This window comes from Streptomyces sp. NPDC040718, assembly GCF_055593565.1.
In genome coordinates this window covers 56,373-112,315 of the sequence record NZ_JBVIXO010000012.1, presented here as the reverse complement: position 1 = coordinate 112,315, position 55,943 = coordinate 56,373, and the positions used below count along the sequence as shown (strand labels likewise).

53 protein-coding genes and 1 pseudogene (2 of these 54 cut by a window edge) are annotated in these 55,943 nt (G+C 73.6%); 27 read left to right on the top strand and 27 right to left on the bottom strand.

What is annotated here, in order from left to right:
- The 8 genes from thrC to ACZ597_RS26695 form a co-directional block, all read left to right on the top strand.
- Positions 1-255: the 3' portion of a threonine synthase gene (thrC, locus tag ACZ597_RS26730; protein ID WP_471334940.1), read on the top strand. It extends 1,020 nt beyond the left edge of the window; the window shows 255 of its 1,275 coding nt (coding positions 1,021-1,275); the start codon falls outside the window, past its left edge; the stop codon is at positions 253-255.
- A gap of 37 nt (positions 256-292) precedes the next feature.
- Positions 293-568, top strand: a complete 276-nt coding sequence (locus tag ACZ597_RS26725; protein ID WP_366480242.1) for a MoaD/ThiS family protein — start codon at positions 293-295, stop codon at positions 566-568.
- A 435-nt stretch (positions 569-1,003) separates the two neighbouring features.
- A complete protein-coding gene (locus tag ACZ597_RS26720; RefSeq protein ID WP_008743607.1) occupies positions 1,004-1,210 on the top strand; it encodes a cold-shock protein in 207 nt (68 codons plus the stop codon).
- 325 nt (positions 1,211-1,535) lie between these two features.
- Positions 1,536-3,155, top strand: a complete 1,620-nt coding sequence (gene groL / locus ACZ597_RS26715; RefSeq protein WP_388942354.1) for a chaperonin GroEL — start codon at positions 1,536-1,538, stop codon at positions 3,153-3,155.
- Between the two features lie 616 nt (positions 3,156-3,771).
- Complete coding sequence (locus ACZ597_RS26710; protein WP_471334937.1) at positions 3,772-4,404, top strand: phosphoribosylanthranilate isomerase; 633 nt, start codon at positions 3,772-3,774, stop codon at positions 4,402-4,404.
- Between the two features lie 42 nt (positions 4,405-4,446).
- Positions 4,447-5,190 (top strand): LamG domain-containing protein, encoded by a 744-nt coding sequence (locus ACZ597_RS26705; protein ID WP_471334935.1) that lies wholly within the window; start codon positions 4,447-4,449, stop codon positions 5,188-5,190.
- 15 nt (positions 5,191-5,205) lie between these two features.
- Positions 5,206-5,337 (top strand): hypothetical protein, encoded by a 132-nt coding sequence (locus tag ACZ597_RS26700; protein WP_471334932.1) that lies wholly within the window; start codon positions 5,206-5,208, stop codon positions 5,335-5,337.
- A 107-nt stretch (positions 5,338-5,444) separates the two neighbouring features.
- Entirely contained in the window at positions 5,445-5,663 is a 219-nt protein-coding gene (locus ACZ597_RS26695; RefSeq protein ID WP_471334929.1) for a hypothetical protein, read from the top strand.
- Here the strand turns inward: ACZ597_RS26695 and ACZ597_RS26690 are convergent, their stop codons facing one another.
- Positions 5,664-7,151: a PTS transporter subunit EIIC gene (locus ACZ597_RS26690; RefSeq protein WP_471334926.1), complete on the bottom strand. Its 1,488-nt coding sequence runs from the start codon at positions 7,149-7,151 to the stop codon at positions 5,664-5,666.
- A 33-nt stretch (positions 7,152-7,184) separates the two neighbouring features.
- Positions 7,185-8,129, bottom strand: a complete 945-nt coding sequence (murQ, locus tag ACZ597_RS26685) for an N-acetylmuramic acid 6-phosphate etherase (protein ID WP_471334923.1) — start codon at positions 8,127-8,129, stop codon at positions 7,185-7,187.
- 147 nt (positions 8,130-8,276) lie between these two features.
- Between murQ and ACZ597_RS26680 the strand changes: the two genes are divergently transcribed.
- The 3 genes from ACZ597_RS26680 to ACZ597_RS26670 are packed head-to-tail and all read left to right on the top strand — an operon-like array spanning position 8,277 to position 10,027.
- Positions 8,277-8,654, top strand: coding sequence for a hypothetical protein (locus ACZ597_RS26680; RefSeq protein WP_125604175.1), 378 nt, complete (start codon positions 8,277-8,279; stop codon positions 8,652-8,654).
- A 7-nt stretch (positions 8,655-8,661) separates the two neighbouring features.
- On the top strand, positions 8,662-8,934 hold the full coding sequence (locus ACZ597_RS26675; protein WP_469426720.1) for a DUF4031 domain-containing protein: 273 nt from the start codon (positions 8,662-8,664) through the stop codon (positions 8,932-8,934).
- A gap of 13 nt (positions 8,935-8,947) precedes the next feature.
- A complete protein-coding gene (locus ACZ597_RS26670) occupies positions 8,948-10,027 on the top strand; it encodes a hypothetical protein (RefSeq protein WP_471334920.1) in 1,080 nt (359 codons plus the stop codon).
- Here ACZ597_RS26670 and ACZ597_RS26665 read toward each other — a convergent pair.
- Both ACZ597_RS26665 and ACZ597_RS26660 read right to left on the bottom strand, forming a co-directional pair.
- A complete protein-coding gene (locus ACZ597_RS26665) occupies positions 10,014-11,234 on the bottom strand; it encodes a Cmx/CmrA family chloramphenicol efflux MFS transporter (protein WP_471334917.1) in 1,221 nt (406 codons plus the stop codon). The genes ACZ597_RS26670 and ACZ597_RS26665 overlap by 14 nt on opposite strands.
- 87 nt (positions 11,235-11,321) lie before the next feature.
- Positions 11,322-11,972 (bottom strand): HD domain-containing protein, encoded by a 651-nt coding sequence (locus ACZ597_RS26660; RefSeq protein ID WP_471334915.1) that lies wholly within the window; start codon positions 11,970-11,972, stop codon positions 11,322-11,324.
- A 109-nt stretch (positions 11,973-12,081) separates the two neighbouring features.
- Between ACZ597_RS26660 and ACZ597_RS26655 the strand changes: the two genes are divergently transcribed.
- A complete protein-coding gene (locus ACZ597_RS26655) occupies positions 12,082-12,774 on the top strand; it encodes a copper homeostasis protein CutC (RefSeq protein WP_471334912.1) in 693 nt (230 codons plus the stop codon).
- 425 nt (positions 12,775-13,199) lie between these two features.
- Here the strand turns inward: ACZ597_RS26655 and ACZ597_RS26650 are convergent, their stop codons facing one another.
- Positions 13,200-15,182: a HelD family protein gene (locus ACZ597_RS26650; protein WP_471335183.1), complete on the bottom strand. Its 1,983-nt coding sequence runs from the start codon at positions 15,180-15,182 to the stop codon at positions 13,200-13,202.
- A 445-nt stretch (positions 15,183-15,627) separates the two neighbouring features.
- On the opposite strand from ACZ597_RS26650, the gene ACZ597_RS26645 reads away from it, so the two are divergent.
- Both ACZ597_RS26645 and ACZ597_RS26640 read left to right on the top strand, forming a co-directional pair.
- On the top strand, positions 15,628-15,813 hold the full coding sequence (locus tag ACZ597_RS26645) for a hypothetical protein (RefSeq protein WP_471334910.1): 186 nt from the start codon (positions 15,628-15,630) through the stop codon (positions 15,811-15,813).
- A 92-nt stretch (positions 15,814-15,905) separates the two neighbouring features.
- Positions 15,906-16,787: a glycosyltransferase family 87 protein gene (locus ACZ597_RS26640; RefSeq protein ID WP_471334908.1), complete on the top strand. Its 882-nt coding sequence runs from the start codon at positions 15,906-15,908 to the stop codon at positions 16,785-16,787.
- On the opposite strand, the gene ACZ597_RS26635 is transcribed toward ACZ597_RS26640, so the two are convergent.
- On the bottom strand, positions 16,753-18,396 hold the full coding sequence (locus tag ACZ597_RS26635) for a DNA repair helicase XPB (protein WP_471334906.1): 1,644 nt from the start codon (positions 18,394-18,396) through the stop codon (positions 16,753-16,755). The genes ACZ597_RS26640 and ACZ597_RS26635 overlap by 35 nt on opposite strands.
- A gap of 131 nt (positions 18,397-18,527) precedes the next feature.
- On the opposite strand from ACZ597_RS26635, the gene ACZ597_RS26630 reads away from it, so the two are divergent.
- Positions 18,528-18,995 (top strand): N-acetyltransferase, encoded by a 468-nt coding sequence (locus ACZ597_RS26630; protein ID WP_471334904.1) that lies wholly within the window; start codon positions 18,528-18,530, stop codon positions 18,993-18,995.
- Here the strand turns inward: ACZ597_RS26630 and ACZ597_RS26625 are convergent.
- Both ACZ597_RS26625 and ACZ597_RS26620 read right to left on the bottom strand, forming a co-directional pair.
- Positions 18,980-19,648, bottom strand: coding sequence for a DUF4291 domain-containing protein (locus tag ACZ597_RS26625; protein ID WP_471334902.1), 669 nt, complete (start codon positions 19,646-19,648; stop codon positions 18,980-18,982). The genes ACZ597_RS26630 and ACZ597_RS26625 overlap by 16 nt on opposite strands.
- Positions 19,649-19,708: 60 nt before the next feature.
- Entirely contained in the window at positions 19,709-22,180 is a 2,472-nt protein-coding gene (locus ACZ597_RS26620; protein WP_471334900.1) for a helicase-associated domain-containing protein, read from the bottom strand.
- Between the two features lie 63 nt (positions 22,181-22,243).
- On the opposite strand from ACZ597_RS26620, the gene ACZ597_RS26615 reads away from it, so the two are divergent.
- Complete coding sequence (locus ACZ597_RS26615; RefSeq protein ID WP_471334898.1) at positions 22,244-23,203, top strand: hypothetical protein; 960 nt, start codon at positions 22,244-22,246, stop codon at positions 23,201-23,203.
- Between the two features lie 631 nt (positions 23,204-23,834).
- Here the strand turns inward: ACZ597_RS26615 and ACZ597_RS26610 are convergent.
- Positions 23,835-24,107, bottom strand: a pseudogene (locus tag ACZ597_RS26610) (HD domain-containing protein); the annotation flags it as partial.
- Positions 24,108-24,262: 155 nt separating this feature from the next.
- On the opposite strand from ACZ597_RS26610, the gene ACZ597_RS26605 reads away from it, so the two are divergent.
- On the top strand, positions 24,263-24,904 hold the full coding sequence (locus ACZ597_RS26605; protein ID WP_471334896.1) for an HAD family hydrolase: 642 nt from the start codon (positions 24,263-24,265) through the stop codon (positions 24,902-24,904).
- Positions 24,905-24,921: 17 nt separating this feature from the next.
- On the opposite strand, the gene ACZ597_RS26600 is transcribed toward ACZ597_RS26605, so the two are convergent.
- Positions 24,922-25,176 (bottom strand): hypothetical protein, encoded by a 255-nt coding sequence (locus tag ACZ597_RS26600; RefSeq protein ID WP_471334893.1) that lies wholly within the window; start codon positions 25,174-25,176, stop codon positions 24,922-24,924.
- A 177-nt stretch (positions 25,177-25,353) separates the two neighbouring features.
- Between ACZ597_RS26600 and ACZ597_RS26595 the strand changes: the two genes are divergently transcribed.
- Positions 25,354-25,737 carry a cold-shock protein gene (locus tag ACZ597_RS26595; RefSeq protein ID WP_007265584.1) on the top strand — a complete coding sequence of 128 codons (384 nt, stop codon included), beginning with the start codon at positions 25,354-25,356 and terminating at the stop codon, positions 25,735-25,737.
- Between the two features lie 82 nt (positions 25,738-25,819).
- On the opposite strand, the gene ACZ597_RS26590 is transcribed toward ACZ597_RS26595, so the two are convergent.
- The 4 genes from ACZ597_RS26590 to ACZ597_RS26575 form a co-directional block, all read right to left on the bottom strand.
- A complete protein-coding gene (locus ACZ597_RS26590) occupies positions 25,820-26,680 on the bottom strand; it encodes a 1,4-dihydroxy-6-naphthoate synthase (protein ID WP_471334891.1) in 861 nt (286 codons plus the stop codon).
- Entirely contained in the window at positions 26,658-27,422 is a 765-nt protein-coding gene (locus ACZ597_RS26585; protein ID WP_471334888.1) for a futalosine hydrolase, read from the bottom strand. Before ACZ597_RS26585 ends, ACZ597_RS26590 begins: the two co-directional genes overlap by 23 nt.
- 16 nt (positions 27,423-27,438) lie before the next feature.
- Positions 27,439-27,945, bottom strand: coding sequence for a DUF2771 domain-containing protein (locus ACZ597_RS26580; protein WP_471334886.1), 507 nt, complete (start codon positions 27,943-27,945; stop codon positions 27,439-27,441).
- 249 nt (positions 27,946-28,194) lie between these two features.
- Positions 28,195-29,574 carry an MFS transporter gene (locus ACZ597_RS26575; protein ID WP_471334883.1) on the bottom strand — a complete coding sequence of 460 codons (1,380 nt, stop codon included), beginning with the start codon at positions 29,572-29,574 and terminating at the stop codon, positions 28,195-28,197.
- Between the two features lie 361 nt (positions 29,575-29,935).
- Here ACZ597_RS26575 and ACZ597_RS26570 point away from each other — a divergent pair, with 361 nt between their 5' ends.
- Positions 29,936-30,868 (top strand): DUF3027 domain-containing protein, encoded by a 933-nt coding sequence (locus ACZ597_RS26570; RefSeq protein ID WP_470973579.1) that lies wholly within the window; start codon positions 29,936-29,938, stop codon positions 30,866-30,868.
- 52 nt (positions 30,869-30,920) lie between these two features.
- On the opposite strand, the gene ACZ597_RS26565 is transcribed toward ACZ597_RS26570, so the two are convergent.
- From ACZ597_RS26565 to ACZ597_RS26555, 3 genes are all read right to left on the bottom strand, one after another.
- Entirely contained in the window at positions 30,921-31,823 is a 903-nt protein-coding gene (locus tag ACZ597_RS26565) for an RNA polymerase sigma-70 factor (protein ID WP_471334881.1), read from the bottom strand.
- Between the two features lie 18 nt (positions 31,824-31,841).
- On the bottom strand, positions 31,842-33,032 hold the full coding sequence (locus ACZ597_RS26560) for an NAD(P)/FAD-dependent oxidoreductase (RefSeq protein ID WP_471334878.1): 1,191 nt from the start codon (positions 33,030-33,032) through the stop codon (positions 31,842-31,844).
- Between the two features lie 72 nt (positions 33,033-33,104).
- Positions 33,105-34,139, bottom strand: a complete 1,035-nt coding sequence (locus tag ACZ597_RS26555; RefSeq protein ID WP_471334875.1) for a YncE family protein — start codon at positions 34,137-34,139, stop codon at positions 33,105-33,107.
- A 76-nt stretch (positions 34,140-34,215) separates the two neighbouring features.
- Here ACZ597_RS26555 and ACZ597_RS26550 point away from each other — a divergent pair, with 76 nt between their 5' ends.
- From ACZ597_RS26550 to ACZ597_RS26540, 3 genes are all read left to right on the top strand, one after another.
- Positions 34,216-34,911: a GDSL-type esterase/lipase family protein gene (locus ACZ597_RS26550; protein ID WP_471334872.1), complete on the top strand. Its 696-nt coding sequence runs from the start codon at positions 34,216-34,218 to the stop codon at positions 34,909-34,911.
- Positions 34,912-34,970: 59 nt separating this feature from the next.
- Complete coding sequence (locus tag ACZ597_RS26545) at positions 34,971-35,960, top strand: aldo/keto reductase (RefSeq protein WP_471334869.1); 990 nt, start codon at positions 34,971-34,973, stop codon at positions 35,958-35,960.
- A gap of 229 nt (positions 35,961-36,189) precedes the next feature.
- Complete coding sequence (locus ACZ597_RS26540; RefSeq protein WP_471334867.1) at positions 36,190-37,215, top strand: MmcQ/YjbR family DNA-binding protein; 1,026 nt, start codon at positions 36,190-36,192, stop codon at positions 37,213-37,215.
- A 1-nt stretch (position 37,216) separates the two neighbouring features.
- On the opposite strand, the gene ddaH is transcribed toward ACZ597_RS26540, so the two are convergent.
- From ddaH to ACZ597_RS26520, 4 genes are all read right to left on the bottom strand, one after another.
- Positions 37,217-38,077 (bottom strand): dimethylargininase, encoded by an 861-nt coding sequence (gene ddaH / locus ACZ597_RS26535; RefSeq protein WP_471334864.1) that lies wholly within the window; start codon positions 38,075-38,077, stop codon positions 37,217-37,219.
- A gap of 157 nt (positions 38,078-38,234) precedes the next feature.
- Positions 38,235-38,789, bottom strand: a complete 555-nt coding sequence (gene thpR, locus ACZ597_RS26530; RefSeq protein WP_471334861.1) for an RNA 2',3'-cyclic phosphodiesterase — start codon at positions 38,787-38,789, stop codon at positions 38,235-38,237.
- Between the two features lie 508 nt (positions 38,790-39,297).
- Entirely contained in the window at positions 39,298-40,632 is a 1,335-nt protein-coding gene (locus ACZ597_RS26525; protein WP_471334859.1) for an MFS transporter, read from the bottom strand.
- A 25-nt stretch (positions 40,633-40,657) separates the two neighbouring features.
- The gene (locus ACZ597_RS26520; protein WP_471334856.1) at positions 40,658-41,095 is read right to left on the bottom strand and encodes a MarR family winged helix-turn-helix transcriptional regulator; all 438 of its coding nucleotides are present in this window, start codon (positions 41,093-41,095) and stop codon (positions 40,658-40,660) included.
- A gap of 139 nt (positions 41,096-41,234) precedes the next feature.
- Between ACZ597_RS26520 and ACZ597_RS26515 the strand changes: the two genes are divergently transcribed.
- Positions 41,235-41,417: a hypothetical protein gene (locus ACZ597_RS26515; protein ID WP_007265601.1), complete on the top strand. Its 183-nt coding sequence runs from the start codon at positions 41,235-41,237 to the stop codon at positions 41,415-41,417.
- Here ACZ597_RS26515 and ACZ597_RS26510 read toward each other — a convergent pair.
- Complete coding sequence (locus tag ACZ597_RS26510; protein ID WP_471334854.1) at positions 41,410-42,837, bottom strand: NCS2 family permease; 1,428 nt, start codon at positions 42,835-42,837, stop codon at positions 41,410-41,412. The two genes, ACZ597_RS26515 and ACZ597_RS26510, sit on opposite strands and share 8 nt — an antisense overlap.
- A gap of 139 nt (positions 42,838-42,976) precedes the next feature.
- On the opposite strand from ACZ597_RS26510, the gene ACZ597_RS26505 reads away from it, so the two are divergent.
- Entirely contained in the window at positions 42,977-43,285 is a 309-nt protein-coding gene (locus tag ACZ597_RS26505; protein ID WP_471334851.1) for a DUF2530 domain-containing protein, read from the top strand.
- A 100-nt stretch (positions 43,286-43,385) separates the two neighbouring features.
- A complete protein-coding gene (locus ACZ597_RS26500; protein WP_471334848.1) occupies positions 43,386-45,842 on the top strand; it encodes an HAD-IC family P-type ATPase in 2,457 nt (818 codons plus the stop codon).
- Between the two features lie 15 nt (positions 45,843-45,857).
- Here ACZ597_RS26500 and ACZ597_RS26495 read toward each other — a convergent pair whose 3' ends face one another.
- From ACZ597_RS26495 to ACZ597_RS26475, 5 genes are all read right to left on the bottom strand, one after another.
- On the bottom strand, positions 45,858-48,968 hold the full coding sequence (locus ACZ597_RS26495) for a sacsin N-terminal ATP-binding-like domain-containing protein (RefSeq protein WP_471334845.1): 3,111 nt from the start codon (positions 48,966-48,968) through the stop codon (positions 45,858-45,860).
- Between the two features lie 63 nt (positions 48,969-49,031).
- Positions 49,032-49,664, bottom strand: coding sequence for a class F sortase (locus ACZ597_RS26490; protein ID WP_471334842.1), 633 nt, complete (start codon positions 49,662-49,664; stop codon positions 49,032-49,034).
- Positions 49,657-50,442, bottom strand: coding sequence for a hypothetical protein (locus ACZ597_RS26485; RefSeq protein ID WP_471334840.1), 786 nt, complete (start codon positions 50,440-50,442; stop codon positions 49,657-49,659). The genes ACZ597_RS26490 and ACZ597_RS26485 overlap by 8 nt, the downstream gene beginning before the upstream one ends.
- 294 nt (positions 50,443-50,736) lie before the next feature.
- Positions 50,737-51,855, bottom strand: a complete 1,119-nt coding sequence (gene serC, locus ACZ597_RS26480; protein WP_471334839.1) for a phosphoserine transaminase — start codon at positions 51,853-51,855, stop codon at positions 50,737-50,739.
- 84 nt (positions 51,856-51,939) lie between these two features.
- Positions 51,940-52,335, bottom strand: a complete 396-nt coding sequence (locus ACZ597_RS26475; RefSeq protein ID WP_471334837.1) for a DUF4190 domain-containing protein — start codon at positions 52,333-52,335, stop codon at positions 51,940-51,942.
- A 116-nt stretch (positions 52,336-52,451) separates the two neighbouring features.
- Here ACZ597_RS26475 and ACZ597_RS26470 point away from each other — a divergent pair, with 116 nt between their 5' ends.
- Entirely contained in the window at positions 52,452-55,214 is a 2,763-nt protein-coding gene (locus ACZ597_RS26470) for an FAD-binding and (Fe-S)-binding domain-containing protein (RefSeq protein ID WP_471334835.1), read from the top strand.
- Between the two features lie 71 nt (positions 55,215-55,285).
- Positions 55,286-55,943 carry the 5' portion of an EamA family transporter gene (locus tag ACZ597_RS26465; RefSeq protein ID WP_471334832.1) on the top strand. 329 nt of this gene lie beyond the right edge of the window, so only the first 658 of its 987 coding nucleotides appear in the window; the start codon lies at positions 55,286-55,288; its stop codon lies off the right edge, out of view.

Sequence of the window (55,943 nt, the reverse complement as noted above, 5' to 3'; positions counted from 1 at the left end):
AACGACGAGCAGGTCGTCGAGGCCATCAAGATCCTGGCGCGCACCGAGGGCATCTTCGCCGAGACAGCGGGCGGCGTGACCGTCGGCGTGACGAAGAAGCTCATCGAGAACGGCCGGCTCGACCCGGCGCTGACGACGGTGGTCCTGAACACCGGTGACGGCCTCAAGACCCTGGAGGCGGTGGCCGCGGACAGCGGCCAGACCGCCACCATCCGCCCGAGCCTGGACGCGTTCCGCGCCGCCGGCCTGGCCTGACCCTTCCCCCTGACACATCCGGAAAGGCGGTAGCGCCATGAGCGTCAACGTCCGCATCCCCACCATCCTGCGCACCTACACCGGCGGCGCCGCCGAGGTCCCGGCCGAGGGCGCGACCCTCGCCGAGGTCATCGAGTCCCTGGAGAAGAACCACCCGGGCATCGCCGCGCGCGTCCTGGACGACCAGGGCAAGCTGCGCCGCTTCGTGAACGTCTACGTCAACGACGACGACGTGCGCTTCGAGGGCGGCCTGGAGGCGGCGACGCCGGACGGCGCCGGCGTCTCGATCATCCCCGCCGTCGCCGGAGGCTGACCAGACGGGCACAGTGTCGGCGGCTGCTGATCCGCGGCCGGATATCCGGCTGACGCGTTCAAATCAGAATTGCCCCCTCCGCTAAAAGCGGAGGGGGCAATTCTGCTTGATTGGGCGCGGTAGAGTTGGGGCAGTCCCCTCCGCTGTTCTTGCCCGCCGCATATGAGCGGGCCCACGGATGGTTGACATTGAGTCAACATGAGCGCGCCTTTTGGGCCTTTGGTGCGGCTTGTCTGGCCCGAGTTGCCCTGGAATATGCCAAGTTTTCACCCTATTTCCAGGTTTCCGTGTGTCCAGATTTCTCGTCGGATTGACCTGTTGCTGACAGCACCGGTGCGGATACATTCAGCCGCGGTCGAGGCGTTCCGGCGCAAGTTCTGACCCGGGACCGCGAAGTGCGGTCCCGCGCAAGGGCCAGTAATAGGGGAGTTAGGCATGGCTCAGGGCACCGTCAAGTGGTTCAACGCGGAGAAGGGCTACGGCTTCATCGCGGTCGACGGTGGTGCGGATGTGTTCGTCCACTACAGCGCCATCCAGATGGACGGATACCGCACCCTTGAAGAGGGTCAGCGGGTCGAGTTCGAGATCTCGCAGGGCCAGAAGGGTCCGCAGGCGGACATGGTCAAGCTCGCGGCCGGCTGAGTCGGAGCGAACGCGATCGGCCACCGACGCACGCACAGACGCATGAGGGGCCCACATCCCGGACAGGGATGTGGGCCCCTCATGCGTGTCGCCCCGCGTCACCGCCGCGCCGCCCGCGTGTTGCCCGAAGCCGCTTGCACTCGTGGGGGTCGAGTGCTAATCATTGGCGTTAGCACTCTCCCGGTGAGAGTGCTACTAAAACGAGGACCGGGCCGGTGAGGCCCGCAGGACCCGGCGGGACGGAACCGTCGGATCCGCAGGCCGTCCGTCGCGGGCGCGGGCGCGGTCCGGAGCAATCCACCCCTGTCCGGGAGGACCACTTCACATGGCCAAGATCATCGCGTTCAACGAGGAGGCCCGGCGCGGTCTCGAGCGTGGCATGAACCAGCTCGCCGACGCCGTCAAGGTCACCCTTGGCCCCAAGGGTCGCAACGTCGTCCTTGAGAAGAAGTGGGGCGCCCCCACGATCACCAACGACGGCGTCTCCATCGCCAAGGAGATCGAGCTCGAGGACCCGTACGAGAAGATCGGCGCCGAGCTGGTCAAGGAAGTCGCCAAGAAGACGGACGACGTCGCCGGTGACGGTACGACCACCGCGACCGTCCTCGCCCAGGCGCTCGTCCGCGAGGGCCTGCGCAACGTGGCCGCCGGCGCCAACCCGATGGCCCTCAAGCGCGGTATCGAGAAGGCCGTCGAGGCCGTCTCCGCCGCCCTGCTGGCCCAGGCCAAGGATGTCGAGACCAAGGAGCAGATCGCTTCCACGGCCTCCATCTCCGCCGCCGACACCCAGATCGGCGAGCTCATCGCCGAGGCCATGGACAAGGTCGGCAAGGAAGGCGTCATCACCGTCGAGGAGTCCCAGACCTTCGGTCTGGAGCTGGAGCTCACCGAGGGCATGCGCTTCGACAAGGGCTACATCTCGGCGTACTTCGCCACCGACATGGAGCGTATGGAGGCGTCCCTCGACGACCCGTACATCCTGATCGTCAACTCCAAGATCGGCTCGGTCAAGGACCTGCTGCCGCTCCTGGAGAAGGTCATGCAGTCCGGCAAGCCGCTGCTGATCATCGCCGAGGACGTCGAGGGCGAGGCCCTGTCGACCCTGGTCGTCAACAAGATCCGCGGCACCTTCAAGTCCGTCGCCGTCAAGGCCCCGGGCTTCGGCGACCGCCGCAAGGCCATGCTCGGCGACATCGCCATCCTCACGGGCGGCACGGTCATCTCCGAGGAGGTCGGCCTCAAGCTGGAGAACGCCGGTCTCGACCTGCTCGGCCGCGCCCGCAAGGTCGTCATCACCAAGGACGAGACCACCATCGTCGACGGTGCCGGTGACAGCGACCAGGTCCAGGGCCGCGTCAACCAGATCCGCGCCGAGATCGAGAACTCCGACTCGGACTACGACCGCGAGAAGCTCCAGGAGCGCCTCGCGAAGCTGGCCGGCGGCGTGGCCGTCATCAAGGCCGGTGCCGCGACCGAGGTCGAGCTCAAGGAGCGCAAGCACCGCATCGAGGACGCCGTTCGCAACGCGAAGGCGGCCGTCGAAGAGGGCATCGTCGCCGGCGGTGGCGTGGCCCTGCTCCAGGCCTCCTCGGTCTTCGAGAAGCTGGAGCTCACCGGTGACGAGGCGACCGGCGCCAACGCCGTGAAGCTCGCCCTGGAGGCCCCGCTCAAGCAGATCGCCGTCAACGGCGGTCTTGAGGGTGGCGTCGTCGTGGAGAAGGTGCGCAACCTCCCGATCGGTCACGGTCTGAACGCCGCGACCGGCGAGTACGTCGACATGATCGCCGAGGGCATCATCGACCCGGCGAAGGTCACGCGTTCCGCGCTGCAGAACGCCGCGTCCATCGCCGCGCTCTTCCTGACCACCGAGGCCGTCATCGCCGACAAGCCGGAGAAGGCCGCCGCCGCTCCGGGCGGCATGCCGGGCGGTGACATGGACTTCTGATCGGCCCCTGGCTGATCGGCTGTTCTCGAACGAGGGCGGCACCCCTTCCGGACGGAGGGGGTGCCGCCCTCGGGCGTTCCCGGGGGCGGGGGTGGCGCGGCGGGGAGTTTGGACTCCAGGCGTTTGCGGACCAGGGCCGCCGGGTGGTGGACCACGGGCGGCAGGCCTGCGGTGAGGGCGAGCCGGATGCGGTCGGGGGAGGCGCCCCGGGCCAGCCAGGGGACCAGGAGCGGGGCGAGGGCCGTGCAGTCGGCCTTGGAGAGCGCGAGGGCGGGGGCGGCGCGGCCGAGCGAGGCGAGGATGCCGAACGCGTCGGGGCCGACAGAGGCAGGGGCAGGAGCCGGGGCCACCTGCGGGGGTGGTGGCGGGGCGGTCGGTGCGGGGGAATCCCTCTGGGTGAACCGGCCCCACCAGGCTCCGTCGCGGGCCGTGCGGGAGAAGAACGTACGGGTGACCCAAGGGGGTTGGGGAGGGCGGTGGGTGGTGGTGGGCTCCGCCCACCACCCATTCCACAGACAGGGCGCTCGGACTGTCGGGGCTTGAGCCCCGGGGGCCGTGGCCGCCCGGGGAATGGGATGTATCGGCGCCGTGGAGCCGGGTCTGTTTGACTCGGGGCATGAGCGAAAGCAGCGAGCGCAGGGCACTCTTCGTCAAGATCTGCGGACTGAAGACCCCGCACGACGTCGACGTGGCGGTGGAGGCCGGAGCCGACGCCGTCGGGTTCGTACTCGCCCCCGGCAGCCCCCGCACCATCGGCGCCGCCGAGGCGCGGGTACTGGCCGCGCGGGTGCCGGACGGGGTGCTGACCGTCGGGGTGTTCCGCGGACAGCCCCTGGAGGAGGTGCGCCGGCTCGCCGAGGAGAGCGGCGTGCGCGGCGTACAGCTGCACGGCGACGAGCCCGCCGACTACTACGCGCGCCTGCGCGCCCCCGGGCGCACCCTGCTGCGCGCCACCGCCGAGCACGTGGCACGCTGCGGCGAGTACGGGGAGGACCTGCTCCTCATCGACGCCCCCGACCCCGGCTCCGGCAAGCCCTGGAACTGGGGATCCGCGCAGTTCACGGCACCCGAAGGGCAGTGGCTGCTGGCCGGCGGGCTCGGCCCGGCCAACGTCCGCGAGGCCGCCGCCGCCACCCGCGCCTGGGGCGTGGACGTCTCCAGCGGGGTCGAGCGGGAACGCGGGGTGAAGGACCCCGAGCTGATCCGGGCCTTCATCGAAGCCGCGCGATCGTATGATTACTCTGGGTGAGAACGGGGGGTTGGCGGCGGGCCCCTCGGGCACAACCGCCGCATGGACCCGGAAACGTATGGCTGGCTGCGGCGCCTGACCCGCCGCCTCGCCCCCACGGGCGGCGGCGGGGGGCTGCTGCCCGTGTTCACCCCGCGCCGCACCCCCGTCTTCACCGCCGACTTCACCTCCACCACCCAATGGGTGGCCGGCCGCTCCTGGGCCTATCCCGACGGCGGCCCCGTCAACCCCGGCGACAACAAGCTCGACCACCTCACCGCCGACCCCGCCTACAGCCGCTCCGGCACCTTCCGCGCGACCCTGCGCCCCGACGGGAACTGGGACGCGGGGCTGCTCACCACCGAGGGCAGTGACGAGGGCTTCGAAGTCCGCACCGGCGACGTGCTGGAGGCCCGCGTCCGGCTGCCGGAGGAGACCGGCGCCTGGCCCGCCATCTGGACCTGGCGGGACGGCGGCCAGGAGATCGACGTCTTCGAGTACCACCCCGACAACCCCGACCTGCTGGAGCTGTCCAACCACGTCCGCGAGGCCCACCGCTACCTCCGCGACCCCACCGTCCACCCCGGCGCGTGGCTCGACCTGAAGGTGGAGTTCGGCCGCAGGTCCGTCGTCTGGTGGGTGAACGGCCTGCGCGTCTACTCCGACGGCCGCGGCGTCGGCCGCGGCTGGCACGCCTACCTCATCGTCAACCTGTCGGTCTCCGCCGGCCGCTACCACCCCGCCCCCGGCCCGGGGCTCACCGAGATGTCGTACGAGGTGTCGCAACTGCGCGTCCACCGGGCGTAGTACCGCCCGGGCCCCGTGCCGCTGGGCCCGCTGGGGAGCCGCTTCACGTTCCGGGCGGGTCCGCCGGGCTCCTACGTCTTCGTCAACCTGGACGCCGACGACGCACTGTTCCCGACGTCCGAGGTCATGCCCGTCTGGGGCTGGTGACCCGGGGCTCGGACGGTCCGGGCGGGCCGGGGGGCCGGTTGAAGGCCGCGCTCATGATCGCCACTCTGTGTGCCGGACCCCAACACCCGCAAGAGAGGCGACACGTCATGATGCTCACCCCGCAGGAGCGGATGCGGGCGGCCGAGGAGGCCGTACGGCAGTTGAAGGACGCCCTCCACGGGGTGGGAGTGGTCTTCCCGTCCCTGGACGTCGAGCGGGTGTCGGCCGCCGGGTCGTACGGGCTGCCGCTCGTCGACCTGGGGCGCTGCAACATCGACACCGCGCTGCGGCTGGCCGCCGTACTGCGCGGACGCAAGGGCGGCTGATCAGGCCGGTACCGGCTCCTTCGCCGCGGCGGGGCCTGCGGGGCCGGGCGGGGCGGCGGCTCCCGCGTCGGTGTCCAGGTCGGCCAGCATCCGCTTCGTGAAGCCGAAGAAGTACGTCGCGGCGAAGCCGGCCAGGTACCCCACCGCGAGGCCGCCCGCGTAGACGGCGACGGTCACTCCCATGCCCGACGTACCGTCCAGCAGCGGGAACAGCGCCCAGCCCGACGGGCCGATGGCCGTCGAGCCGAAGGCCACGCCCAGCTGGTTGCACAGCCCGACGAAGGCCCCGCCCGCCGCGCCGCCGACGCAGGCGGTGACGAACGGGCGGCCCAGCGGCAGGGAGACCCCGTAGATCAGCGGCTCGCCCACGCCCAGGAAGCCGGCCGGGAGCGCGGACTTGATGGTGGTGCGGACGGAGCCGTTGCGCGGGAGGCGGCAGTAGACGGCGAGGGCCGCACCGACCTGGCCCGCGCCCGCCATGGCGAGGATCGGCAGCAGCACGGTGTAGCCGGACTGCTCGATGAGGGTGGTGTGGATGGGGATCAGCGCCTGGTGCAGCCCCAGCATCACCAGCGGCAGGAACAGCCCGCCGAGGACCAGTCCGGCGACGGCCCCGCCGGCGGCCAGCAGCCAGTTCGCGAAGGCGCCGATCGCGGCGGCGGCCTCACCGGCGAGGAACATCAGCCCGAAGAGGGTGACGAGCCCGGTGACGAGGACCGTGAGGGTCGGGGTGACCAGCACGTCCAGCGTTTCGGGCACCCAGCGCCGGCACCACCGCTCCACGTGCACGGCGAGCAGGGCCGCCGCCAGCGCACCGAGGACCCCGCCCTGGCCGGGGGAGAGGTGCTCGCCGAAGGCGTCGATCCTGGCCACCCCCGGGAAGACGATCACCGCGGCGACGGCCCCGCCGAGGACCGGGGTGCCCCCGAACTCCTTGGCGGTGTTGTAGCCGACGAAGACGGCGATCAGCGACATGAAGCCGGACCCGATCGCGGCGAGGGCCGGCACGATGGCCGGGGCCCAGCCGAGGTTGGTGAGCAGGCCGTTCAGGCCCGCGATGATCCCGCAGCCGATCAGGGCGGGGATGAGCGGGACGAAGACGTTCGCGATGCGGCGCAGGAACAGCTTGAACGGGGTGGCGTTCCGCGCCTTCCGCGCCTCCTTCAGCGCGGCGCCCCGCTCGGCGAGGTCCCCGGCGGTGACGCCGGCGGGCTGTGCGGCCGGGGTACGGCCCTGCTCCACCAGCGCCTCGAACTCGGGCGTGACCCGGGCGACGGCGCCCGGCCCCAGCACGATCTGGTACGTGTCGTCCTCGACCACGCCCAGCACCCCGGGCACGGCCCGCAGGGCCGCGTCGTCGACGAGGGAGCGGTCGCGCAGGCCGATCCGCAGGCGGGTCATGCAGTGCGCGACGGAGCCGATGTTGTCCGGGCCGCCGACCAGGGGGAGGATCGCGGCGGCGGTGGCGCGGTTCTTGTCAGTGGACATGTACTCGCCTTGTGTGGGGGATGGCTGGCGGTCCTACCGGGCTTGGGCTTGGGCGAGGGCGTCGCGGAGGTGTCCGCCCGCCCCGGCGAGCAGGCGTGCGGCCCCGGGGCCGTCGACCCCGCCGAGCACGACGAGGACGGCGTCCTTCACCTCGCCGCCCGTCGCCGCGAGCGCCGCCTCGATCTCCGCGTCGGGCGCGCCCGTGGCCAGCGCGACGATGCGGCGGGCGCGGGCGCGCAGCTTCTCGTTGGAGGCCCGTACGTCGACCATGAGGTTCCCGTACGTCTTGCCGAGGCGGATCATCGTGACCGTCGAGATCAGGTTCAGTACGAGCTTCTGCGCCGTGCCGGCCTTCAGCCGGGTCGAGCCGGTGAGCAGCTCGGGCCCGACGACCACCTCGATGCCGTGCTCGGCGGCCGCGGCGAGGGCGGATCCGGCGTTGCAGGACAGGCCGACGGTGAGCGCGCCCCGCGTACGGGCGAACTCGACCGCGCCGACCGCGTACGGGGTGCGGCCGGAGGCGGAGACACCGACCACGGTGTCGTCGCGGGTCAGGCCGAGGGCGGCGAGGTCGGCGGCGGCCAGCTCCCGCGAGTCCTCGGCGCCCTCGACGGCCCGCAGCACGGCCTCGGGGCCGCCCGCGATCAGGCCGACGACCTGCGCCGGGTCGGTGTTGAAGGTGGGCGGGCACTCGCTGGCGTCCAGCACCCCGAGCCGCCCGGCGGTACCGGCGCCCGCGTAGACCAGCCGGCCGCCGCGGGCCATCCGCTCCGCGATCGCGTCGACGGCGGCGGCGATCGGCTCCAGCTGGGCGGCGACGGCGGCGGGGACGGTGGCGTCCTCGGCGTTCATGACGCGGACGATCTCCAGCGTGGGGAGCCGGTCGATCTCCGCGAGCTCGGGCCGGAAGGCCTCGGTGGTCAGCGTTTCGAGCTGCGCGCGGAGGGCGGCGTACGCGGTGGTGCGGTTCTCGCTCACGGCTGGAACCTATTTTCCGGCGGGGCCGGGGGCAAGAAGGCACGCCCCCGGCCCCCGGTGCCACAGAGCCTGAATGGTGGAAATCGGAGCAAAATATACGCAAAGGGACTCTTCGTCTGGTGGCAGGTCCGGGTTCACAATGAGCCCATGGACCACGCGACCCCCCTGGAACAGGCGCTTCATGTCGCCCGTGCGCTCGTTCTCGCCGACCTCGCCGCCGGTGAGGTCGCCGATGCCGATGTCGTATCCCTCGTCGAGGACTCGGTCACGCACCGCCGGTGGTGGGTGGAGCAGTGGCCGGAGGGAGTCGACTACCTCGCCGGACTCGTCGCGCAGGACGTGAAGGACGCCCTGCTGGAGAAGTACGGGCGCTGGCCGCTGTGCCCCGTCTGCGCGCACGGGGATCCGCACGCGCTGGACGTGGAACCGGAGCTGGGGCCCGACCCGCACTGGGTGTGCTCGGAGGCCGGGGTGAGGGTCGCGGCCGTCGGCGGTCTCGGCCCCGTCTTCCACCCGGGCCGGTGAGCCGCCCGTGACGGTGTACATCGACCCGCCGGTCTGGCCGGGCCACGGCCGCCTGTGGTCGCACCTGGTCAGCGACGTCTCGTACGAGGAGCTGCACGCCTTCGCGGCGGGCATCGGCTGCCCGCCGCGCGCCTTCGAGCGGGACCACTACGACGTGCCCTCGCACCGCTACGCGGACGCGGTCGCGGCGGGGGCGGTGGAGATAGGCAGCAAGGAACTGGTCCGCCGTCTCACCGAGGCGGGCCTGAGACGGCCGAAACATCGCCCGCCTGTGGCCTGAATGCCCGTCGGACGTGGCGCGCTTCGCCCAGCAGGTCTTCCTGGTGGACGCCTGCGCGAGGTTCATCGAGCACCGTCGGCGGGAGGACACCCCCGGACCCGCGCAGGCGGCCTTTCCGGCCGGGCGGCGGGAGACGGTCACTCAGTTCACGCTGTTCGCGGCGGCGGCCGGGCAGGTCGCGGGCCAGGGGAGGACGGACGCCGGGGCAGGTGAGTTCTCGACGGTCGTCACGGGCTGGCTGGAGGAGCACTCGCCGGACCTCGACCCGGACCTCAACGCGCTGGTGGGCCACGTCAAGGACCAGTTCACGCCGCAGGAGGGCCGGTCCCGGGGGCGGGCACAGACCCCGGTGACCCTGCTGGTCCAGCCGCTGGGCGGCAGCGCGGAGGTGATCGCCCCGGCCAAGGCCCCCCGTCCGAAGCCGGCCCGCGCGGCGGGCAGCGGCGGGAGCGGCCTCCGGGCCGGCGTCCTGGCCGGGGGCGGGGCGCTGGTGCTGGTGGCGATGGTCGCGATCGTGGCGATGTTCCTGCACCGGCCCGGCGGGGACGGTCAGCGGGACCGGACCGCCGCCGAGGCAGCGCCGGCGGCGTCGGGGAAGGGAGTCCTCGCCCCGCCGCCCGCGCCCCCGTCGACCTCGGCCTCCGCGTCGCCGTCCCCCTCGGCCCCGACGGCCTCCGCGTCGGCCCCGCAGAAGGCGGCGGCGTCACCGCCGGCGAACCCCACTGGGGAGCAGTGCGGGGGCGGACACACGACGTCCAACGTCGCGGACGTCAAGGAGACGGTCTGCTTCGCGAAAGTCGGCGGGCGGATCATCATGGTGGGCTACGTGGAGACGACCACCGCCTCGAAGGACGTATCGCTGGGCCTCTGGCTGACCGGGCCGGACAACACCTATGAGTTCCCGTCCGGGGGGCCCGCGACGCGGACCTTCCGGGCAACGGGCGAACCGCAGCGGTTCGAGGTACCGGTCGCCGGCCCGCTCAAGGCCGGCCGCTACGAAGTCCACGTCACCACCACCGCGGTGGGACAGAGCGTGCAGTACCTGATGAAGGACCCGATGCGCGGCCACTCGATGCCGTTCACGTACCCCTGACGCTGTCCACGGGCACCCGACGGTCGCCCGACCCGGCGACGACCCGGGTCGCACCGGCCGAGGTACGCCGCTCCAGGCGGAGGGCGATGGCCGTCAGGCCGATCGCGGTGACGGTCATGGCCGCGCCCGCCCACGCCGGGGAGGAGAAGCCGAAGCCGGCGTCGATGACCGTGCCGCCGAGCCAGGGGCCGCCGGTGTTGCCGAGGTTGAACGCGGCGGTGGTGGTGGCCCCGGCGAGGGTGGGGGCGGCTCCGGCGACGTTGAACATCCGGGCGTTCAGGGCCGGCGCGGTGAAGAACGCCGAGACGCCGAGCAGGAACGACAGGGCGATCGCGGCGGCCGCGCTGGAGGCCAGCACGGTGAGGGCGCCGAGGAACACCGTCGAGGCGGTGATGCCCCAGAGCATCACCCCGAACAGGTGCGCGTCGGCGATCCGCCCGCCGACGGTGGTGCCGATCAGCGCGCCGACGCCGAACAGGCCCAGGATCCACGGCACCCACTTCGAGTCCAGTCCGGCCACGTCCGTGAGAAGCGGCGACAGGTAGCTGAAGGCGCAGAAGACGCCGCCGGCGGCCAGGGCCGTGACGCCGATGGACAGCCACACCTGGCGGTCCCGGTAGATGCGCAGCTCGCGGCCGAGGCGGGGCTTCTCGTCGGGCAGCGGGATCTTCGGGATCAGCGCCAGGATGCCTGCGAGGGCGATGGCGGAGGCCGCTCCGACCGACCAGAAGGCGGCGCGCCAGCCGAGGTGCTCGCCGAGGAAGGCGCCGGCCGGGACGCCGAGGACGTTGGCGATGGACAGCCCGCCGATCATGACGGACATGGCGCGGGCCCGCTGGTCCTTGTCGACCATGGCGATGGCGACGGCCGCGCCGACGGCCCAGAAGCCGGCGCAGGCGAGGGCCGACACCACGCGGGAGGCGAAGAGGAGCTCGTACGAGGGTGCCAGCGCGCCCGCCACCTGGCCGAGGCCGAAGAGGCTGATGAGGGCGATGAGGGTGGTGCGGCGCGGGAGGCGCAGGGTGGCGACGGCCAGCAGCGGCGCCCCGACGACCATGCCGATCGCGAACGCGGATATCAGCAGGCCCGCCTGCGGGATCGTGACGCCCATGTCCTCGGCGATGGGCGGGAGCAGGCCGGACAGCATGAATTCGCTGGTGCCGAGCGCGAAGACGGACAGGCCGAGGACGTAGACGGCCACGGGCATGCGGGACGCGGATCTTGCGGAGGCTGCGGGCATGTTCTACCCGAACCGCCTCGAAGTGGGGCGCATTCCCGGCTGACGTGCCGTATGTCAGGTCAGGGCGGCCAGCTCCGCCTCCAGGTTGCGGCGTGCCGGGGCCTCCCAGTTCGCGGCGCCGTACGGGGTGCGGAAGAGGCGGGGGAGGGCGAGGAGCTGCCGCAGCACGGCGGCGCGGCCGGTGCGGAAGGCCTCGTCGGGTACGAAGCCGTACTCGGCGCGGACGGCGGCGGCGTAGGCGGCGTACGCGTCCGGGGTGCCGGCGAGGACGCCGAGGTCGGCGTCGCAGAGGGCCTCGCCGTTGGTGTCGCCGGGGGCGGGGTCGTGGGTGACGGTGAGCCGCACCAGGCGGGCCGCCTCGGCGGTGCGGGCCGGGCCGACGCCCAGCTCGGGCAGGGCGCGCTCGGCGAGGGCGGCGCTGCGCTCCTCGTTCTCGGAGCGGTCGGGGCGGTAGACGGCGTCGTGGAACCAGGCGGCGAGCTCGACGGCGGCGGGGTCTTCGGCGTGGCCGGCCAGTACGTCGATCCGTGCCAGTACGTCGGCCAGGTGGGCGGTGGTGTGGTACCGGCGCTGTGGCTCGGCCCAGGCGGCGAGGAGGCGGTCGGCGTAGGGGGCGGGGTCGCGGGTGGCGCCGGCGGCGGTGGCGGTGGCGTCCCAGCGGGCGCGGAGCGCGGCGGTGTCGGGCGTCGTCTCGGGCGTGTCCATGCGGACATTGTGGGGGTGACGCGATTCTGCTGGTGGAGCGCGGGGTGAGGCCCGTACCCTGGATATTGGACTAGACCTATTTTCCATATGGGCATAAGGATGGGATCACATGAGCAACCGTGCGCTCCTGGAGGTGATCGCCCTCGACGCGGAGGACGCGGTCGCCGCCCAGGCAGGTGGGGCGGACCGACTCGAACTGGTCACCGACATGGCCGCCGACGGGCTCACCCCGCCGCGCGAGACCTTCGCGGCGATCAGGGCGGCGGTCGACATCCCGCTGCGCGTGATGCTCCGCACGTCGGACGGGTTCGCGGCGGGCGACGTCTCCGTGCTGGTGGAGACGGCGCGGGGGCTGCGGGCGGAGGGCGCGGAGGAGTTCGTCCTCGGCTTCCTGCACCCGGACGGCAGCCCGGACCTCGACGCGGTCGAGGCGGTGCTCGCGGAGCTGGACGGCTGCCGCTGGACCTTCCACCGCGCGATCGACCGCGCCGCGGACCGGGACGGCCTGCGCAAGGCCCTCGCGGACCTGCCGGGGCTGGACACGTACCTGACGGCGGGCGCGGCGACCGGGGTCACGGACGGGCTCCCGGTGCTGCTGGCGGAGGCCGCGGCGGGCCGGCGCGGTGAGCCGGGGTACGGGCCGCGGATCCTGGTCGGCGGCGGCCTGGCCCTGTCGCACCTGCCGGTGCTGCGGGAGGCGGGGATCGACGCGTTCCACATCGGCGGCGCGGCCCGTCCCTCCGGGTGGGACCGCCCGGTCTCCGCGGCGGCGGTCGCGGACTGGCGAGCCGCGCTGGCCTAGCGGCCCGGCCGCTGCGCTGCCGCGCGGGGCTCGCCGGGGTCCGGGGCGTGCCGTGCGGGCCCTGCGGGGCTTGCCCCTCCCCGCCCTTCCGCCGTTCCCCGGGCTGTGCCCGGACCCCCTGGGGGCTTCGCCCCCAGACCCCCGCGCCTCAAACGCCGGCGGGGCTGGAAGATCCAGCCCCGCCGGCGTTTGAGGCGCGGGTCCGGGCAGCGCCCGGGGAACGGTGGAAGGGCGGGGAGGGGACCTCGCCCCGCGCAGCGGCACACCCACCCGCACCCGCCCACCGGCCCCGGCCACGGGCACCGCCCCTCACCCGACGGCCGGAGGCCGGCGCAGCGGCGCGGAGCCGGGGAGGCCGCCCGCGGCCGGGCCGTGCGAGCGGTGCGTGAAGCAAGGTGTGGCCGCCGAGCCGCGCGTGCGGCGCGTCAAAGAACGAGCGCCTCCGGCAGGGGGGCGGCGTGGAGGGCCGTGAGGCCGGAGACGGCTCGGGTGAGGCAGACGTACAGCCGCCGCAGCCCGGTGCGCTCGTCCGGCTCGCCGTCGACGATCGCCGCCGGCTCGTCCAGTACCACGTAGTCGTACTCCAGACCCTTCGCCAGCGACGCCGGCACCAGGGTCAGGCGGGACTCCGCCGTGGTCTCCTCGCCCGGCGAGAGGTACGCGAGGCCCGCCTCCGCCAAGGCCTCCGCCAGCACCGGCACACGCGCGTCCGCCGCGATCAGCCCGATCGACCCCTCGTGCGCGAGCGACGCCCGGCACGCGGCGACGACGTCCGCCGTCAGGGCGTCCGACGACGACGGCGTCACCGTCAGCGACCCCGGGGCCTCACGCACCGAGGACACGGCCGCCAGCCCCGGCGAGATCGCCGGCAGCAGCCGCGACGCGTACGCGATCACCTCGCGCGGTACGCGGAAGCCCGCCGTCAGCTCCTCCAGCACCGCCTCCGGCTTGCCCAGGTGCGTCAGCGCCTCGTCCCAGCTGCGGGTGGCCCACGGGGTGGTGCCCTGCGCGAGGTCGCCCAGTACCGTCGCCGAGCCCGTCGTGCAGCGGCGCCCGACCGCCCGGTACTGCATCGGGGACAGGTCCTGCGCCTCGTCGAGGACGACGTGGCCGAGCGAATGCGTCCGCTCCACCAGGTCCGACGCCTCGTCGATCAGCACCAGGTCCGCCGCCGACCACTTCGCCGACCGCACGCTCCGGAACGGCTTCGGCCACAGCAGCAGCTTCTGCTCGTCCTCCGTGAAGACCCCCTCCGCGTGCAGCGCCAGGAACTCCGCGTCCGACAGCAGCCGCAGCACCAGCTTCGCCGGGTCGACCACCGGCCAGACCGCCTTGACCGCGGCCTTCACCGCCGCGTTGCGGGCCACCGCGTCCTGCACCCGGTCGTCCGGCGCCTCGCCCGCCTGCTCCATGCGTACGAGCACCGCGTGCGCGATCCGCTGCGGCAGCGCGTCGCGGGCGGCGCCGTAGCGGATGTCGCGCTCCTGGAGCTCGGTGACGATCTCCTCCAGCTCGTACGCGGGCACCCGCCACCGGCGCGAGCCGCGCACCACCATCAGGGGCTCCGCCGGGGCGGTGACGTGCGAGCGGACCGCGCGGCGCAGCACCTCCGCCATCCGGGCGTCGCCCTTGACCACCGCCGTGGCGGCGGCGTCGGCGCCTCGCACCTCCAGTCCCGGGCGGGCGACGAGGTCGTCGACGGTGGCCTGCTTGACCTCCAGCTCGCCCAGGGCCGGCAGGACCTGCTCGATGTAGTGCAGGAAGGAACGGTTCGGCCCGATGACCAGCGTCCCGGTGCGGGCGAGGCGCTCGCGGTGCGCGTACAGCAGGTACGCGACGCGGTGCAGGCCGACGGCCGTCTTACCGGTGCCGGGGCCGCCCTGCACGCAGACCGAGCCCGACAGGCCGGAGCGGACGATCTCGTCCTGCTCGGGCTGGATCGTCGCGACGATGTCGCGCATGGGGCCGACGCGGGGCCGCTCGATCTCCTGCTGGAGCAGCTTGCTGACGGCCGCCGACTCGGCCGGGTCGGAGAGGTGCTCGTCCTCGTACGCGGTCAGCTCGCCGCCGGTGTAGCCGAAGCGGCGGCGCAGCCCGACGTCCTGCGGGTCGGCCTTGGAGGCGCGGTAGAAGGGCTGGGAGACCGGCGCGCGCCAGTCGATCACCATCGGGTCGCCCTCGGCGTCGTGGACGTGGCGGCGGCCGATGTAGAACTGCTCGCCCCCGGCGCCCTCGGCCAGCTCGGCGCCCGGCGCGTGCAGGTAGTCGAGGCGGCCGAAGAAGAGCGGGGTGTGGGCGAGGTCGGCCAGTGCCCTGATGCGGTCGTCGATCTGCGCCTGGAGGACTGCGGCGTTGACCCAGTTCGCGGTGACGTCGCGGATGTCGAGGGCCTCGACGTCCTCGCGCATGGCGCGCAGGGCGGAGCGCGAGGCGGCCAGGTGGGCCCGTTCGCGGCCGAGCGGATCGGCGGAACCGGTGGCCTCTGCGTCGGTGTCGGGTGCGGTCTCGGGGGCGTGCGCGGACACGGGAGGGCCTCCAGCTGCTGTGGTCTGGTGCTACGTCGGTGCGGTACGGGAAGCCCCCGGTTTCCGGCCGGAAGGCGGCTCTCCCCGATGGGGCGGCGGGAGGCGGCAAGAGCGGAGATTGTAGTCAGCCGGGCGGGACGGCGCGAATGGATATCGGGGGCCGGAAGTCCTGGGGACCGGGACCTCCGTACGGGTGTCATACCGGGGAGTGTCAGACCTTCGGCAGAGCCACTAGGGGATGCCATGGGCCCCGAGGAGGACACGGAAGGGCCGCAGGTTCCGTCCCGAGGGCGATGTGCGCAGAGGGGGAAAAACGCACCATGGATACATGAGCACCGCAACCTTCACCCCGGTCCAAGGTGGCCTCCCCAGCGGGGCCACCGCCACCTCCGACCAGCGTCCGCGCCACCGCGTCGGCGATGTCCTGCGCGCCGCGAAGGTCTTCGCCGCTACCGCCATGAGCGTGGTCGTCCTCGGTGAGTACGCCGAGGACGCGGGCGTCATACGCCGCTGACGCCCCCGGCCACAGACCCCTTGCGCGGGAACGTGCAAAGCCTTGGCCTGAACCCGGCGGTAGCCGTGCGCCGATCCACTAGGGTCACGCGCGTGACCCGCAGCCCCGCCTCCGCTTCCCCACCCCCACCACTCGCAGCTGTGCTGGTCACAGGCTCGCTGCTCGCTCTGGGCGTCCTGTGCATCGCCCTGCGCATCCCGATGGCCGACGCCGTCCTCAGCGGCTTCTCCGCCGCCGAGTGGCACCCGCCCAGTGCCTATCCGCCGTTCGCCGCGATCCTCTTCACGCCCGCCGCCTGGCTCCCGGCGGGCGTCCTCAAGGCCGTCCTCGTCCTCGGGAACGCCGGCCTGCTCGCCCTGCTGATCGTGCTCTCCTGCCGGCTCGCGGGAGTACGGGCCCGGCGGGGTCCGGTCCTGGCCGCCACCATCGCCGGGATGTGGCTGGAGCCGCTGTTCCAGAGCCCGTTGCCGGGGCAGATCAACCTGGCGCTGACCTGCCTCGCCGTTTGGGACCTCGGCCGGCCGCGCGCCGCCCTCGGCAAGGGCTTCGCCCTGGGCGTCGCCGCCGGGATCATCCTGACCCCGGCGCTCCTCATCCCGTACCTGCTGCTGACCCGGCGCGTCCGGGCCGCACTGACCGCCCTGGCGGGCTTCGGCGGCACCGCCCTGCTCGGCCTGCTGGTGCTCCCGGAGGCCTCCGCCGACTTCTGGGCCCACCACGTCCCGGTGACCGGCCGGGCCCTGCTGCGGGAGTGGCCGCACCTGTGGGTGTGGGCGGTACCGCTCCTCACCGCCCTGACGGGCGCGGCCCACCACCTCCGCACCCGCCACCACGACGACCACGACGACCACGAGTACCAGGGCAACCACGGCGGCCACGGCCACCGCCCGCAGGCGGCCGGCCGGATCCCGGCCCCGCGGCCGCCCTCCGAGGGCCCGGTCAGTCGCTCGCGAGGAGCTCGTCCGCGTCCATGATCCGGTAGGCGTAGCCCTGTTCCGCCAGGAAGCGCTGGCGGTGGGCGGCGAAGTCCTGGTCGATCGTGTCGCGCGCCACGACCGAGTAGAACCGCGCCTCGTGCCCGTCCGCCTTCGGCCGCAGCACCCGGCCCAGGCGCTGCGCCTCCTCCTGCCGGGAGCCGAACGTGCCGGACACCTGGATGGCGACGGTGGCCTCCGGCAGGTCGATCGAGAAGTTCGCGACCTTCGAGACGACCAGCACGTTGATCTCGCCCTCGCGGAACGCGTTGAAGAGCTTCTCCCGCTGCGCGTTCGAGGTCTCGCCCTTGATGACGGGCGCGTCCAGGTGCTCGCCCAGCTCGTCGAGCTGGTCGATGTACTGCCCGATGACCAGCGTCTGCTCGCCCTGGTGCTTGCGCACCAGCGCCTCCGTGACCTTCCGCTTCGTCGCCGTGGTCGCGCAGAAGCGGTACTTCTCCTCCGTCTCGGCGGTCGCGTACGCGAGCCGCTCGGACTCGGTCAGATTGACGCGGACCTCGACGCAGTCGGCCGGCGCGATGTACCCCTGCGCCTCGATCTCCTTCCACGGCGCGTCGAACCGCTTCGGCCCGATCAGCGAGAACACGTCCGACTCCCGCCCGTCCTCACGGACCAGAGTGGCCGTCAGACCGAGCCGCCGCCGCGCCTGGAGATCGGCGGTGAACTTGAACACCGGCGCCGGAAGCAGGTGCACCTCGTCGTACAGGATCAGCCCCCAGTCCCGGGAGTCGAACAGCTCCAAGTGCGGGTAGACGCCCTTCCGCTTGGTCGTCAGCACCTGGTACGTGGCGATCGTGACCGGCCGGATCTCCTTGCGCGTGCCCGAGTACTCGCCGATCTCCTCCTCCGTCAGGGAGGTGCGCTTGACCAGCTCGTGCTTCCACTGCCGCGCCGACACCGTGTTCGTGACCAGGATCAGCGTCGTCGCCTTCGCCTTGGCCATCGCACCGGCCCCGACCAGCGTCTTGCCCGCGCCGCACGGCAGCACGACCACACCCGAGCCGCCGTGCCAGAAGCCCTCGACGGCCTGCGCCTGGTACGGGCGCAGCGCCCAGCCGTTCTCCTCCAGCTCGATCGGGTGCGCCTCGCCGTCCACGTACCCGGCGAGGTCCTCCGCCGGCCAGCCCAGCTTCAGCAGCGTCTGCTTGATCTGCCCGCGCTCCGAGGGGTGCACGGCCACCGTGTCCGCGTCGAGCCGCGCCCCGACCAGCGGGGCGATCCGCTTCGACCGCAGGATCTCCTCCAGCACCGGCCGGTCCGTGCTGGTCAGCACCAGCCCGTGGACGGGGTGCTTGGACAGGGTCAGGCGCCCGTAGCGGGCCATGGTCTCGGCGACGTCGACCAGCAGCGCGTGCGGGACGGGATAGCGGGAGTACTCGACGAGCGCGTCGACGACCTGCTCGGCGTCGTGCCCGGCGGCCCGGGCGTTCCACAGCCCGAGCGGGGTGATCCGGTAGGTGTGGATGTGCTCGGGCGCCCGCTCCAGCTCGGCGAAGGGGGCGATGGCCCGCCGCGCGGCGCCGGCGAGCTCGTGGTCGACCTCGAGAAGGAGCGTCTTGTCACTTTGGACGATCAGTGGACCATTCACGCACGGCACCTCGCTTGCATCCGGTCAAACCTCCAGTGTGCCGCATCCCACCGCGGACAGGGGTCTCAGGCCGGGCCCGGGCCGGGGGAAAACCGATGCCGCCACCCGCTCGCGCGGCGTACCTTCCGGGCATGAGTGAAGATCAGCAGCCCTTCGTTCCCGACGGCTTCGACGTGCCGCGCGCCCTCGCCGGCGACGGCTTCCGCCTGGAGCCGCTGGGGGCCGGGCACAACGAGAGGGACCTCGCCGCCTGGACCGGGAGCATCGCGCACATCCGGGCCACGCCCGGCTTCGTCGGCCGCCACTGGCCGCCGCTGGAGGGGATGTCCGCCGAGGCGAACCTGGCCGACCTGGAGCGGCACGCGCAGGACTTCGCCGAGCGGCGCGGGTTCACGTACAGCGTGCTGCAAGGGGACGCGGACGTCATCGGCTGCCTGTACGTCTACCCGTCGAAGGAGCCGGCCGGGCGCGTGCGGGTCAGCTCCTGGGTGCGTGAGGACCGTGCGCACCTCGACGCCGTCGTGTACGGGGCGGTGAGCGCCTGGCTGCGCGAGGTGTGGCCCTTCGAGACCGGCCTGGTCGACTACGCGCCGAGGTGAGGCAGCGGGCCCGCCGGGTAGGGGGTCTCGGCCGGGAGCAGCGCGCGGGCGGCGTCGAGGTCGCCCGTGCGGACCAGGCCGTGGACCTGGCGGGCCAGCGGGGTGACGTCGCGGATGGACACCGTCCACTCGTCGGCGTACGCCCGTGACGCCGGACCCGACAGGCCCAGTTGCAGGGACCGGTGGGGCAGCGCGTTCAGGTGGAGGTCCCGCTCCGGATCCCACTGCACCCGGGCCGGGGAGCCGGCCAGGGACGCCTTCCACGCCTCGCGGTCCGCGTGGACGCCGGGTACGTAGTGCGACAGGCAGGCCTGGGCGAGGGCCCGGTCGAAGCCCTCGCGGCTGATCTCCACCGCCAGGACGGTCTCCTGGTCGGCCTTCGTGGCCCAGCCGCAGCGGTACATCATCCACAGGAACGACGGCTTGATCCACGTCATCCGCTCCCGCTTCCATGCGGGCGGGAACCGCCCGTCGCGGGCCGCGGGCACGCCGAGGTGCGGGGCGTAGGCCTGGTAGACGGTGACGGTGGTGCCGGTGTGGGCGGCACGGATCTGGTGCCGGGGGATTTCGGGTGCGGGTGCGGGCGAGGATTCGGGTGCGGGTGCGGCTTTGGGTTCGGGCGCGGTCGTGGCCGCGGGCGGTGCTTCGGACATGCCGTCAGGGTGCCGGTTCGCCGCCCGTGCCGACCAGCGGTTTTCCACCGGGGAATCCCGCTACACCTGGTCCTCCGCCAGTTCCGCGACGCCCGTGATCCGGTGCAGGGCGTACGTGCGGACCTCGTCCGCCGTGTGGTCGTACCCCGTCACGAAGCCGCCCTCCACCCGCACCGGGGCGATGACCCGCTGGCTCGCCGCCCCGTCCGCGTTCACGTACCCGATCCACACCGCCGACCCCGTCAGCGCCGCCGCCTGCACCGTCGCCAGGGTCTCCGCCGCGCTCGTCCGCGGCAGCTCCCCCGGAACGCCCGAGGACGACGTGGCCGCCGGCTCCTTGCGGACCGCCGTCGCCGCCAGGTCGCCCGCACGGATCGCCCGTACCGCCGCGCCCAGCAGCGTCGCGTCCGGCACCGGCGGCCCGTCCGGCACCGGCACCGGAGCCGAACGCGCCGGGGTGCGATGCGCGTCGGCCCGCGCCACCAGCACGTCGCCCGTACGGGACTCCGCCGCCGGGGCGAACCCCATCGCCCGCAGCCCGTCCAGCAGCGCCGCCGGGTCCGCCTGCGCCGCCAGCACCGTCGGCGCGAGACGCCGCAGACCCAGGGACGCCGACCGCTTGTCGGCCAGGATCTCGCCCAGCATGGCGTCGTCGTCGCAGCGCACGTACGAGGACGCCGAGCCGACCCGCAGGTGCCCGTGCCGCCGCGCCACGTCGTCGATCAGGTACGCCAGCGGCTGCGGCACGGGCGTACGGCTGTGCTCGGCGAGGAAAGCGTGCAGGTCCGAGGCGGCCTGCCCCGAGTCCAGCGCCCGCCGCACCGAACCCGGCGTGAACCGGTACACCGTCGCCCCGCCCTTGGACTCCACCTCCGCGAGCACCGCCAGCATCTCCGCCAGCGGACGCAGCAGCGGCCCCGGCGCCACCGCCGTCAGGTCCGCCTGCAACAGCACGTGGTCCACGGGCTCCGGCAGCAGCGGCGCCAGCAGCCCCGCCGCGTCCCCGTGCTCCAGCAGCGCCCGCCCGAACCCGCTGAGCGCACCCCGCCCCGTGACACCCAGCACCTCGGCCTCGTGCAGCGTCCACCGCGCGAGCCGGGCCCGCAGATCGCTCGTACCGCGCGCCGGCCGCTCCCAGGCGAGCCGCTCCAGCACCGCCTCCGGGTCGGGCACCCCGCCCTCCGGCAGCTCCCCGACCAGGTCCAGGACCCGCCGCCGCACCTCAGGCGCCGCCGAACGGTCCAGGTCCGGACCGAGCGTCGACAGGGTGCGGCCCTTCGCGTCCTGCTCCCCGGCCAGCCCCGACGTGCGGGTGGCCGGCAGCCAGGCCGCGGCCAGCGCCGCCCACCGCTGCGCGGGCGGCAGCTCCCGCCAGTCGTCGAAGGCGGGCGTCGGCGCGTACCGCTCGTCGGCCTCCCCGTCACTGGCCAGCAGCCCCGCCGCGTACGCCAGCTCCACCCAGAACGCCGCCTCGGACTCCGACGTGTCCAGCGCCGCCGCCGTCCGCTTCAGGTCCCGCACCGCCAGCCCGCCCGCCCGCAGCACCAGCGGCCCCGCGTGCTCCCAGGACTTCACCAGCTCCTCGACGGTGGCCAGCGCCGCCAGCGCCTGCCCCGCCGCGTTCGCGTCCACAAGCTGTGGACGGTGCTCCCGGTGCACGCCGACCACCGGTGCCAGCGGCTCCGTACGCCGGTGCGCCAGCCCGCCGCGCAGGTGCAGCGCCACCTCCCTCGGCAGTACGACCGTCCGCGGCGAAGCCGGCAGCAGCAGCCCCCGGTCGCGCAGCCAGCGCACCGGCGGCGTCGGATCCGGGGTCACCTCCCCGTACGGCGGCCCCCACACGAGCCGCCCCAGCACCTGGTGCGCCTCCGCCGGAGCCGCGTCCAGCAGCGCCGACATCCGCTCCGGGTCGGTGAACAGCCCGGTCAGCGCCGCCACCGCCGACACCGGGTCGTGCGTCGCCGGAAGCCCCGCCGCCGCAACGATCTCCTGCACCCGGGTCGGCGACATCCCCGCCGTCGCCTCGGCGACCGTCGGCCCCAGTCCCGTCGGGGAGGGCCGCTGCGCCGACGGGGCCAGCAGCTCCCGGGCGGTGCGGACCAGCCGCAGCCGGTCCTCGTCCCCCCACACCAGAGCCTGGTCCCGCAGCGTCCCCAGCGCCCGCGGGAGCGCGTCGCGGGCCTCGGCGTCCTCGCCGCCGGTCCCGGTGAGCAGCTCCTCCAGCACCGGGTACGGGCACGGGTCCGGGGCCACCGCGAGGGCCTCGGCCGTCTGGAGCGCGAACCGGTCCAGCCGGTCCAGGGCGCGCACCACCGACGCCCGGGTGCCGGCGCGGGTGGCCAGCTGGGTGACGTCGCCGGGCACCGGGTTCAGCAGATCGGGGCGGGCGTGCAGCAGGGCGGCGAGCGCCACGTCGTCGCGGGCGCGGAGCGCCTCGGCGAGGGAGCGCGGGGCGTTCGCCGCAGCAGTACTTGCCTCGGGCACGTTGGTCGCCTCCTGGTCACGCCGGCCGGACCGTCGGCCGGTCCCCATCCGGCCAACGGTATCCGCTGCGTCGTCGGCCGCTCCACGGACGCACGCGCTACCGTCGGGGGCGTGGGGATCGAGAGCGACCATCTGGTCTACGAATATCTGAGCCGCGTCGGGGACTTGGCGGCGCGGCGGCAGCTGTCGTCCGGGGACCGGATGCGCCTGGTTTCGGGGCTGCGGGACGAGATCGACCGCCGCCGCGCCAAGTACGAGCCCGACACCCCGGCCGCCGTACGCGGAATCCTGGAGCGCATCGGCACGCCGGAGGAGGTCCTCGACACGGTCGGCGCGGCCCGGTCGGCTGCCCTGTCCGCCCCGTCGGCAGCACCGGCCGCCCCGGCGGTGCCGACCCAGCGGGGCCCCGACAACGCCCCGCGGAACGTCCCGCGGAACGTCCCGCCGCACCTGGCCGGGCTCGACGAACTCGGGCCCTCCGGCGGAGCCGAACCCGACTGGTGGAGCCTGTCCCCGGGCGCCTCCGGGAGGGGGCCGCAGGTGGAGGGCTTCGCCGGCGGCATCGAGATCCCGGACCTCTTCGGGGAGGAGGCGGAGGAGCGGCGGGCGGCGAAGGAGAAACGGGATGCCGCCCCGGACCCCGCCGCCGGCCCGGCCGCCGCGGCAGGGGGCCTCGTACGGTTCCTGCGCGACCGGCGCGAGAAGAAGAAGGCCGCCGCCCCGGAAGGGGAACCCAGGCCCCGCCCGCACGCGTTCCTCGTACTGGCGGCGGTACTGCTCCTGGCGGGGGCGCTCACCGCGTACTGGCTGCTGCTCGGCGCCGGCGCACTGGTGGCGTACGCCTCCGGCGTGCTCGGACCCCGCGAACGCAAGTGGGTACTCCTCGGCCTGCCCGCCGCGGTGTTCACCCTGGCCATGCTCTGGCTCTGGGGCCGCGCCGCCGGCCACTGGGGCACCCCCATCCCCTCCGACCAGGTCGGCCCGTCCTTCCAGTCCCTCTGGCCCACCCTGGCCCGCACGGCGGGCGCGGTCACGGCGGCGTACCTGCTGTGGCGGTCGCGGCGGCGGTAGGGGGCGGGGCTTGCGGTGCGGGCCCGCTATCTCCCCCTCGACCCGTCCGGGCGGGTCGGTAGTTGCCCACCCGCCTCCCCGTCTGCGGGCCGGTGGGGCGGGAGCGGGACCCCTCGGGCGGTCTCGTAGCTGGTTTGGGGGTTTCCCGTCAGTCCCATCGTCCTTCCGTGTCGTGCCGGTCCCTCAAGGGCGCTCACTGCGTTCGCGTCGCTTCGCGATGGCCTTCGGCCACCCTTGACCGACCGACCCGCCCCGGAAAGCCGAAAGACTGCCGGGAAACCCCCAAAAGAACGGTCACGGGGGAGGAGGGGGAGGGGCGGCTCCCTCAGTGGCGAGGCGAGGGCCGGGCCTTGGCCGGCCGGGCATCCGGGCCCTCAAGAGTCGAGTTTCCGAGCCGGGGCGTGCCTATGCGCACGAGAGGTTGATCAGAGCGACCTCCGGAGCCCCCAAGCGCGGCAGATCGCTACGCGCTTCTGCCGTCTCGGCGTCCACCGACCGCCTGGGGCTGATACCCGCACCAGAGGTTGATCAGAGCAGCGCAGGGAGCGGATGGGCGCGTCGGATCGCTACGCGTTTCTCTGATCTCGGCGGCTGACAGCCGTCTCGGGCTGATACCGGCACCAGGGGCGCGTCAGGGCTGTTCGCCCATGGCTGTGCGCAACCAGTCCAGGGTGCCTTGGGCCAGGAGTTCGTCGGCGAGGCGCTGCGCGGCTTCGGTGGTCAGTCGGCCACGGCTGTTGTCGATCCGGCGTTGTGCGTTCGCGTAGCCCTGGGCCTTGTACTCGATGCCTTGGAGCATGCATTCCAGCTTGTCGGCGTCCCGGGCGCAGATGGACTCGGGTGTCTCCTTGGCCTCGTAACTGCGGGTTTCCTGCGTGTCGTGCCAGACGGCGAGGAAGGCTGCGGCGTGAGCTGCGTAGCTTCCCGTCGTTCAGGTCCGCGTCAAGTCCCCGTCAAGTGAATCGGTACATAGCCGACATCTCGCCAAAAAACGGCAGTGGGCAAGCCAACCTCCGCTCACGGTTCCGCACCCCGGTGGAGCCTCGGCACAATGGCGGTATGACCTCAGGCAGCGCCATCCCCGCACAGCTCACCGTCGGTTTCGACCTCGACATGACGCTCATCGACTCCCGCCCCGGCATCAAGGCGGCGTTCGAGGCGCTGTCCGCCAAGACCGGGACGTACGTCAACGCCGACGAGGTCGTCACGCGCCTCGGGCCGCCGCTGGAGCAGGAGCTCGCCTACTGGTTCCCCGAGGAGGAGGTCCCGGCGATGGCGGACCTCTACCGGGGGATGTACGTCGACCACGCGATCGAGCCGACCCCCGCCATGCCCGGCGCCCGTGAGGCGATCAAGGCCGTCCAGGCGCTCGGCGGGCGGGCCATCGTCGTGACGGCGAAGAACGAGCCCAACGCCCGGCACCACCTGGAGCACCTGGGGATCGAACCCGACGCCGTCATCGGCTGGCTCTGGGCCGAGGCCAAGGCCGAGGCGCTGCGCGAGTACGGGGCGCAAATCTACGTCGGCGACCACATCGGCGACGTGCGCGGCGCCCGGACCGCCGGCGCGCTGTCGGTGGCCGTGCCGACCGGGCCGTGCGCGGAGTCGGAGCTGCGCGAGGCCGGTGCGGACGTGGTGCTGGCCGACCTCACGGAGCTGCCGCAGTGGCTCGCGGAGTACGAGCGGACCCGCGCGGCCTGAGGGCCCGGCGGAAGGCGTCAGGCGGCCTGGGACGCCCGGGCCGCTTTGCGCTGCGCGGCGGCGGAACGCAGCACGCCCGCCGCGGAGATGGCGAAGCCGACGCCCATGAGCATGCACACGGCCCACGCGTACGGCGGGAACGGGTCGGTGCCCAGGAACAGCGGGGCCATCGTCGCCAGGGTCGCCAGGGCGCCCACGATGAACACGATGCCACCGGCCTTGATCAGGCCGTCGCCGGGCCGTGCTTCGTCGGGATGAGGAGTAACAGTCACCCCACCAGGGTAGTTCCCTGGCCGAAGCGGTGGAGCGGGAAGGACCGGGGAACGTCTTGTCGGCGGTTTCTGGACCATTAGCCTGGAGGAGGCGGGTCGAAGGACCCGCTGTACTGCTATCCGGAGCCGTTCACGACGGTCACCCGGACCCGACGAGCACAAGGACAGAGGACGGACGTGCCTACCGGCAAGGTCAAGTGGTTCAACAGCGAGAAGGGCTTCGGCTTTCTCTCCCGTGACGACGGCGGCGACGTCTTCGTGCACTCGTCGGTGCTCCCGGCCGGGGTCGACGCCCTGAAGCCCGGGCAGCGGGTGGAATTCGGAGTCGTCGCGGGACAGCGCGGTGACCAGGCACTTTCGGTGACGGTGCTGGATCCGGCGCCCTCGGTGGCGGCCGCCCAGCGCCGCAAGCCCGACGAGCTCGCCTCGATCGTGCAGGACCTGACGACGCTGCTCGAGAACATCACCCCGATGCTGGAGCGGGGCCGCTACCCCGACAAGTCGCACGGCACGAAGATCGCCGGCCTGCTGCGCGCGGTGGCCGACCAGCTCGACGTGTAGTACGTGTAGTCCGACGAGAACGCGCACCGGTGCCCCGCCGCTCCTCCGAGCGGCGGGGCACCGGCATGTCACGCGTGCCGCGTCACGGGAAGCTCAGCGCGTCCGCCGGGACCGCCGGGACGAGGCCCTCGGCGGCGGCCCGGGTCAGCAGGCCGCGGACCGCCGCGTACCCGGCGTCGCCGAGGTCGGCGGTGAACTCGTTGACGTACAGCCCGATGTGCTGGTCGGCTACCGCCGGATCCAGTTCCTGCGCGTGGGCGCGTACGTACGGCCGCGAGGCCTCCGGGTCGTCCCATGCCATCCGCACCGACGTACGGGCCGACTCGGCCAGCGCGCGCAGCTTCTCCGCGCCCAGCGACCGCTTGGCGATGATCGCGCCGAGCGGGATCGGCAGCCCGGTGGTGGACTCCCAGTGCTCGCCCATGTCGGCCAGGCAGTGCAGCCCGTAGTCCTGGTACGTGAACCGGGCCTCGTGGATGACGAGTCCGGCGTCCACCCGCCCGTCGCGCACGGCCGGCATGATCTCGTTGAACGGGAGGACGACGACCTTCCCGACCCCGTCCGGCAGCACGTCGGCCGCCCACAGCCGGAACAGCAGGTAGGCGGTGGAGCGTTCGCTCGGCACCGCGACCGTCCCGGCGGACAGGTCCACGCCGGGTCCGCGCGTCAGCACGAGAGGCCCGCAGCCGCGCCCCAGGGCCCCGCCGCACGGCAGCAGCGCGTACTCCTCCAGCACCCACGGCAGTACCGCGTACGACACCTTCAGCACGTCCAGTTCGCCGCGCTCGGCCATGCCGTTGGTGACGTCGATGTCGGCGAAGGTCACGTCGAGGGCGGGCGCGCCCGGGACGCGTCCGTGCGCCCAGGCGTCGAAGACGAAGGTGTCGTTCGGGCAGGGCGAGTAGGCGATGGCGAGCGGTTCAGCGGTGCTCATGGTGCTCATGGCGTTCTCCCCAGTTGACGAGTACGGGTCCCAGCGCGCGGAATCCGGCGGTGAGGGCGCCCAGCGCCTCCCCGATCCGCCAGGCGGCCCGGTCGCGCGGCCCGACGGCGTTGGACACGGCGCGGACCTCCAGTACGGGCAGGCCGTGCGCGGCGGCGGCTTCCGCCACCCCGAAGCCCTCCATCGCCTCGGCCCCGGCCAGCGGGTGCCGGGCGGCGAGCTCGGCGGCGCGGGAGGCGCTGCCGGTGACGGTGGACACGGTCAGGACGGGCGCGAGCAGTGCCCCGGTGGCCTCGGCGGCCCGGGCGGCGAGCTCGGCGGGCGGCAGGTGCACGCTGTGGCCGAAGCCGAGCTCCTGCACCGGCAGGAATCCCTCGGGGGTCTCGGCCCCCAGGTCGGCGGCGACGAGCGCGTCGGCGACCACCAGCGAGCCGAGCGGGGCGGCGGGCGCGAACCCGCCGCCGATGCCGGCGGAGATCACGAGGGAGTAGTCGGCCAGTGCGAGAGCGGTGGCCGTGGCGGCCGCGGCGGCGGCGGGGCCGACGCCGCCGACGAGCACGTCGGCGGCGAGGCCGGGCAGGTCCCGGCGGGTGATGAGGTAGCCTCCCCCAGACTTCGTCCGGGGGGACCCCCAGGGGAGCGCGCGCGGTTCGGGCGTGACCGGGTCGTCCGGATGAGGGGTGAGACCGGCGGCCACGGAGTCTGCCTCCGCGGCCACCGCGGTCACGATCAGCGCGCGCACGCCGCCGCGCCTGCCGCTACTGCTTCTTCAGCTGGAGCTTGAAGGTCCAGACGGAGAGGGGCTTGCCGTCCTCGCCGACCTGGACGAAGCCCAGCAGCTTCGACTGGGGCGCCTCGCCCTGGCCGCCGGTCGCGAAGACGTCGGCGCCCTGGAAGCTGCGGTAGGTGTTCGCCGAGGGCTCGGTGATCGGCTGGCCGTCGAGGACCGCCTGCCACTTCTTGCCGTCCTCGACGACCTCGGGCTCGACGCCCAGGCGCAGGGTGTCGCCGCGGCCGTACTCGACGGTCTTGGCGTTCTTGGGGTCCGTGAGGCAGTTCTGGACCTTGTCCATGGTGAGGTCCTGGCCGTTGGCGCTGCATTCGCCCTCGGACTCGGCGGACACCGACGAGCTGCCGACGGTCACCGTCGCGAGCGGGGTCGGCTTGTCGCCGCCACAGGCGGACAGGAGGAGGAGGCCGGCGGACACGGCTCCGAGGGCCGCGACGCTGCGGCGGGCCCTACCCGGGAAAAGCGGTGCGGTCATGAGCCGAAGGCTATCGGGCCGGTGGGCTGCGCCGCCGCACGGGGGTGCCGGTGCCCTGGCCGGGCGTGGCGGAGGGGGCGGGGGCCGCCGCCTGGCTGCGCCGCGGGTTCGGGTGGGCGGGGCCGGGGGCGCCGCTGCGCGGGCCGCTCCCCGCCCCGCCCTTCGCCCGTTCCCCGGAGCCGCGCCCCGGACCCCGGCGCCTCAAGGGCCGGCGGCGCTGGACGTGCCGGCCGGGGCGGGAACGCCCGGTTACGCCACCCGGGGGCGGGGGGACGTCGGGTGGTGGCGGGGGGACGTCAGGAGGCCGCGGACCGCCATGAGGGTGCCCAGGGCCACCACGGCCGCGGCCACCGCCATGCCCAGGACGCCGTTCAGCGGCAGGGCGATGCCGATCGCGCCGCCCAGCACCCACGCCACCTGGAGCAGGGTCTCCGAGCGGGCGAAGGCCGACGTGCGGACGGCTTCCGGGACGTCGCGCTGGATCATCGCGTCGAGCGAGAGCTTCGCCAGCGCCTGGCAGAAGCCGGCCGTCCCGGCCAGGACGGCCATGAACAGGCCGCTGAAGAGGACCGCGGACACGATCGCCACGCCCAGGGTCGCGGACAGGACGGTCGCGATGATCGCCTCCGGGGCGCGGGCCCGCAGCCACGCGCCGACCGCCGTCCCACAGGCGTTGCCGATGCCCGCCGCGACGCCGACGATGCCCAGCGACACCGCCGCGCTCTGCCCGGCGAGCGGGTGCTCGCGCAGCAGGAACGCCAGGAAGAAGATCAGGAACCCGGACAGCCCGCGCATCGCCGCGTTCGCCAGCAGTCCGCACAGCACCGGGCGGCTGACCGTGCGCAGCCCGGGGCGCTTGGAGTGCGCCTCGTGGGTGGAGAGCCGGGCGCGGCGCTCGCCCTTGGCGTCGTCCACCTTGTGCGGCAGCTGGAACGCCGCGAAGGTGCCCCACACGAAGATCGCGCAGGCCCCGTAGAGCGGCCACGGCGGGCCGATCGTGTGCAGTCCGGCTGCCACCGGCGCCGCCGCGCCCGTGGCGAGCAGGCCCGCGAGCGTGACCCGGGAGTTCGCCTTGACGAGTGAGAACTTCGGCGGGAGGAGCCGTGGGACCACTGCGCTGCGTACGACTCCGTACGCCTTCGAGGCGACCAGTACGCCCAGGGCCGCCGGGTAGAGCTCCAGGCCGCCCGTGGCGACCGCGCCCGACATCATCAGCGCCAGCAGGGCCCGCGTCAGCATGGCGCCCGCCATCGCCGCCCGCCGGCCGTGCGGGAGCCGGTCCAGCAGGGGGCCGATCACCGGGGCCAGCAGGGTGAAGGGCGCCATGGTGATCGCCAGGTAGAGGGCAACCCGTCCGCGTGCCTCGTCGGTGGGTACCGAGAAGAACACCGTCGAGGCGAGCGCGACGGTGATCATGACGTCTCCGGCGCCGTTGATCGCGTGCAGTTCGATCAGACGGCCCAGCCCCGACTCGCCGGCTCCGTGGGCGTGCGTGGCGCGCCGGATCCCGCGTGCGGTACCGGTGATGGGGAGGTGCAGGGCACGGCCGACAGCCCGGCCGGCCCGCCTGGCCGGTCCCGAGCCGTCTGCGGACGACCGTGCGGGTGCCACGTGGCCATAGTGCCCCACGAGGCCGTCCGGGACCCCTCCCGGCGCGTCCCGGGTGCGTTTCCGGGGGCCCGTCGCGGGCCCGCGGGAGGGGCTTCGCGCGCGTGCGTTGTCCGCGAATCGGACCTCGCATGTGGGCCGAAGGCTTCGGAGGAGGTAGCGTGCGTAGCGCGCCACCGGCGGTTGCACTTGGCCGCGCGCCTCTTCGTGATCCCGCAGAATGGATCACAGTGGGGTGCGCCCGAGGCCGATCGGGGCGCGGACGTCGACGCGGCCCTCTGGTCCGCTCCGCCCGCGCTACGTACGGACGAGACCGACGGGTCGTTGTGAACGACAGTACGGACGGCGCACTCGTGAGACGGCGTAGGAGAGAACGAGACCTGTGAGTGCTGCGACGACGCGAAGCCGTACCCCGCGTACCCCGCGTACGCCCGCCCCGGACCGCCTCTGCGCCGAGGCGGTGGAGCTCGCCCGTGCGGCGGCCGAGGAGGCCGCATACCCCGGTGTGGTGGGCGAGCACGTGTCCGCCGTAGCGGAGGGCGACCGGGTCGTCACCCACTTCTTCGAGTGCAAGGAGCCGGGCTACCGCGGCTGGCGCTGGGCCGTCACCGTGACCCGCGCCTCCCGCGCGAAGAACGTCACCCTCGACGAAACGGTGCTCCTTCCCGGCGACGACGCGCTCCTCGCCCCCGAATGGGTGCCGTGGAGCGAGCGGCTGCGCCCGGGCGACATGGGCCCCGGCGACCTGCTGCCGACGGACGCCGACGACCTGCGGCTGGAGCCGGGCTGGTCCGGGGAGGACGCGCCGCCGCCGAACTCGGTCGTCTCCACCGAGATGGCCGAACTGGTCGAGGCGGAGGACGCCGACGTCACCGACCGGGTGGTCGTCCCGGCGCGCGGCTCCATCAGCGCCGTCGCGGAGGAGCTCGGCATGCGCCGCGCCCGCGTCCTGTCGCGGTACGGGCTGCACACGGCCGCCGACCGCTGGGACGAGTCCTTCGGGGCGAAGACGCCGATGGCGCAGGCCGCGCCCGCGTCCTGCGTCTCGTGCGGGTTCCTCGTCGCGATCGGGGGCTCGCTGGGGCAGGCCTTCGGCATCTGCGCGAACGAGTTCGGCCCGGCGGACGGCCGGCTCGTCTCCCTGTCGTACGGCTGCGGCGGCCACTCGGAGGCCGCCGTCATGCCGAAGCCGCCGCGGCCCGCGCCTCCGGTGCTGGACTCGATGGCGACGGACGAGTTCCCGCTGCGTCCGGCCCCCGACACCGGCTCGGTGCCCTCGGCGGACCTCCCGTCCGCCGACCTCGGCCACTCGTAGCCCGCGGGGCGGGTGAGGGGCGGGCCGCCGGGATGCGGCGCCCGCCCTCGGTTCACCGCAGGGTGATCGGGGTCTCGGCTCCGACGGCGCCCAGCTTCTCGGGGTTGCGGACGAAGTAGATGCCGGCGATGCGGCCGTCCTCGACGTGGAAGGCCATGACGCCGTCGAGTTCCCCGTCGAGGTAGGCGAGGAGCGCCGGACTGCCGTTGACCACGGTGGGGGTGATGGCGAACCGGTCCGCCTTCTTGCCGACGCCGCCGATGATGTAGCGGCTGACCTTGTCGGAGCCCGTGACGGGGCGCAGCGCGGCCTGCTTGATGCCGCCGCCGTCGCCGACGAGCACGACGTCCGGGGCGAGTACGTCGAGGAGCCCTTGGAGGTCCCCGCTGTCGAGCGCGCGCTGGAAGGACTCCATGACGGCGCGGGTCTGGCTCGCGGAGACGGCCTGGCGGGGCCGGCGGGCGTCGACGTGGCGGCGGGCCCGGTGTGCGATCTGGCGTACGGCGGCGGGGGTCTTGTCGACGGCGGCGGCTATCTCGTCGTAGCCGACGTCGAAGGCCTCGCGCAGGACGAACACGGCGCGTTCGGTCGGTGACAGCGTCTCCAGTACGAGCATCATCGCCATGGACACGCTCTCGGCGAGCTCCACGTCCTGGGCCACGTCCGGTGCGGTCAGCAGCGGTTCGGGCAGCCACTCGCCGACGTACGACTCCTTGCGGCGGCTCATCGACCGCAGCCGGTTGAGCGACTGACGGGTCGTCACGCGGACCAGGTAGGCGCGCCGGTCCTCGACCTGGTCGAGGTCGACCTTCACCCAGCGCAGCCACGTCTCCTGGAGGACGTCCTCGGCGTCGGAGGCCGAGCCGAGCATCTCGTAGGCGACGGTGAAGAGCAGGTTGCGGTGGGCCACGAAGGCCTCGGTCGCCGCGTCGGTGGTGCGGTCTTCGTCGTTCATGGGGGTCCGTCCCGTTGGTCACGCGGCCGTCGTCTGTCCGCGCACGGCCTGGAGCTTCTTCTGGCGGGTGGCGGCGCCCGAGCCGCGGTGGAGACGGTAACCGCCGGGCTTGCGGGCCTCGTCGGCGAGGTGCTTGACGACGACGGTGCAGACGGTTTCCTTCAGCTTGGCGCCGGGCTTGCCGTCGACGTGGAACCAGATCGCGGTGTCGGCCTTGGCGAACTGGAAGATGCCGTCGGCCCGGCCGAGGCTGATGCACTGGGCGCCGAAGGGCTGGTTGAGGGTTTCGGGGCGTTCGCCCGCGAGGCGGCTCAGGACGGTGTCGGCGGCCCGGGCGCCCATCGGCATCGCGGCCTGGCAGCTCATCCGCAGCGGCAGGCCCGAGGGGGCGGCCGAGTCCCCGGCGGCGACGATCCGGTCGTCGTCGACGCTGGTGAGGGTCTCGTCGGTGAGGATGCGGCCGGCAGTGTCGGTGGCCAGGCCGCTGCGGGCGGCGAGGTCGGGGACGGCGAAGCCGGCGGTCCAGACGGTGACGCGGCTGGGCAGTTCGCGGCCGTCGGCCAGGCGGACCGCGGCGGCGCTGACGTGGGTGACGGTGCTTTCGGGGCCGTCGACGACGGTGACGCCGAGGCGGGCCAGGCGGCGGGCGACCGAGCGGCGTCCGCGGGTGTGGAGGTAGGGGCCGAGGGTGCCGCCGCAGACCAGGGTGACGGGCCGGCCGGCGCCGGCGAGTTCGGCGGCGGTCTCGATGCCGGTCGGGCCCGCGCCGACCACCGTCACCGGGGCCCCTTCGGGCGCGGCGTCCAGGACCGGGCGCAGGCGCTGGGCGTCTTCGAGGGTGGCGATGGGGTGGGCGTGCTCGGCGGCACCGGGGACGCGCAGGTCGGCGCCGGTGCTGCCGACGGCGTAGACGAGGTAGTCGTAGCCCAGGCGTTCGCCGGAGGCGAGTTCCAGGGTGCGGGCGGGGGCGTCGATGCGGTCCACGGTGTCCACGGCCAGGCGCACGCCGTCGGCGAGGACGTCCGCGTACTCCACGACGGCCGGGTCGTTGCCCGCGGCCAGCTGGTGCAGCCGGATCCGGTGGACGAACGACGGGCGCGCGTTGACCAGAGTCACCGTCACATCACCGCGCAGGGTCAGCCGGTTGGCCGCCATCACGCCCGCGTAACCGCCGCCGATCACGACCACCTGGGTGTTGTTCTCGTTCATCGCGTCCTCCTCCGTTGGGGTTCGGACACAAGACACCGGGTGGCGGGAACCCGTGACAGGGTGTGACCCGGATCACTTCGGGCGGCGGCGGAGCAGCCGCTTGCCCGCCAGGACCAGGGCCGTGCCCGCCGCGAGCACCAGCGCCCCCTTGGTGAAGCCGCCGGAGTCCTGCCCGGCCGGCGCGCCCTGAGCGCCCGAGGAGCCCGTCGGGCCGCCGCCCGGCTGCTGCGGGGAGCCGGTGCGGGCAGGATCGGACGGCCCCGCCGCCGGAGCCACCGGTACGGCCACCACCTTGCTGTTCGCGCCCTCCGCCCCGAACATCAGCGTCCTGCCGTCCGGCGTGTACGTCACCGACTCCGCCTGCCCCTGCCAGGGCGCGTCCACCCGCTCCCCGGCCCCCTCCGGGCGGCCGCCCTTCCAGCCGTACGTACGGGCCGTGAAGTACCCGCGCAGCGTCAGCCGGGTTCCGTCCGGCGAGAACGCCCCGTCCGTCACCCACGGCACCTCCGCGACCCGCCGGAAGACGTTGCGCCCGTCCGCCGACAGCCGCTCGGGGCCCTCGTACAGGCCGCCGCCCTGCTCGTCCTTGCTGGCGATGTACACCCGGCCCGTCACCGGATGCACCATCAGCGCCTCGGCGTTGCGCGGCCCGTCCGCGTACCCGACCGTGAACTGCTCGGCCGCGACGGTCCGGTCGCCGAGCTCCTTCGGCTCCTCGAAGCGGTAGATCCACACGTGGTCCCAGGTGCCGCCCTTGTTGTCGCCGATGTCCCCGACGTACAGCCGGCCGTCCGGGCCGAGCGAGATCGCCTCCACGTCGCGCGGGGTCCCGATCCCGGTCAGCGCCACCCTCGCCACCGTCTTCCCCGTCGCGGAGTCCACCGCGTACACGTACGGGCCGTCGTCGCTGTCGTTGTGCGTCCAGTACACGCCCGGGTGGATCCGGCTGGCCGCCAGGCCGCTCGACTCCTTGATGCGCGGATCGGTGATGGTGAACCCGGACGCGGCCCCGGGCGCGGCGGGGGTCTCCGCCGCGACGGCGGCCCCCGGCAGCAGGGCGAGCACGAGAGCGGCGGGAACGGCGGTCGACCGGAGCAGCAGGCGCATCCCACAAGCCTGCCACCCGGTAGGGCGTGTCCGGCATCACAGGGGCTCCCGTCGCGTGATCCGCGATGATGACCGGATGCGTTTCATGTTCGTCGGCGACTCCATGACCATCGGACGCGCCGGCGACTACACCTGGCGCTACCGGATGTGGCAGCACCTCGCCGCCACCCTGGGCGACGGCTCCTTCGAGATCGTCGGCCCGCGCACCGCCCTGTACGACACCGGTTCCGGCGGCCCCGGCGACCAGGACTACGCGGCCGCGGACTTCCCCGGGCACGCCCGCCGGCACCTGGCCGGCTGGGGCGAGGGCTGGCAGCACATGGCCCCCCTCATCGGGCCCGCCGCCGCCGACGCCCGGGCCGACGTCCTGCTCGTCTCCCTCGGCCTGATCGACCTGGGCTTCTACACCAACGCCGAGCAGACCGCCGGCAACGTCCGCGCCTTCGTCACGGCCGCGCGCGAGGCCCGCCCGGCGATCCGGATGGTCTTCCTCCCGGTGATACCCAACGTCCGCGCCGAGGACGAACCCCCCTTCGCGGCGGAGGTCGCCCGGTTCAACGAACTGCTCGCCAAGGCGGTGGCCGACCTGAGCACCGACGCCTCGCCGATCCTGCTGGCCGCCCGCCCGGACGCGTACGACATCCACCGCGACACCTACGACGGCACGCACCCCAACGCCTCCGGCGAGCACCGCCTCGCGGGCGAGTTCGCGGCGGTCCTGCACCAGGCCTGGGGCATCGGCGGCCCCTACCGTCCCGTGCCCGCCCGGTAAGTCCCGCCCCGCGAAAGGGGCTTGCCTGGAGCGCACTCCAAGCAGTTGGCTAGTGGCCCATGAAGTACACGCAGCTCGGACGCACCGGTCTCAAAGTCAGCCGCCTCGTACTCGGCACCATGAACTTCGGCCCCCAGACGGGCGAGCCGGAGAGCCACGCGATCATGGACTCGGCCCTCGACGCGGGGATCAACTTCTTCGACACGGCGAACGTGTACGGGTGGGGTGAGAACAAGGGCCGCACCGAGGAGATCATCGGTACCTGGTTCGCGCAGGGCGGCGGCCGCCGCGAGAAGACGGTCCTCGCCACCAAGGTCTACGGCTCCATGTCCCGCGAGGGCGAGACCTGGCCCAACCACGACCGCCTCTCCGCCCTGAACATCCGCCGGGCCGTCGACGACAGCCTCAAGCGGCTGCGGACGGACCACATCGACGTCTACCAGTTCCACCACGTCGACCGGCGGACCCCCTTCGAGGAGATCTGGCAGGCCATCGAGGTCCTGATCCAGCAGGGCAAGATCCTCTACGCGGGCTCCTCCAACTTCCCCGGCTGGAAGATCGCCCAGGCCAACGAGACGGCCGCCCGGCGCGGCATGGTCGGCCTGGTCAGCGAGCAGTGCCTCTACAACCTCTCCGAGCGGCGCGCCGAGATGGAGGTCATCCCGGCCGCCGAGGCGTACGGGCTCGGCGTCATCCCCTGGTCCCCGCTCCACGGCGGACTGCTCGGCGGGGTCATCAAGAAGGAGGCCACCGGCGGCCGGCGGGCCTCCGGCCGCTCGGCGGACGCCCTCGCCAACACCGCCGTACGCGCGCAGATCCAGGCGTACGAGGACCTCCTCGACAAGCACGGCCTGGAGCCCGGCGAAACCGCCCTGGCCTGGCTGCTGACCCGCCCCGGCGTCACCGGCCCGATCGTCGGCCCGCGCACCGCCGAGCAGCTGGAGAGCGCGCTGCGCGCGGTGGAACTGGAACTCTCCGAGGAACTGCTGGCCTCCCTCGAAGAGATCTTCCCCGGTCCCGGTCCGTCCCCGGAGGCCTTCGCCTGGTAGCCGGGGGCCCGGCTAAGCGAACCGCCCCGCCCGCGCTTCGAGCGCGGGCTGGGCGGGCCGGTACGGGGGAGGGGCGCGCTCTACTGGCCCACGGCGGCGGCCACCGCCACGACGACGAACATCAGCACGAGCACACCGGCCATGACACGGTTTCTGGTCTTCGGGTCCACCCGTCGAGACTAACGCGCTCCCGCCCACGCCCCTCGCCAGGGGCTGCGAGACTTGCGTCATGGTCACCGTCGAAGACGTACGGCGGCTCGCGCTCGCGCTGCCGCGCACCGAGGAGCACCTCGTCCGCGACCGGGTGAAGTTCCGCATCGGCCGGATCGTCTACCTCGCCCTCTCCCGGGACGAGACCGAGCTCGGCTTCGCCTTCCCCAAGGAGGAGCGGGCCGCGCTCGTCGCCTCCGAGCCGGAGAAGTTCTCCCTGCCGGGCGCCGGGGACATGCGCTACCACTGGGTGCACGCCCGCATGGCCGCCCTCGGCACCGGGGAACTCGCGGAACTGGTCACCGACGCCTGGCGGATGTGCGTACCGGCCAAGGTCGCCCGCGCGCACCTGGAGGACGGCGCCCTGCCGCCGCCGCCCGGACTCGACGGGCTGCGGGCCGCCGCCGAGGTGTTCGCCGGCTACCGGGCGGACCGCAGCTGGCAGGCACTGCGGGACGCCACGGCACCCGGCATCGACCTCTCCGAGGCCGCGCACCGCACCGCCCTGCACCGCTGGCTCAACGCCTGGGGCTGCCGCATCCGCTACCCGCGCGAGGGCGAGCCCGACCCGCTGGGCGCCGGGCTCGGCACCTGGTGGGCCCGGCACGCCCTGCCCGGGGCCCCGATCGCGGCCCTCACCGACCGGGAGATCGGCGCGCTCGCCGCCGCGTACGGCGAACTGGCCGCCCTGCCGGCGGGCCGCCGCACCCTCGGGCCGACGGCCGCCGCCAAGGCCCTGTTCGCGGTGCGGCCGCGCACCGTGATGCCCTGGGACGAGGCCATCGCCGTCCGGCTGCACGGCGCCCGCGACGAGCGGGCCTTCGCCCGTCACCTGCGCACCGGCCGGGCCTGGGCGAGGGCCGCGCTCGCCGAGAGCGGCCTGGAGGAGGACGTACTGACCGCCGGCCTGGGCCGGCCGGGCGTCACCCTGGCCAAGCTCCTCGACGAATACCTGTACGTCACCCTCACCCGCGGCCGGGGAGGGGACGCCCCCTGGACCGGCGCGGGCTCCTCGCCGATCAGCCGGGAGCCACGTCGGCGGTGACTCAGCGGTCGCGCAGCTCCAGGGTGCAGCACTTCACGCTGCCGCCCGCCTTGAGGAGTTCGGAGAGCCCGACCCCGACGGGCTCGAAGCCGCGGGCGCCGAGCTGGGCCGTCAGGCCGGTCGCAGCCTCCGGCAGCAGCACGTGGCGGCCGTCGGAGAAGGCGTTCAGCCCGAAGACCGCGGCGTCCTCGGCGGTGGCGAGGATCGCGTGGGGGAACATGGTGCGGAGCACGGCCCGGCTGCCCTCGGAGAAGGCGGCCGGGTAGTACATGACCTCGTCGTCGGAGAGCACGGCCAGGGCCGTGTCCAGGTGGTAGTACTCCGGGTCGACGAGGGTCAGGCTCGTCACCGGCAGGCCGAAGAACTCCTGGGCCTCGGCGTGCGAACGGGGATCGGTGCGGAAGCCGGTGCCGGCGAGCAGCCGGCGGCCGACGGTGAGGAAGTCGCCCTCGCCCTCGTTGATGTACTCGGGCCAGAGCACGTCGCGGTAGCCGCGGCGCTCGAACCAGCCCAGGTACGCCGGCCCCTCCGCGGTGCGCTGTGCGTGCCGGAACCGCGCGCCGTAGACCTTGCCGTCGACGACGGTGGCGCCGTTCGCGGCGAACACCATGTCGGGCAGGCCCTCGACGGGGTCGATCTCCTCGACGAAGTGGCCGAGTTCGCGGTAGAGGTCGCGCAGCCGCTCCCACTGGCGGACGGCGAGGGCGGGGTCGGTGCTGTTCTCCGGGTGCATCCAGGGGTTGATCGAGTACGTGACGTCGTAGTGCCGGGGCCGGCACATCAGCAGCCTGCGGCGGGTGGCGACGCGTGCGGTCGCCGTCGGTGCCGGTGTCGGGGTGGTCGTCGGCTCGGTGAGCGGCACGGGGACTCCTTCGAGGGTGGCCGGAGGGACTCCGGGCCGCCCCGCGGGGTGGTGGCGGGGCGGCCGTCGCCTCTGCTGCCTCTGTTTCACCGGAATCCGGATTCCGTGCCCCGACGTACGGGCCACCGGGGGATGAACCGTCCCCGAACCCTGGGACTCAGCCGGAGAGGGGCCAGGCTTCTACGACCTCGTAGCGGGGCTGTTCGCCGGGGACGCCGCTGGTGGGGAGGTTGCTGCGGACCAGGCTGAGGGTGTCGACCCGCCAGGGCGTGCCCTCGAAGCCGGCGAGGGCGTCGAGGCAGGGCCGCAGGTCGGTGCCGTGGTGGCCGCGGGCGAGGGTGAGGTGCGGGGTGTAGCGGCGGTGGTGCTCCATGGGCACCCCGGCCCGGCGGGCGGCGGCGTCGGCCCGCTCGGCGAGCAGCCGCAGCGCGTCGATCCCGCCGGCGGCGCCGGTCCACAGGGCGCGGTCGCCGAAGTGGCCGATGCCGTGGAGGCGGAGCGGGAAGGGGGCGCTGCGGTGTGCCGCGCGGGCGAGGCGGGCGTACAGGTCGGGGAGGAGGGGGTCGGGGACCTCGCCCATGAAGGCGAGCGTGAAGTGCCAGCCCGCTTCCGCGGTCCACCGCAGCCCGTCGGGCCGCGGCGCCGCCGCGACGGCGTGCCGCAGTTCGGCGACGGCGTCGGTCCCGGGCAGCACCGCGGCGAACAGCCTCACGTCTCCGACGGTACCTTTCCGTGCCGGGCGCGGGTGGGTGTGCCGCTGCGCGGGGCTTGCCCCTCCCCGCCCTTCGCCCGTTCCCCGGGCGTTGCCCGGACCCGTTCTGGGGGCTCAGCCCCCAGCCCCCCGCGCGCCTCAATCGCCGGCGGGGCTGGAGAACCGGGGCTCAGTCCCTTGACCCCGTTGCGCTCAATCGCCGCGCGGGCTGGATTCGCGCGGCGAATTCCAGCCCCGCCGGCGATTGAGGCGCGGGGTCAGGGGCGGAGCCCCTGGGAACGGCGGAAGGGCGGGTAGGGGACCTCGCACCGCGCAGTGGCCCCCCACCCGCAGACGGCCCACCGGCCCCGGCCACGGCCCACCGGCCCCGGCCACGGCCCAGCGGCCCCGGCCACGGCCCAGCGGCCCCGGCGACGGCCCACCGGCCCCGGCCGCGGGCACCGGCCCCGCCCCGCGTCCGCCGGACGGAGTCCGGCGAGCCGCGCGAGCGGCGCGTCAGGAAGGGTGCTCAGGCGGCGGGGGCCAGGTCGCGGCGGGTGGCCGGGACGAAGACGACGCCGTGGCGGTTCAGGCGGAGCCGGAGGTTCCCCACGCGGGACAGGACCAGGCCGACGGCGACCGCCGCCGCCAGGGAGATCACGCCGCCCGCGGCCATGCCGAGCCGGGCTCCGTAGGTGTCCGTGATCCAGCCGACCAGCGGGGCCCCGACCGGGGTGCCGCCGGTGAAGACCATCATGAACAGGGCCATCACCCGTCCCCGCATCTCGGGGTCGGTGGCCATCTGGACGCTGGAGTTCGCCACGACGTTGACGGTCAGGCCGAACATCCCGATCGGTACCAGCAGCGCCGCGAAGAGCCAGAAGCCCGGCGCGAACGCGGTGACCAGCAGCAGGGCCGAGAAGAGCACCGCCGCCGTGACCAGCAGCCGCAGGCGGGAGTGTCCGCGGCGGGCCGCCAGCAGGGCGCCGGCCAGGGAGCCTGCCGCGATGAGGGTGTTGAACAGCCCGTAGGTGCCGGCGTCGCCGTGGAAGACGTCGTCGGTGAAGGCCGACAGCCAGATCGGGAAGTTGAACCCGAAGGTGCCGATGAAGCCGACCAGCACGATCGGCCAGACCAGCTCGGGCCGGCCGGCGACGTACCGCAGGCCTTCGCGCAGCTGTCCCTTGGCGCGCGGCTGCGGGGTGACGGGGTGCAGCTCGTGCGTGCGCATCAGCAGCAGGCCCGCGATGGGCGCGGCGAAGGACAGGCCGTTCAGCAGGAAGGCCCAGCCGGAGCCGACGGCGGTGATGAGCACGCCGGCGATCGCCGGGCCGACCAGCCGCGCGGACTGGAAGTTCGCGGAGTTCAGGCTGACGGCGTTGGCGAGCTGCGCGGGGCCGACCATCTCGGAGACGAACGTCTGCCGGGCCGGGTTGTCCACGACGGTGACCAGGCCGATCAGGAAGGCGGCGAGGTAGACGTGCCAGACCTGGACGTGTCCGGCCAGGGTCAGTGCGGCGAGTGCGACGCCGGTGAGGCCCATCGCGCTCTGGGTGGCGATCAGCAGCGGCCGCTTGGGCAGCCGGTCCGCGAGTACGCCTCCGTAGAGCCCGAAGAGCAGCATCGGCAGGAACTGCAGGGCGATGGTGATCCCGACGGCGGACGCGGAGCCGGTCAGGGAGAGGACCAGCCAGTCCTGCGCGATGCGCTGCATCCAGGTGCCCGTGTTCGAGACGACCTGGCCGGTGGCGAAGAGCCGGTAGTTCCGGATCTTCAGCGAGCCGAACATGGAGTTCCGGCTCGTGGCGCTGGTAGTGGTGGATGTATGGCCGGGTGCGGAGTCTGCTCCGGTTCCCGTACTCAAAAGCGTTCGCCTCCTGGCGTCGTTCCTATAGGTGGGCGAGCTTCTCCAGGACGGGTGCGGCCGCGCGGAGCTTGGCCCATTCGTCCTCGGTGAGCTCGGCCGCGAGCCCGGCCAGGAAGGCGTTGCGCTTGCGACGGCTCTCTTCGAGCATCGCCTCGGCCTCCTGGGTCTGTCGGACCACCTTCTGGCGGCGGTCCTCGGGGTGCGGCTCCAGCGTGACCAGTCCCTTGGCTTCCAGCAGTGCGACGATGCGTGTCATCGACGGGGGCTGGACGTGCTCGCGCCGGGCCAGCTCGCCGGGGGTGGCGTGGCCGCAGCGGGCGAGGGTGCCGAGCACCGACATCTCGGTCGGGCTGAGCGATTCGTCGACGCGCTGGTGCTTCAGGCGCCGGCCCAGCCGCATCACGGCGGAGCGCAGATCGTTCACGGCGGCGGCGTCGTCGCCATGGGAGAGGTCAAGCATGTCCTTAGAGTAACTCATTACTCTGTCTAAGGAAAAACGGTTTCAGGAGGCCCGGGGAACCCTGGCGTCTCACTCGTACGGGTGAGTGGGCGGCGGAAAGTGACACGCGTCCGCACCCTCTGGCCCGACCCTTTCGGGCATGGGGACACATGTGCTGAGCATGCGCATAGACGGGGAGCTGCTGGAACGGCTCCGGCACCATGCCGCCAAACGCGGAATGAGCGTCCAGGACTATGTGGTCCGGACGCTCATTCGCGATGACTTCGACGAGCGGTTCAAGGCCGCCGTCGACGAGACGGAGAAGTTCTACGGGCTTACGTGAGGCCGAGGGCCGGCATCGCGTAGTAGAAGACGAAGACGGCCGAGACGGCGTACATGGCGGCCGGGACTTCGCGGCCCCGGCCCGTCGCCAGGCGCAGTACGGCGAAGCTGATGAAGCCGATGCCGATGCCGTTGGTGATCGAGTAGGTGAACGGCATCATCACCATGGCCATGAAGGCCGGGACGGCGATGGTGAAGTCGCTCCAGTCGATGTCCCGGACCGAGCCCGCCAGGATCAGGAAGCCGACCGCGACGAGGGCGGGGGTGGCGGCCTGCGAGGGGACCATCGTGGCGAGCGGGGTCAGGAAGAGCGAGACGGTGAAGAGGGCGCCGGTCACCACGTTGGCCAGGCCCGTGCGGGCGCCCTCGCCGACGCCCGCCGTGGACTCCACGAAGCAGGTGGTGGCGGAGGACGAGGTGGCGCCGCCGGAGGCGACGGCCAGGCCGTCGATCAGCAGGACCCGGTTGATGCCGGGGAAGGTGCCGTCCGGCTTCGTCAGCTTGGCCTCGTCGCCGACGCCGAGGATGGTGCCCATCGCGTCGAAGAAGCAGGACAGCAGCACGGTGAAGACGAACAGGATGCCCGTGAGCAGGCCGACCTTCCCGAAGCCGCCGAAGAGGCTGACCTGGCCGACGAGCCCGAAGTCGGGCGCGGCCACCGGGTTGCCCGGCCACTGCGGCACGGTGAGGCCCCAGGCCAGGTCGGGCAGGTCGGTGATCAGCTGCACGGCGACCGCGACGACGGTCATGGCGACGATGGAGATCAGGATCGCGCCGGGCGTCTTGCGGATCAGCAGCGCGAGCGTGAGCAGTACGCCGACGGCGAAGACCAGGACGGGCCAGCCGTGCAGGTGGCCGTTGCCGCCGAGCTGGAGCGGGACCGTGGTGTGGGCGGCGTCCGGGATGCGGGTGACGAAGCCGGAGTCGACCAGGCCGATCAGCATGATGAAGAGGCCGATGCCGATCGCGATGCCCTTGCGCAGACCCTGCGGGACGGCGTTCATGACGCGCTCGCGCAGGCCTGTGGCGACCAGCAGCATCACGACGAAGCCGGCGAGGACGACCATGCCCATGGCGTCGGGCCAGCTCATGCGCGGGGCCAGCTGGAGGGCCACGACGGTGTTGACGCCGAGGCCGGCCGCCAGGGCGATCGGGACGTTGCCGATCACGCCCATGAGGAGGGTGGAGAAGGCGGCCGTCAGGACGGTCGCGGTGACGAGCTGGCCGCCGTCGAGCTGGTGCCCGTACATGTCCTTCGCGCTGCCCAGGATGATCGGGTTCAGCACGATGATGTAGGCCATCGCGAAGAAGGTGGCGAAGCCGCCCCGGACCTCGCGGGCGACGGTCGAGCCGCGCTCGGAGATCTTGAAGTACCGGTCCAGGCCGGTGGTGGGGGCCGCGGCGGGTGCCGAGGTGCTCATGCGGTCCTCAAACGGGTCTATTGGGCGGTTCATACGAACGAATCCGGTCGTAGACAAACCGTTTCAGTATGAACACATGAACGAAGGGCCGTCCATCTCCGCGCGTAGACCCCAAAACCCGCCACCTAGACTGGGCTCCATGGCGAAGTGGACTGCGAAGCACGAGGCGCCCGAGCCCCTGGAGGGCCCGGTTGTCGCCACCATCACCGGCGGCACGATCCTCTGGTTCGCCATGTTCCTCGTCCAGCTGCCCTTCTACGGATGGTTCGAAGACCGCGACCTGCTGTGGTGGGTGTGGACCTGCGCCGCCGGCGGCGGCCTCGGCCTGATCGGCATCTGGTACGTCCGCGGCCGTGACGCGGCGCTCAAGCGCCACGCGGCGGAACGGGCCGACCGGCCCACCGGGGACGGGGACGCCGGACCGGCCCCGCAAGCGGGCGGGGCCTAGCCGCCGGGGGACCTCGGGGGGACGATTCGGGTCATCCTGAAGTCGGATCTTCCGACCGCTCGGCGGGTGAAGCGTTCGAACCGCCTTTACCGTCGAAAGCATGACGCAGCGGGCGAGGATCGACCATGACGGGCCGGAACGGGCCGACGGCGCCGCCATCGACGCGGGCGCCGAGCTCGACCCCGTACACCCGGTGAAACCCCCCGCCCCCCGGTTCAAGCCGGCCGGCCTCAGCACCGCCGAGGTCGCCGAACGCGTCGCCCGCGGCGACGTCAACGACGTCCCCGTCCGCTCCTCCCGCTCCACCGCCGACATCGTCCGGGCCAACGTCTTCACCCGCTTCAACGCCATCATCGGCGTCCTGTGGGTGATCATGCTGATCGTCGCGCCCATCCAGGACAGCCTCTTCGGCTTCGTGATCATCGCGAATACCGGCATCGGCATCATCCAGGAACTCCGCGCCAAGAAGACCCTCGACGGCCTCGCCGTCATCGGCGAGGCCAAACCCGGCGTCCGCCGCGACGGCACCACCGCCGAGGTCTCCACCTCCGAGATCGTCCTCGACGACGTCATCGAACTCGGACCCGGCGACAAGGTCGTCGTCGACGGCGTCGTCGGCGAGGCCGACGGACTGGAGATCGACGAGTCCCTCCTCACCGGCGAGGCCGACCCCGTCCTCAAGAAGCCCGGCGACCAGGTCATGTCCGGCTCCTTCGTCGTCGCCGGCGGCGGAGCCTTCACCGCCACCAAGGTCGGCCGCGAGGCCTACGCCGCCCAGCTCGCCGAAGAGGCCTCCCGCTTCACCCTCGTCCACTCCGAGCTACGCTCCGGCATTTCCACCATCCTCAAGTACGTCACCTGGATGATGGTCCCGACCTCCCTCGGCCTGATCATCAGCCAGCTCGTCGTCAAGGACTCCAACCTCAAGGACTCCATCGCCCGCACCGTCGGCGGCATCGTCCCGATGATCCCCGAGGGACTCGTCCTCCTCACCTCCGTCGCCTTCGCCATCGGCGTCATCCGGCTCGGCCGCAAACAGTGCCTCGTCCAGGAACTCCCCGCCATCGAGGGCCTCGCCCGCGTCGACGTCGTCTGCCTCGACAAGACCGGCACCCTCACCGAAGGCGGCATGGACGTCACCGAGCTCCGCCCGCTCGGCGGCGCCGAAGCCGCGTACGTCAAGAAGGTCCTCGGCGCCCTCGGCGAATCCGACCCCCGCCCCAACGCCAGCCTCCAGGCCATCATCGACGCCTACCCCGACAGCGCCGAGTGGCGCTGCACCGAGTCCCTGCCCTTCTCCTCCGCCCGCAAGTACAGCGGCGCCAGCTTCAGCGAGGGCGACGGCGAGAACAACACCTGGCTGCTCGGCGCCCCCGACGTGCTCCTGCCCGCCGGGGACCCGGCCCTCGACGAGATCAACGGCCTCAACGAGCAGGGACTACGGGTCCTGCTCCTCGCCCGCTCCGCCCGCGAGCTCGACGACCCCGCCGTCGCCACCGGAGTACGCCCCACCGCCCTCGTCGTCCTGGAGCAGCGGCTGCGCCCCGACGCCGCCGACACCCTGCGCTACTTCGAGGACCAGAGCGTCAAGGCGAAGGTCATCTCCGGGGACAACGCCGTCTCCGTCAGCGCCGTCGCCGGCAAGCTCGGGCTGCCCGGCGCGCACAACACCGTCGACGCCCGCGAGCTGCCCGCCGAACGGGCCGAGATGGCCGCGGTCCTCGACGGGAACTCCGTCTTCGGCCGCGTCACCCCGCAGCAGAAGCGGGACATGGTCGGCGCCCTCCAGTCCAACGGCCACACCGTCGCCATGACCGGCGACGGCGTCAACGACGTCCTCGCCCTCAAGGACGCCGACATCGGCGTGAGCATGGGCTCCGGCTCCGAGGCCACCCGGGCCGTCGCGCAGATCGTGCTGCTCAACAACAGCTTCGCCACCCTCCCCTCGGTGGTGGCCGAAGGGCGCCGGGTCATCGGCAACATCACCCGCGTCGCGACCCTCTTCCTCACCAAGACGGTCTACTCGGTGCTGCTGGCCATCCTGGTGGTGTGCTCGCAGGTCGAGTACCCCTTCCTGCCGCGCCACCTCACCCTGCTGTCCACCCTCACCATCGGCATCCCGGCCTTCTTCCTGGCGCTCGCCCCGAACAAGGAGCGCGCCAAGCCCCACTTCGTGAAGCGGGTCATGCGCTACGCGATCCCCGGCGGCGTCATCGCGGCCGTGGCCACCTTCGTGACCTACCTGATCGCCCGCGCCCACTACAGCGGCCCCGACTCCCTCAAGGCCGAGACCAGCGCGGCGACGCTCGCCCTGTTCCTCACCTCGATGTGGGTACTGGCGATCATCGCCCGCCCCTACACGTGGTGGCGGGTGGCCCTGGTCGGCGCGATGGGCGCGGCCTTCCTCGTCGTCCTCGTCGTGCCGTGGCTCCAGGACTTCTTCCAGCTCAAGCTGGAGGGCGTGACCATGCCGTGGATCTCCGTCGCGATCGCGGCGGCGGCCGCCGCCGCGATCGAGTTCACCTTCCGGTGGGTGGACCGGCGCTTCCGGGCCTGACCCGTCCAGGGCGTCCTAGTCGAACCAGCGGTCCCGGGCCAGCTCCGCCGTCCGCGACGGGTCCTCCAGCAGGGCCGCCACCTCGAAGCGGCGCGGCCACTGCGACGCCGACCAGGCCAGGCCCGCCGCCACGCCCTCCAGGGTCGCCGCGTGCAGCACCCCGTCCGGGGTGAGCCGCCAGTCCAGCTCCGTGTCGCCCGCCACCAGCTCCTCGTGCTCCACGTACGTCGCCGGGGTGCCGGGGCCGAGCAGGACGCGCACCGACTCCGGGACCTCGTGCTCCTCGCCCGGCGTGGTCACCTCCGCCGGGACCGTCTCCGACAGGCGGCGCACCTGGAACAGCTCCGCCAGGTCCGCCGCGCGCGACGGGGAGACCGGCAGGAGCGGGAGGCCCGCCGTCAGCGGCAGCAGGTCGGGGGCGTCGGCGACGACCGCGTCGGCCGCGTCCACCACGACCACCTCGCCGTCCACCACCGCCCGCACCTCGTCCGGCAGCGTCACCTGCTCCGGGTCCAGATCGGCCAGCGCCCCGTACAGCCCGTGCAGCTGGTGCCCGGTGACCTCGCGGTCCGGGTCGGCGAGCCGGCCCAGCAGCTCCGCCGCCCCGCCGGGCTCCTCCAGCAGGGCCCGCACGGAGGTGCGTACGCCCAGGGCCCGCAGCACCTGCTCGTCCTCGAAGCCCGTCGCGTCCGCCGGGGTGTAGAGGCCCGCGAGCAGCGGATCGCCGCCCGCCGCCCGCAGCCCGGCCGGGCGGCGGCCGTCCAGCACCGGGTGGTCGCGCAGCCACCAGGCGGTGTACGGGCGCACCGACTGGGTGGTGCCGTCCGGGAGCAGGATCCGCACCGGCTGGGTCAGGGCGTCGCGCAGCGGGGGCTGCGCCAGCATCGCCAGGGCCTGCGGCCAGCGGTCGTCGTCGACGAGGTCCAGGTCCCGGACGGCGATCAGCTCGGTCGCCACCGGCGGCACCGGGGTGTCGGGGAACTGGTCGAGCAGGTCCTCGCACCACACGTCGACCGCGTCCAGCAGGCCGGCGTCGTCGGGTTCGGCGAAGTCGCCCTCGCGGGGCTCCAGTTCGTCCGGGTCGAGGACCACGTCGGTGGCGCGGACCAGCTGGAACGCGGTCAGCACCCCGCACGCGGCCAGCGTGTCCGCGTCCCAGCGGGCGGCGAACCCGCCGTCCAGGTACGGGACCTCGTCCTCGCGCAGCACCGATGCCAGCGGGCTCCCGGCAAGCAGCAGCTCCCCGGCGGGGGTGAGCTCCCCGTCCTCGTCGGGCAGGGCCAGCGCGCCCAGCCAAGGCTCCTCGCCGGGCGCCAGGCCGGCCGCGCGGACCAGGGTCAGGACGGTGTCGGCGAGCTCCTCCGGGTCCGGCGCGTCCTCGTCCCAGACCTCGCCCGCGTCCAGGGAGGCGGCCACGGCGGCGCGGACCTGCGGGGTCGTCAGCACGGCTCGGGCGGTGGCGGGGAGCGCGCCCAGCTTCTCCAGCAGCGGGTGCGCGGCGTCCGGGTGCGCCACCTTCAGGCCGAGGCGGGCCAGGTCCGCGGGGGTGTCCGGGCCGGGCAGCAGGACGTGGCGCGGGCCGATGGTGGTGCGGCCGTCGGCGAGCGGCACGGGCAGGCCCGACAGTCGGTCGGGGTCCACGCCGGCCAGGGTGTCGTACAGGCGGTGCCACCAGTCCGGGGTGCGCTCGATGCCGGCGATCCGCTCGATGGCGTCGCCGAGCGGCAGCCGGCCGACGCCCAGGGTGCGCAGCTCGGGGCGCCGCTCCAGCCCGGCGGGCAGCAGCGTGGGGAGGACCTCCGCGAGGACCCGTACGGTGTCGGCGCCGGCGCCCTCCACGACCTCGGCCTCGAAGGGCCGCAGCGCCGGGAGCTCCTCGGTGGGGGCGGCCGGGGCGAGGAACGCGGTGCGGGGCAGCCGCTGGAGGACGGCGGCGCGCAGGGCGCCGTCGAGCGGGCTCCCGCCGAGCGGGCCGGGCACGAGGTCGACCAGGCCGGTGCTCACCGGGTCCCAGGCGTCGAGGAGTTCGGCGTAGGCGTCGGCGGCGCGCTCCACGAGGAAGTCGGTCAGGGGACCGGGCGCGGGGTGGCGGCGGGTGGTGTCCAGCGGCAGGGAGGCGATGAGCAGGGCGGGGACGCCGAGGGGCTCGTCGGTGGGGGTCGGGGCGTGCACGACGGGCGCGGTGCGGGGGCGTACGGGTGCGCCGTCGGGGTCGACGGGGGCGGCCCAGGTGACCGTCCAGTCGGGCCGCAGCCGCTCCTCGACGGGCCGGTCGGCGAGGAGCGCGGGGTCGATGGGGCCGGTGTGGCGGACGGTGCGCCAGCGGTGGGTGCCGGAGGCGGAGTCCTCGATGACGGTGTAGGGGCCGTCCATGCGCCGGAAGAGCACGCGGTGTCCGGCGGTCGGGGTTTCGACGACGACCTCGCGCAGCCCGGGCAGGGTCAGCAGAAGGGCGTCGTCGATGCCGGCCAGCAGGCGTTCGGTGAGGTCCTCGGCGGCGCTGTCGCGCAGCGGGAGGACGACGACGGTGTCGTAGCCCTCGGGGGCGGTGCCCTCGGCGGGCAGCGGGAGCCGCAGCAGCGGTACGTGGCCGTCGCGTCGGCGGAGTTCGTCGCCGAGGCCGGGGCTGCCGTTGGCGGCGTCCCGGGCCAGCTCGCGGGCCTCGGCGAGGGACCAGCGGACGCCGCCGTGGCGGCCGAGCACCGCCGGCTCGTCGGAGACGGCCAGCACGGCGGCGAAGCCGACGCCGAAGCGGCCCACGGAGCCCTGGTCGTTCTCCCGCTTGGCGGAGGCGCGCAGGGTGCTCAGGGATTCCACGCCCGTCGCGTCGAGCGGGGCCCCGGTGTTGGCGGCGGCGAGCACGGCGGGGCCGTCGGGTCCGGCGGGGTGCAGGGTCAGGCGCAGCCGGCCGGGGACGTTGGCGCGGGCGGCGGCATCGGCGGCGTTCTGGGCCAGCTCGACGACGAGCCGGTCCCGGTAGCCGCCGAGCGCGAGGTCCTCCTCGGCGTTGGCGTCCTCGCGGAAGCGGGCGGGGCCCGCCCCCCACGCGTCGAGCACCCCGCGCCGCAGCCGGGCTGTGCTGAAGGGGTCCACGCCGCTCTGGGCCGCCGTCACTCGCACGTTCACGCCGCATGCCTCCACGCTGTACCGCGTACTGCCTCTGGAGTGCTGAAGGTATCGCGTGGGGAGCTAGGCCTTGCCCGTGAGGTGGGCGAACACGACGACGTTGGAGTCCCAGTGGCGGTCGGCGGTGAGGTCGCCGCCGCAGGTGATCAGGCGCAGTTCGGCCTTGCCGTGGGTGTCGCCGTAGACCTTTTCGGTGGGGAAAGAGTCCTTCTTGAAGGTGTCGACGGAGTCGACGGAGAAGACGGCGGTGGTCCCGTCGGTGCGGTGCACCTCGATCCGCTGGCCGCTCTTGAGCGTCTTGAGGTTGTGGAAGACGGCCTCGGGGGCCTGCGGGGTGTCCCTGTGCCCGACGATCGCGGCCGCGCCGGCCTCGCCGGGGGTGGGGCCGTCCTTGTACCAGGCGGCGTCGTCCGGTTTGGCGAAGTCGGGCTCCTGCATGACGCCCTGGGCGTCGAGGCCGACGGTGTCGAGGGGGGCGTCGACCTTGATGCCGGGGATCTCGATGCGGTCGGGGACGGACGCCGGGAGGACGGACGCGGGGAGGGCGGATGCGGCTGTCCGGGGGGTGGTCCCGTGCGCTTCGGCGCCCGCGGAGCAGCCGGTGGCCAGGGCCAGGGCCAGGGCCGGGGCCCCCGCCAGGGCGGCCGCGCGGCGTGCGCGGCCGCCCCGGCGCCGGGAGGGGGCGGGCTCAGGCATCGGCGGGGGCCTGGCCGGTGTTCACGGAGCCCTTGGGCGTCTTGTGCTCGGAGGGCACCAGCGGGGTCACCGGCTTCAGCGGCTTCACGTCCGGGCCGGCCTTGGCCTCGGTGGAGAACTTCACGGTGTCGAACTTCTTGCCGCCCGCGAAGGCGTCGACCCCGTAGTAGCCGGTCTTGACGTCCTTGGCGACGGTCGCGGTGCCGGTGAAGGTGCCGTGGCCGTCGCTCTTCAGGTCGACGCGGCCGCCGGCGAAGGCGCCGGACTTCACGTGGGCGTCCTTGGCGGTGGTCTTCACGGTGACGGTGACCTTGTCGCCGGGCCGGCCGAAGTCGGTGGAGAGCCGGAGCGTGGAGGACGTGGGGGCGGGCGGCTTCGGGTCGTCCTTCTTCACGGTGAGCTGCGCGGTGGCCTGGAGCTTGGTGCCGTCGGGGGCGCTGCCGGCGAGGGAGACGCCGTAGGAGCCGTCCTTGACGTCGGCGACCTTGGCGGTGCCGCTCCAGCTGCCGTCCTTGCCCGGGGTGAGTTTGACGTCGCCCAGTGCGGCGGAGGAGACGGCGAGGTTCTCGGAGCCGGCCGGGGCGGTCACGGTGACGCTGATGGCGTCGCCGGGCTTCACGGGGGAGGTGGGCACCTCCACGCGGGCGGTGGCGGCGGGGTGCGTGCTCGCACTGGCGGTGGGGGAGGGGGCGGGGGTGCCGGCGGCGGAAGCGGTGGCGCCGCCGAGGGCCAGCGACGCGGTGAGGGCCGCGGCGGTGAGGGTGAGTGCCTTGCGCATGAGTTCCTCCTGAACGGAACGGGCCGGCCGGGGGTCGTTCCCGGCACACCGGACAAGAGGGGCATTCGGGGTGTTCGGTTTCGGGGGCCGGGCGGCGTCCGGAGGGGCGGGCCGAAAGTCCCTGGAGGCGGATCCGCAGGTGGGGGCGGCGTGACGGTCATCCGTTTACGGGGTTTTTGCCCCGAATTTCAGGACCAAAGTCCCGGGGGTCCGAGCCGGAAACACCGGAGCCCCCGGCGCCGGGAAGGCGCCGGGGGCTCCACAGGTACGGACGGGGCGGGCGGGCCCGTCGGATCAGAGCTGCTCGATCACGTAGTCGATGCAGGCCGTCAGCGCCTGCACGTCCGCCGGGTCGATCGCCGGGAACATCGCGATGCGCAGCTGGTTGCGGCCCAGCTTGCGGTACGGCTCGGTGTCCACGATGCCGTTGGCGCGCAGCACCTTCGCCACCGCCGCCGCGTCGACGTCGTCCGAGAAGTCGATCGTGCCGATGACCGCGGAGCGCTTGTCGGCGTCCTGGACGAACGGGTTCGCGTACTTCGACGCCTCCGCCCAGCCGTACAGGTTCCGCGCGCTGGCCGCCGTACGGCCCGTCGTGAACTCCAGACCGCCCTGCGAGTTCATCCACCGCAGCTGCTGGTCCAGCAGGAACAGCGTCGACAGCGCGGGGGTGTTGTACGTCTGGTTCTTCAGCGAGTTGTCGATCGCCGTCGGCAGCGAGAAGAACTCCGGGATGTGCCGGCCCGAGGCGTGCACGCGCGCGGCGCGCTCCAGGGCCGCCGGGGAGAACGCCGCCAGCCACAGGCCGCCGTCCGAGGCGAAGGACTTCTGCGGGGCGAAGTAGTAGACGTCGGACTCGGTGATGTCCACCGGGAGTCCACCCGCGCCCGACGTGGCGTCCACCAGGACGAGGGACCCGGCGTCCGCGCCCGCGACGCGCTTGACCGGCGCCGCGACACCCGTCGAGGTCTCGTTGTGCGTGTACGCGTACACGTCCACGCCCGCCTCGGCGACCGGCTCGGGGTGCGTGCCCGGCTCGGACGAGATCACGGACGGCTCGTCCAGCCACGGCGCGAGCTTCGCGGCCTTCGCGAACTTCGACGAGAACTCGCCGAAGGTCAGGTGCTGGGACTTCCGCTCGATCAGACCGGCGGTCGCGACGTCCCAGAAGGCGGTGGAGCCGCCGTTGCCCAGGATCACCTCGTAACCCTCGGGCAGGGAGAAGAGGTCCCGGAGGCCCTCGCGCACCGAGCCGACCAGGTTCTTGACCGGGGCCTGGCGGTGCGAGGTGCCGAGCAGGGAGGTACCGGTGGCGGCGAGGGCGTCCAGCGCCTCGGTCCGCACCTTGGAGGGGCCCGCGCCGAAGCGTCCGTCGGCGGGCTTGATGTCAGCGGGAATCTGGATCTCAGCCACGAGCGGAGCGTATCGGGTCCCGGACCGGGCGTCGGAGGCGCGTCCACCCGGTGAGACGGACGAGCCCGTTCCGTACCGGGTGGTTCAGGCCGCGGCGTCGACGAGGACCGCGGCCCCCGCGACCAGTCCGGCGTACGCGAGCACGATCAGCAGGCTGACCAGGAGCAGCAGCCAGCCGGCCAGGATGCCGAACAGGGCCGCGCCCCGGTCGCGGCCGCCGAGGCGTTTGGCGCGGCGCCGGCCCAGGTGCCCCGCGGGGATCGCGACGAGCCCGAACACCGCCATGGAGAGGGTGTAGATGGTGCCGAAGCCGAGCCACAGCAACGGCGTCACGAAAATGCCGACGATCAGGCCGATGCCGCAGACGGCGGACCAGAAGCCGATCCGGGCGGGTGTGTTGCGGGCCACCGCCGCCGGGCCCGCCGCCGGATCGGGTGTCCGCTCGGCGCCGGTGGTACTGCCGCTGGTACTGCTGGTCACGTCGGGTCCCCCTCGTCAGGCCGGGCAGGCCGGACAGGCCGGCCGGGCAGGCCACTCTACGGAACCGCCGCTGTGCCGGGACGGGACGGCGGGGCGCCGGTGGCAAGGTGGGCGCCGTGACGTCAACCGGGGAACTCCAGCGGACCTTGCGGACAGAGCTGCGCGGGGAGGTGGACTTCGGCGCCGCCGCGCGGGCCCTCGCCACCATGGACGCCTCGAACTACCGGCGGGTACCCGTCGGGGTCGTCGCCCCGCGCGACGCCGAGGACGTGGCCGCCGCGCTCCGGATCTGCGCCGACGCCGCCGTGCCCGTCGTACCGCGCGGCGGCGCCACCTCCATCGCCGGGCAGGCGACCGGCACCGGAGTGGTGCTCGACCTCACCCGGCACATGAACGCCCTCGTGTCCGTGGACCCCGGGGCCCGCACCGCCGTCGTCCAGCCCGGACTGGTCCTCGACCGGCTGCGCGACGCGGTCCGCCCCTACGGCCTCACCTTCGGCCCCGACCCGTCCACGCACTCCCGCTGCACCCTCGGCGGGATGATCGGCAACAACGCGTGCGGCGCCCACTCCGTCGCCTGGGGAACCACCGCCGACAACGTCACCGAGCTGACGGTGGTCCGCCACGGGGGCGCCGAACACCGCATCGGCACGGGCTGGGCCGGGGCGCCGGCCGGACTGCGGGAACTCGTCGACGGCAACCTCGCCGTCCTCCGCACCGGCCTCGCCGCCGGAACCTTCTCCCGCCGCATCTCCGGCTACGGCGGACTCGACGCCCTGCTCCCCGAACGCGGGGTGCAGGTCGCGCGGGCCTTCTGCGGCAGCGAAGGCACCCTCGGCGTGGTCACCGAGGCGGTGGTGCGCCTCGTGGAACCGCCGCCCGCGCCCGTCCTCGCGGTGCTCGGCTACCCCGACGAGAGCGCGGCCGCCGACGCCGCCGCCGGGCTCCTGGGGCACGGTCCGCTCACGGTCGAGGGCATGGCCGAGGACCTGGTGCGCGGCGCCCGCGGCCTGCCCCGGGGCGGGGCCTGGCTGTTCGTGGAGATGCCCGACGAGGGCGCGGCCCGCCGCCTGCTGCGGGACGCCGACGCGCTCGACGCGGTACTGGTCACGGACCCGGCCGCGCAGCGCGCCCTGTGGCGGATCCGGGAGGACGCGGCGGGCACCGCCACCCGGACCCCGTCCGGCGCGATGGCCTGGCCGGGGTGGGAGGACTGCGCGGTCCCGCCCGCCCGGCTCGGCACGTACTTGCGGGAGTTCCGGGCACTGCTGGCGGAGCACGGGCTCCACGGGACCCCGTACGGGCACTTCGGCGAGGGCTGCGTCCACGTCCGGATCGACTTCGACCTGGTCACGGCGGCGGGCGTGGCCCGCTTCCGGGCCTTCTCACAGGAGCTGGCCGACCTGGTCGTCGCCCACGGCGGCTCCCTGTCGGGGGAGCACGGCGACGGACAGGCCCGCGCGGAACTGCTGCCGCGGATGTACGGGCCGCAGGTCATGGGGCTCTTCGCGGCGTACAAGGACGTGTGGGACCCGGCAGGCGGCATGAACCCCGGAATCCTGGTCCGCCCGGCCCGGCTGGACGAGAACCTCCGCTTCGCGGTGGTCCCGGCCGACGCGCCGCTGGGGGCGGAGGTGGCCCGCTGCGTCGGCGTCGCCAAGTGCCGCACCACCGACACCGGCGGCCCCGGCGTGATGTGCCCCTCGTACCGGGCCACGGGCGAGGAACGGCACTCCACGCGCGGCCGGGCCCGGCTGCTGCACGAGATGCTGGCCGGGGAGATCATCACCGGCGGGTGGCGCTCCCCGGAGGTCGCCGAGGCCCTCGACCTCTGCCTCGGCTGCAAGGGCTGCCGCAGCGACTGCCCGGTCGGCGTGGACGTCGCCGCGTACAAGGCGGAGTTCCTGCACCGCCACTGGTCCGGCCGCCTCCGGCCCCTCTCGCACTACACCCTGGGCGGCCTTCCGGCCTGGCTCCGGCTCATCGCCGCACTGCGCGCGGCCGGCGCCGTCAACGCCGCCGGACGCGTACTGCGGGTGCCGGGACTGGCCCACGAGCGGGCCCTGCCGGCGGTGGCGGGGGTGCCGTTCACGCGGTGGTGGGGTGCGCCGGGGTCCCGGGCCGCCGCCCCCGGCCTCGGGACGGGGCGGGGTGGGGAAAGCCGCCCGCAGGGCCGACCCCCGACCCCGGTGACCCTGTGGCCCGACACCTTCACCGAGCACTTCACCCCCGAGGTCGGCCGGGCAGCGGTCCGCGTGCTCACGGCGGCCGGCCTCGGCGTCACCGTCCCCACCCGGGGCCGGGTGTGCTGCGGGCTCACCTACGTCTCCACCGGCCGGCTGGACCGCGCCCGCAGGGTCCTCCGGCGCACCCTGGACACCCTGGGAGAGGTACGAGGACCCGTGCTGGTCCTCGAACCCAGCTGCGCGGCGGCCCTGCGCGCCGACCTCCCGGCCCTCCTCCCCGACGACCCCCGCGCCCACCGCCTCGCCGCAGCCGTCCGCACCTTCGCGGAGACCCTGGAGGAACACGTCCCCCACTGGACCCCGCCCCGCCTGGACCGGCCCGTCGCCGGGCAGACCCACTGCCACCAGCACGCCGTCCTCGGCGACGCCGCCGACCGGCGGCTGCGCGCACGCGCCGGGCTGACGGGGGAGCTCAGCGGCGGCTGCTGCGGCCTCGCGGGCAACTTCGGCTTCGAGCCCGGCCACCACGCCGTCTCGGTGGCGTGCGCGGAGGAACAGCTGCTGCCGTCGCTGCGCACGGCGGCGGCGGGCGCGGCGGTGCTCGCGGACGGCTTCTCGTGCCGCACCCAGATCGCGCAGCTGGGCGGCCACCGGGCGCGGCACCTGGCGGAGCTCCTGGCGGAGGGGTTGTAAGGCGGGTTGTAAGGCGGGTTGTAAGGCAGAACACTCGGTGATGGGCCTTACGCACCCCTTAGTCTGGATTCATGCCCGCACCATCCTCTTCGTCCCCGACGACCGCCCCTCCGCTTTCCGCCCCGGGTTCCGCGCCGGTTTCCGCGCCGGTTTCCGCGCCGGGTTCCGCGCGGGGCTCCGCCCCCGTCTCCGCCTCACGGTTCGGGCCGGTCGCGCTCGTGGTCTCGGCCGGGGTGTCGGTGCAGTTCGGGGCCGCCGTCGCGGTGATGGTCATGCCCAGGGTGGGCGCGGCGGGCGTGGTCACCCTGCGGCTCGCGGCCGCCGCGCTGGTGCTGCTGGTCCTGTGCCGGCCCAAGGTGCGCGGGTACGGGCGTTCCGACTGGGGGACGGTCGTCGCCTTCGGCGTGGCCATGGCCGGCATGAACGGCCTCTTCTACCAGGCCATCGACCGCATCCCGCTCGGCCCCGCCGTCACCCTGGAGGTGCTCGGCCCGTTGGCCCTGTCCGTGATCGTCTCGCGCCGCCTGGTGAACCTGCTGTGGGCCGCCCTCGCCCTGGCCGGTGTAGCCCTGCTGGCCGGCCACGGCGGAGGAGGCCTCGGCGGCCTCGACCTGCTCGGCGCGGGCTTCGCGGTGGGCGCGGGTGCGATGTGGGCGGCGTACATCGTCTTCAGCGCCCGTACCGGTCGCCGTTTCCCGCAGGCGGACGGCTTGGCCCTGGCGATGGCAG

What these genes read in the sequence shown, in the direction of transcription:
- ACZ597_RS26540 (WP_471334867.1), top strand. Translation starts at nt 36,190, where the DNA reads ATGGTCACCGTCGAAGACGTACGGCGGCTCGCGCTCGCGCTGCCGCGC.
- ACZ597_RS26720 (WP_008743607.1), top strand. Translation starts at nt 1,004, where the DNA reads ATGGCTCAGGGCACCGTCAAGTGGTTCAACGCGGAGAAGGGCTACGGC.
- ACZ597_RS26560 (WP_471334878.1), bottom strand. Translation starts at nt 33,032, where the DNA reads ATGAACGAGAACAACACCCAGGTGGTCGTGATCGGCGGCGGTTACGCG.
- ACZ597_RS26660 (WP_471334915.1), bottom strand. Translation starts at nt 11,972, where the DNA reads ATGGACACGCCCGAGACGACGCCCGACACCGCCGCGCTCCGCGCCCGC.
- ACZ597_RS26520 (WP_471334856.1), bottom strand. Translation starts at nt 41,095, where the DNA reads ATGCTTGACCTCTCCCATGGCGACGACGCCGCCGCCGTGAACGATCTG.
- ACZ597_RS26695 (WP_471334929.1), top strand. Translation starts at nt 5,445, where the DNA reads ATGATGCTCACCCCGCAGGAGCGGATGCGGGCGGCCGAGGAGGCCGTA.
- ACZ597_RS26550 (WP_471334872.1), top strand. Translation starts at nt 34,216, where the DNA reads ATGCGTTTCATGTTCGTCGGCGACTCCATGACCATCGGACGCGCCGGC.
- ACZ597_RS26555 (WP_471334875.1), bottom strand. Translation starts at nt 34,139, where the DNA reads ATGCGCCTGCTGCTCCGGTCGACCGCCGTTCCCGCCGCTCTCGTGCTC.
- ACZ597_RS26645 (WP_471334910.1), top strand. Translation starts at nt 15,628, where the DNA reads ATGAGCACCGCAACCTTCACCCCGGTCCAAGGTGGCCTCCCCAGCGGG.
- ACZ597_RS26630 (WP_471334904.1), top strand. Translation starts at nt 18,528, where the DNA reads ATGAGTGAAGATCAGCAGCCCTTCGTTCCCGACGGCTTCGACGTGCCG.
- ACZ597_RS26580 (WP_471334886.1), bottom strand. Translation starts at nt 27,945, where the DNA reads ATGACCGCACCGCTTTTCCCGGGTAGGGCCCGCCGCAGCGTCGCGGCC.
- ACZ597_RS26500 (WP_471334848.1), top strand. Translation starts at nt 43,386, where the DNA reads ATGACGCAGCGGGCGAGGATCGACCATGACGGGCCGGAACGGGCCGAC.
- groL (WP_388942354.1), top strand. Translation starts at nt 1,536, where the DNA reads ATGGCCAAGATCATCGCGTTCAACGAGGAGGCCCGGCGCGGTCTCGAG.
- ACZ597_RS26665 (WP_471334917.1), bottom strand. Translation starts at nt 11,234, where the DNA reads ATGCCCGTGGCCGTCTACGTCCTCGGCCTGTCCGTCTTCGCGCTCGGC.
- ACZ597_RS26565 (WP_471334881.1), bottom strand. Translation starts at nt 31,823, where the DNA reads ATGAACGACGAAGACCGCACCACCGACGCGGCGACCGAGGCCTTCGTG.
- ACZ597_RS26490 (WP_471334842.1), bottom strand. Translation starts at nt 49,664, where the DNA reads ATGCCTGAGCCCGCCCCCTCCCGGCGCCGGGGCGGCCGCGCACGCCGC.
- ACZ597_RS26510 (WP_471334854.1), bottom strand. Translation starts at nt 42,837, where the DNA reads ATGAGCACCTCGGCACCCGCCGCGGCCCCCACCACCGGCCTGGACCGG.
- ACZ597_RS26505 (WP_471334851.1), top strand. Translation starts at nt 42,977, where the DNA reads ATGGCGAAGTGGACTGCGAAGCACGAGGCGCCCGAGCCCCTGGAGGGC.
- ACZ597_RS26680 (WP_125604175.1), top strand. Translation starts at nt 8,277, where the DNA reads ATGGACCACGCGACCCCCCTGGAACAGGCGCTTCATGTCGCCCGTGCG.
- ACZ597_RS26620 (WP_471334900.1), bottom strand. Translation starts at nt 22,180, where the DNA reads ATGGGGACCGGCCGACGGTCCGGCCGGCGTGACCAGGAGGCGACCAAC.
- ACZ597_RS26650 (WP_471335183.1), bottom strand. Translation starts at nt 15,182, where the DNA reads ATGCGCGAGGACGTCGAGGCCCTCGACATCCGCGACGTCACCGCGAAC.
- ACZ597_RS26515 (WP_007265601.1), top strand. Translation starts at nt 41,235, where the DNA reads ATGGGGACACATGTGCTGAGCATGCGCATAGACGGGGAGCTGCTGGAA.
- ACZ597_RS26625 (WP_471334902.1), bottom strand. Translation starts at nt 19,648, where the DNA reads ATGTCCGAAGCACCGCCCGCGGCCACGACCGCGCCCGAACCCAAAGCC.
- ACZ597_RS26725 (WP_366480242.1), top strand. Translation starts at nt 293, where the DNA reads ATGAGCGTCAACGTCCGCATCCCCACCATCCTGCGCACCTACACCGGC.
- ACZ597_RS26705 (WP_471334935.1), top strand. Translation starts at nt 4,447, where the DNA reads ATGGACCCGGAAACGTATGGCTGGCTGCGGCGCCTGACCCGCCGCCTC.
- ACZ597_RS26710 (WP_471334937.1), top strand. Translation starts at nt 3,772, where the DNA reads ATGAGCGAAAGCAGCGAGCGCAGGGCACTCTTCGTCAAGATCTGCGGA.
- ACZ597_RS26690 (WP_471334926.1), bottom strand. Translation starts at nt 7,151, where the DNA reads ATGTCCACTGACAAGAACCGCGCCACCGCCGCCGCGATCCTCCCCCTG.
- ACZ597_RS26545 (WP_471334869.1), top strand. Translation starts at nt 34,971, where the DNA reads ATGAAGTACACGCAGCTCGGACGCACCGGTCTCAAAGTCAGCCGCCTC.
- ACZ597_RS26590 (WP_471334891.1), bottom strand. Translation starts at nt 26,680, where the DNA reads ATGAGCACCATGAGCACCGCTGAACCGCTCGCCATCGCCTACTCGCCC.
- ACZ597_RS26655 (WP_471334912.1), top strand. Translation starts at nt 12,082, where the DNA reads ATGAGCAACCGTGCGCTCCTGGAGGTGATCGCCCTCGACGCGGAGGAC.
- ACZ597_RS26485 (WP_471334840.1), bottom strand. Translation starts at nt 50,442, where the DNA reads ATGCGCAAGGCACTCACCCTCACCGCCGCGGCCCTCACCGCGTCGCTG.
- ACZ597_RS26605 (WP_471334896.1), top strand. Translation starts at nt 24,263, where the DNA reads ATGACCTCAGGCAGCGCCATCCCCGCACAGCTCACCGTCGGTTTCGAC.